Here is a 57,671-nt window from a genome sequence, read left to right on the forward strand (position 1 = left end):
ATGGAAACTGCTATGGCAGTGGAGCCTTATGCTGATTACATGATAGCTTCCGAAGAAACAGAGCCTGGAACCGGCTGGTATTATACATCATGGCTTAATGCGCTTTCAAAGAACAGCTCCATTGAGACAATAGATCTGGCAAAGATACTGGTGGATGATTTTACAGCTGCGTCTGCTTCAGCATCATCAAGGGCAAAGACTACCTTGTCTATTATCGACCTTGCAGAGTTTAAGGGCGTGATACCCTCTGTACTTGGAGCCTTTGGCCAGAATCTTAGTTCACAGATAAAAAGTGATAACTATCAGCAGGTAGCACAGGCCAGATCTGATACGAGAGAATTTGCATCATCTTCACATATAGACCAGATAGATCTTGTTAATTTCTGTAATAATCTGGGAACAAACGAGGCTTTGGATCTTGCAAAAGCCGTATCAGGCTGTGTCAAATACAACAAAACCTATAATGTGACCAATGCATACGGGATGAGCGTTTATTTCCCTTACAGCTCGCTGAAATCTGTAAACAATATGGTCAAGATATATGACAATCTGGAGGTGGATGATTCTTATGCTGAGTCAATAAAGTCATTTGCTCAGCTGGAATCGGCAGGTCAGATAGTGACTTCTCAAACTTCAGGTTCAACAGGACTCTTTGATGTCCTCATGGGAGGCAGCTCTTCAACAGGATCTGCTCAAGGAGGCAGTATCGAGAGCATCCTCTTGCAGGCTCTTATGTCAGGCGGATCATCGGGCATAACCAGCAGCTCAGGAGGAAGCGCCGGATACGGCTCAGCTCTCACAAGCTTTGCTTCTATTCTGGGAGGAAGTCAGGCAGGAGCTACTGCTCAGGCAGATTCTCTTGCATCACTTTTGGGTGCAAGAGCTCCGATCACAGAAGAAGATCTTCAGCTGACTAATGAGGGCGGCAGGGAAATATTGAAACTGGCCGAAGATAAATGGCAGGAGATTGATACCGTGGCGATCAACGTATTTGTGGATGATGGCCACGGCTATATAGATATGGGACTGGATAATATAGCAAGCTATGATGACGATGGTGATCTGATCGTGGACTATGATGGGGACTGGCTTGCAGTAAACGGCAACATGGCAGCCTACTATCTCTCATCTGATGATTATGATGAGGAAAGCGGTTATTATGTCACAAATGGCTATATACCGGCAGAGCTAAATGGTGAAAGAGTCAATCTCCTTATTGAGTTCTCTGAAAAAGATCCTGATGGTACCATACTTGGTGCTCAGAAGGTTTACAAAAATGAAGAAACAGGTGAAGTGACACAGGCAAAGGGTCTTATAGAGCCAAAAGATGGTGATACACTTAGGCTTCTGTGCGACTACTATAAGCCTGATGGAAGCTTTGATGACAGCTATTATCTTGGAGAGCCCATTGAAGTATCAGGCGAGGGCATGGAGCTTATGACGCTTACCATGGATAACGATAAAGTATATTACAACTACAGGCTTACAGACTATTATGGATCCAATTACTGGACTCCTCTTAGGGAACTGGCCAGGTAATAGCAGAGGGGAAGATGGGATTGCATTTAGCTTACAATATAGACCTGGATGTAGCAGGGCTGATGATCCTGGTGATCCTGTACATAGTTGTCAGGACCAATTATTCCGTAACGGATGATCTTATCCAGTTCAGGAGGTTTCTGGTAGCGGCTGCGCTGACAGTTGCTGCAGATATAGCCACCTGTGTAGCGATTGGCTCGGCCAGGGTCATGAATCCTCTTTTGGCATCTGTCATTTATATGTCATATTATGACCTTCAGATGCTGGCCGGTTACTATATGTGCTGTTATATAGCCATACTAAAAAAGAGAAGAGGGGGAGGGGACGATTACCACTCAGAGACGCTGCTTCCCGGTCTGATATTTGTGGGAGCTGTCATTTTGATGATCATCAATCTCTTTATGGGATTCTTTAATCGCTTTGACAGGGAACTGGGATATAGTCATGGACCTTTCTTTGGCCTTATGTTCATCCTTCCGCTGATAATGGTCTTTATATCCATAAGCCTGCTCATAAGAGCCAGGTCTGTGCTTAGAAAATGGGAGATACGGACTATACTGATACTATATACTCTCCTGGTGGTGGGTATAGCTTTAAGAGTGACCATTCTTCCTGAATACATGCCGGATGGCTTCCTCATAGCTCTTGGTGCGCTGGGAATCCTCTTTTCCCTGGAAACACCGGACTACAGAAGCCTGATGAAGACTATGGATGACCTGGAGAGGGCTACCAGGATCAAAGATAACTTTTTGATATCCATAACTCATGAAGTCAGAACTCCCATCAACACAATGCTGGGAATGAATGAGCTGATACTGAGAAAATCAGACAATGACGAAGTCAGGGAATGTGCTGAGAATGCAGTTGAAGCCGGAAATACACTCCTGTCGCTGGTCAATGATCTGCTTGATCTGTCCAAAGTGGAGTCCGGTACTCAGGAAATAGTAAATGCAGAGTATGAGCCTGCATCCCTAATCAACGATTGTTATAACATGATCAGTGACAGAGCAGCTTCCAAAGGGCTGGAGTTTACCATCATCTGCGAAGAGACCATACCCTCGCTCTTAAAGGGTGACATGATCAGGATCCGCCAAGTCATGATCAACATGCTGACCAACGCTGTAAAATATACAGACAAGGGAAGCATCATAATGGAGGTCAGGGGAAGGGAAATAGGAGAAGGCAGAGTCAACTTCATAATCAAGGTCAGTGATACCGGCATAGGCATAAGAGAAGAAGATCTGCCAAAGGTATTTGAGAAATTTGGAAGAGCTGATCTTCCAAGGAACAGATCCATAGAGGGAACCGGACTTGGCATGCCTCTTAGTAAGGGCCTTTGTCAGGCTATGAATGGTGATATAGAGGTAATGTCCACATTTGGAAAGGGCTCTATCTTTATAGCGACTATCCCTCAGGAGGTGGTGGATCCAACACCCCTTGGAACCTTTAAGATAGGTGGAGAGCACAAGAATATAGCGCCCATGAAATACCATCTCTTCAATGCGCCGAAAGCAAAGATACTCATAGTAGATGACACAAAGCTGAACTTAAAGCTCATCAAAAAGCTCCTTGAGCCTACTCAGGTGCAGGTGACAACAGCAGAGAGCGGTCCTAAAGCCCTTAGCCTTCTTGAAGAGGAAGAATATGACCTGATCTTCATGGATCATCTGATGCCAGATATGGACGGCATAGAAACCTATAAGCTTTTTAAAGAATCAAACAGCAGCTTTAACAAGAATACTCCTGTCATTATGCTCACCGCAAACGCAATGAGGGGGATGAAAGAGGAATATCTGGCAATGGGCTTTGATGATTATCTGGGAAAACCTGTCATTGGAGAAAAGCTGGAGCAGATGATCATCAAGTGGTTACCGGCAGATCTCATAGAGCTGTTGTAAGAGATAGTTGTAATTGGATCTGTGTCAGCTGCTTGCAGCCAGCGAAAGAAAACTGATAAAGCGGGGGGAGACTAATGAGGTTTATACACATTTCTGACCTTCATCTGGGCCTAAAGCTTATAAACAGAGACCTGATAAAAGATCAGGAGTATATCCTTGACAGGATCGTTGAGCTGGCAGGGGCCAATAAAGTAGATGCAGTGGTCATAGCGGGAGATATATATGATAAGGCGATACCTTCTGCTGAAGCCGTGACTCTTTTTGACGGCTTTATAAACAAGCTTTCAAAAGCTCTTTGTGATGCGCCGGTTTTGGCTATCAGCGGCAATCATGACAGTGCTCCAAGACTGGATCTGTATAGGAATATCCTCAAGAAACACAATTTTTATATGATAGGCATGCCTCCAGCATCAAAGGAGGATCATATTGAACGCGTTACCTTAACGGATGAGTATGGGGAGGTTGATTTTTATCTTCTTCCCTTTATAAAGCCGTCCATGATCAAGGCTATAGTTGGAACTGACGAAAACGGTAATAACCTCTCCTACCGGGAGTCTCTAAAAAGGCTCCTGGAAAGGGAGGTTATTGATATGTCAAAGAGAAATGTTCTTGTCAGCCACCAGTTCTATCTTCCTGCAGGAAAAAACGCAGACGATATAGAGCGAATGGAGTCAGAGATAGTAACTGTGGGCAATATCGATGCTGTGGGAGCAGATATGCTCATGGCTTTTGATTATGCTGCACTTGGTCATATACATAAACCAATGACGGTAGGAGAGGATAGATTCAGGTATTCCGGCACACCTATGGCTTATTCAGCGGACGAAGCAGGGCAGATAAAGGGCGCGCTATTGGTTGATCTTGGTCCAAAGGGTGAGCTGTCTGTAAACCAGCTACCAATAGTTCCTCTTCATGAGGTAAGGGTAATAACAGGCAGCTACAAAGAGCTGCTGAATATGAGCTCAGATGACTATATATTTGCTGTCATAACAGACACTACAGATCTTGATGTTATAGATATGCAGGATAGAATGAGACATGCCTTCCCCAATCTCCTCGAGATACGCAGGCAACATTTAAAAAAGGCAAGTTATAAAAAGTTTCAGGGAGCAGAAAAGGTACGTAATCCTTTTGAGCTATGCATGGATTTTATAGGGGAAGCTGATGAGGAGGATATGGAGCTATTAAAGGATGTGATCAACACTGTCACGGAGGAGAATAGATGAAGCCTATCAGTCTGGAGATGAAGTCTTTTGGCTCTTATGGTCAAAAGACTGTGATAGATTTTTCAAAACCTCAGCAGAATATTTTTTTGATATCAGGTGATACAGGAGCCGGTAAGACTACTATTTTTGATGCCATGGTCTTTGCATTGTACGGTGAAGCCAGTTCTGAGCTAAATAAAAAGGATGGCCGAGAGCTGCAGAGTGATTATGCTGCGATTGATGAAGAGCCATATGTAGAGCTTCTCTTTAGCGAGAGGGAAGGGGATGAGGACAGGATCTACATGGTCAAAAGGAGTCCCCAGCACATTAGGAGCTATAAGAGAAAAAACGGTACTACAAATGTGTCGGAAGAAGTGACTCTTACCATGCCTGATGGAACAATCTATCCGCAAAAGGAGACAGACAAGAAGCTGATAGAGATAATAGGTCTTACAAAGAGCCAGTTTATGCAGGTAGGAATGATCGCTCAGGGCGAGTTCATGAACCTCCTAAGGTCAAGATCCGACGACAAAAAGCAGGTATTTAGGAAGCTTTTTGCCACAGGGCTCTACCAGGATATAGTAGACGAGCTCTATCGCAGAAAAAAAGAGATGGAAAAGGAGCTGGCAAAATACGGCACAAGGGCTTCCACAGAGATCTCCCACGTTGAGATCCCATCTATGGAGGATATGGACGAGTTATATGATGACGAGGTGATAAAAGCTCAATTTGATAAAATTCGTCTTCTTAAAAAGTCTATTATCTCCTCAGATAGTTATAAGGGAGCTGAGACGGAAGAGCTATATGAGCTTATGGGCATTGTCTGCCCTCAGCTGAAAGCAGTGAAAAAAGCCAAAGATAAAGAACTTGCTCTTGCTCTTAAAGGGAGAGACAAAGCAAGAGAAGATCATGCCGCGGCAGAAAGCCTTCAGGGCTTTTGGCAACAGCTGGACAGGGCCCAAAAGGATCTGGCTCTGTGCGAGGAAGAAGAGAAGGATATAAAGGCATTAGAAAAACTTGGCAGAAACATAGAGTTGTCATGGATGATTAAGGAATCCTATGACAGATTTAGCGACAAACAAAAGGAGCTTGATAAAGAAGGAAAGGAGTTAAATGAATGCCGCAAGCTTGCACCTGTGGCAGCCTCAGAGACAGAGGAAAAAAAGGATCTGTATTCAGCGGCAGACAGGAAAAGGAGCGATACAGCAGCTGCCTTTAACAGGACAAAAGAGAAGACCCAAAGGGCGCTGGATACCTTTGACGGGATAGATAAGCTTGGTACTGAGATAGAGCTTTGCGAAAAAGTTTTTAAGGAAATGGCGGCAAAGCATAAGAAGGCAGCCGATGATGAAAACGCATATAAGGAAAACAAAAAGCTCTGGAAAGAAGAGGCTGAAGAAATAGGTAATCCTGCCGGACTGATTGAGCAGCACAAAAAAACTCTGCAGGACCTGGAAATGGCCATGGAGAACCTTAAGGAGTATGTTTGCGCCGGCGATGAATTGTCACAGACGGCTAGCGAGCTGGATAAAGGGAGAAAGAAATATGAGCTGTCCAAAAAGGCCTATGAAGAATACAGGGAAGAGCTAAGTGCCAAGGAATCAGTCTTTTATGATGCCCAGGCGGGAATGCTGGCTAAATATAAGCTAAAGGCCAATGAGCCTTGCCCGGTATGTGGTTCCCTTGACCATCCCAAGCCATGCATACTTCCTGATGATATTAAGGAGATGACCAGGCAGGAAATTGAAGAGATGAGGAGCAGCGCCGACAGGCTCAGAAAAAGCATGGAAGAGGATGCTGCAGCTGTCAATGCTCTCATTGCGGTGCATAAGGAAAAAGAAGCACAGGCTGGCTCGACCTTGTCAAGGCTGGAAACGTCAGTAAAAAGAGCGGGACTTGAAATGAAAGCTGGTCCCTTGGGGGATATAAAGGAAGCCGAAAATGATCTGAGCTTAATGCTGAGTGACCACTATCAAAAAGAGGAAAAACTCGTAAGGGAGCTTGAAAGAAAGCTTGAAAGAAAAGCAAAGCTTGAAGAACTCCTTGCAAAAGCAGATCAAGAAGAAGAGAAGCTCCAGACTGCAGTAAAAGATGCGCTTGTCTCCGAACAAAGAGCAGAAAAAGAGCTGGCTGAGAAGATATCAGCCATGGAAACACTTAAATCCTCTCTGGAATATAAAGATAGAGAAGATGCAAGAAAAGAGCAGGAGAAGAGCAGGCAGTGCCTGGATAAAGCAGATGCATCGTACAAGGAGGCTCTTAGCGCGCTAAGGGAAGCTGAGGGAAAGCAAAAGAGCAATGATGCGCTGATCAGAAAACTGGAGGGTGACATTCCAAAGCTACAGGAAGAGAGGGATAGTAGAAAAGAAGAATATCAAAAAGTTTTGGATAATAATAAGATGACAGAGCCTGAGTGGAAGGAAATCATATCAGGTCATAAAAGAGCTGAAGCAGAAGAACTCAGGAGTAAAGTAAATGAACATGCAAAAAAGAAAGAAAGCGCAAGGAGCCTTAAGGAAGAGGCTTTAAAAAACGTGGAGGGCAAGGATCGCCCGGACATGGGGGCGCTGGGAGATAATGTCCAAAAAGCTTCAGAGGCATATGACAAGGCCAAAGACTGGCAGCAAAGGGCAGAGTCAGTATATGGTACCAACGAAAAAGTTCTTGCTAATCTCAAACCTATGCTGGAGACCCGAGGCGATATAAGCCGCAGATACAGCAAGCTTGGGGGACTTTATAGTATCCTGGCAGGCAAAGTCACAGGTGCCAGGATGGATATTGAGACCTATGTACAAAGATATTATCTAGAGAGGATCCTTGATGCTGCCAATGACAGGTTTCAGACCATGTCAGCGGGGCAGTATGAGCTGCGTATCTGCAGTCTTGAACAGGCAGGAACAGGCAGGAACAGAGGCCTGGATCTTATGGTCTATTCCGATATTACAGGCAAGGAGAGGGAAATAGGGACCTTGTCAGGTGGCGAATCCTTTATGGCAGCTTTGTCTCTGGCTCTTGGTATGGCGGATACTATTCAGGAGAATAGTGCTGCTATCAATATGGATGTGATGTTTATAGACGAAGGCTTTGGATCACTTGATGAGCATTCAAGGAATCAGGCTGTCAAAGTTCTGACCAATATGGCCGGAAGTTCCAAGCTTATAGGTATTATTTCCCATGTATCTGAGCTGAGCCGAGAGATAGAAGATCAGCTTATTGTGACAAAGGACGAAAACGGTAGTCATATTAAATGGCAGATTAGCTGACAGGGGAGAAAAGAGGACTGATGATAGGAAGAGCAGGCAGGAGCATATCTATAATGCTGGCGACTGTGCTGGCCATAGTGAGCGTATCCTCAAATAGTCTTGATACGTATGGTCTGCAAAGCTTTAATAAGGCCAGCTTGTCAGTATCTGATAACAATCTGGCAGGAGGAGAGCGAACAGGGCAGATTGTTGATGATCTGGAACTCTTCAAGACCTGCGATGATGTTCCGGAATTTTATAATGGCAATTATTACGAGGCTGCATCTTATGATTATCAGGAGCTGATAAATGCTTCTAAGGCCCGCAAAATATCTAAGGGAAAGGGAGTCAGGGTAGCAGTGATAGATAGCGGTATTGACAGTGATCATGAAGATCTAAGGCCGGTGACTGCGGCTACGGTCATACCGGATGAAGCATATGGAACAGGTGGTTTTATGTCGGGAAATGAGGGGCCTGAGGATCACCATGGTCACGGTACCCAGGTAGCAGGCATTATTGCCGCCAGAGACAATGGCAAGGGAGTAACCGGTATCGCTCCGGAAGCTTCTGTTATTTCCATCAAAGCTCTGGATCAGAAATCTCCGGGAGCTATGCCAAGTACAGGTATACAGGAATTATTGGATGCTATAGAATATGCTGTTTCACATAATGTGGATATTATCAATCTCAGTATTGGCATGGATTCATCAATATATTATGACAATATTGGTGATCCGGAGGGAGTATATCACGACGGCTTTGTAAGTCTTGACGCGGCTATAGCAAATGCTGCCGCTAAAGGTATTATCATAGTGTGTTCAGCAGGCAATAACAGAGGCCAGGTCATGTATCCGGCGATCCATCCTGATGTGATCGCTGTTGCTGCCTATGACACAATGATTGAGGATATAGCGGAATTTTCTGCTTATGGACCTGAAGTTGATGTAATAGCTCCGGGTACCGGGCTTAATACTACTACAATCAATAATGATTACAGGCTATTTACCGGTACCAGTGCAGCAACGCCGGTAGTGACAGGAGCTATAGCCAATCTTATTGCTCTGGCCAGGGCGGCTAAGAGGTCTGTGACTCCCTCAGAAGTCAGAGATTACCTCAGGCAATCCTCTCAAAAGCTAAATGGTCAGGATGATAAAGATGACAGATACGGCTATGGCATGATAGATGCCCTTGCGCTTTTGAAAGCATATAAGAAGGCACACCCTTCCCAGGGCGGTTCCTCTGGTAAAAATGGAGGGAGCGGGGCTAGTAGCGGTCAGGATACGTCTGCAGAAGAAGGAATGGGGCCTTCCGAAAATGGAGGAAGCAGTGGGTTGGCTGCGGGTGCAACAAATGCGGAGAGCTCGGCTAAATCCGCCGCTGAAGGCCTCTCAGGTCCTTTATATGATGACATATTTAAGACTCAGGGAGCAGACACAGCTGCACCAGGGAAAATACAATACGTGCCTTCAAAAGCCGTGGCTAGCGGAGCGTCTGGGAAGGAGTCTTTGCTGATATCAGGAGAAAGAAATAGTGTGTCAGTTTCGGATAATACAGTATCTGATAACTCTGTATCAGACAATTCCGTGTCAGATAATAAAGCAGACGCCGGTATAGATGAGGAGGACAATTCCGGAAAAAACCAAAGCGTTGAGAAGGGAGAGATAAAGCCGGAAAAACCAGCGGTCTCTCCGGCTTTGATAGTCATTCTTATTGTTCTTTTACTGCTATTTATCATCTTCTTTATAATTCTTGCAGGGAAGAAGCAAAAAGATGATGAAGAGAATGTTACCTGAGGGTGATATCAACGCTGATCTTTAGATCTGTCGCATTTTCGGCCTGAGATCTAAAGGTGACAAGAAGCGGGACCTTGTATTTGCCAGCTTTGACGCTAATGAGGGTAGAAGCATTAGCTAAAGAGGACTGGTCATCAGATAGTCTGATTGTGACAAGCCCGTCTTCTTCATAGTTTGCGCTAAAGGGACTTTTCTTAGAGGTGTCCACTATCACGTTTTCTATCTTACCGTAAGCGCTGCTTATACGGAATATTGCAGAATCCTTGCTTGATGTACGGTCTATACTCTGACTGTTTTCAGATACCTTGCTTATCTTGCCGGGATTGTTTTTAACTTCTATCTTAAGATCCTTATTTAGCCTGGCGCTGGTCCCGTTTTCATAGGTGACAAACAAATTGCAGTATAGATATCCCGAATTTAAAGGTGCATCTTCCTTGGCACTGATACTCCATTTGCCTGAAGAGTTTTGTATGGCTCTCAGGAGTCTGTAGTCTTTGCTGTGACCGGCGATATTTGCACTGACAGGGGTCATTGATACTATCTTTGACATGATAAGGTCGCTGTTTGAACTGTTATTTACAGTCAGGGTGAGTGCGGGGCCTGCTGAGCGGTCAATGGCATTGATGGAGCCTTTTATCTTTCCTGTGAGGCTTATGGGCTTTTGGTTGCCGTCCACAACTATGACAGTCAGCTTTAGAGGATTGTATCCCCTTAGGATATCTGATGATGAAGGGCTTAGAGTAAGCTTATATTTGCCCGCAGGAACGGACTGATCCTTTAAGCTGACCTTTAGCTTCTGCTGCGCGCTGTTAAACTCCACATTAAAGTATCCGGAATTCTGATATACATATTTCAGAGCTTCTCCCTGGCTTCTGAGCTCTATGATGTCATAGTCTCCTCCGCTTACGCCGTTATTGAGTGTTATGCTTGCCCTGGAGGCCTTGACGTTTGTACGTACGCGGGATGCGGTGCTGATAGTGATGGGAAGCTTTTGAGGAGTGGACAGGCAGCCGCCGCTAAAGACTATTGTGCCCTTTATAGCACGTCCCTTTACAGGTATATTTATAAAGCTTCCTTCGACAGTCCTTTCTTCGATATCAGCAGTCTCGTCGGATAAGTTTGTGAATATCAGCTTTTTGCCTGATCTCTTGTATTCAATATGATAATTTAAACCGTCATATTCTGAACTTATCACTCCTTTTTTGTTTCTTAGAGCATACTTTTGTTCTTTGTCATCTATTCTTCCCTTTATCTGCTTCGTAGAAACGCTCTTTAAGTTAAGGGAGGACTTTTGGGCTTTCAGGGACAATTTTTTGCGTATCACAAGCTTTCCCGTGTAGGAATCGGGATCACAGTAGCTATCATCCATTGTAAAGGCTATGGTCATGGGGCTTTTTGCCTTATAACGGGCATCTTCTGTCCTGGCAAGAGTGATAAGGCCGCTTGCAGCTGCTTCCTCAGAGTTTTCCAGCTGATAATTGTCATTTATAGCCTCTGCGCTCTCTATGTGGGAGAGTCCGCTGCCTGATACGCGAAGCTGAGCCTTGCCCTTATCATGATCGCTTCTGTATAGGAAATCCGGGGTAACGGTCTGCTTAACAGAGAGAACAGGTTTGACAGGATTTATTACCACTGTGACTTTGGAAGCAAAAAAGCCTTTGCTGCTGCTGCAAAGAATTTTGACATTCTTATAGGTCTTCTTGCCTTTTCTGATCATGGAGGACCTGGCATCGTCATTTTCAAAAGCTATATTTACTCTGCCGTTGTTATTGGTCAGCATAAGGCCTGACAGAGCGCTGTTATTAAATGCCAGCCCTGAAACTGACATATCTCCCTGACTGATAAAAAAGTGTCCGGGATCTGTCAGATATGGATTGATCCTGATGGTGCTCCTGTCTGCATACGGAGTATCGTCCTTTATGGTGAGACGGATCCTGCGGCTTGTTCCCAGGGAGTCAGATGAGCGCAGGGTTATGACTGCTGTACCTGCTTTTATAAGGCTTAGCTTCACGCTCATGGACAGCTTGTCCCTGGATAGTGTCTGAGAGCTTATCTTGACTATGGCGCTGTCTGAAGACGATGCAGTTACAGCTGACAGGGGAGCTGATTTTCCGTTTTGATCCTCTGCAGTAAGATCCAGGTACAGGTAATTGGAGGCTTTGGAATCAAAGCCCCCATCAGCGGAATCTATCACAAGCTCTCCGTCTGCGCTCTGCCCAGCCTGGAGTGCTCTTTGAAGGCTGTCTATATGAGTTATGCTGCTCTTTCCAAGCTCATAATTAATAGAGCTGATCAGAGAATCGGAGCTGTGGCTAAGAGTTGTCAGGGTCAGACTTGCCGAGGCAGGAGAGGAGAGGATACGATCCTCCTTGTAAACAGACAATATGACCTTGATGCGCAGCTGCCTGCTGGCAGGCAGGGAAGCGGCAGCTCTCAGAGACAATTGGTCCAGTGTAAGGACAGTGCTATCGCTGTCAAAATAAGTCTCAATATCTGCGGGTATTGTCAGAGAAGCTCTTAACTCGCGATCAGCACTGTAGGATGGGATTTGGGATAATCTCGTTATGGGAGCCCCCATGCAGAGAGGCTGCAGGCTGTAGCTTACTGCAGAGCCTTCTGTCAGGAGTCCCGTAAATGTGCTGTCTGTGGCTTTTAATTCCAGGCCTTTTATATAGCTGACAGGGCAGCTGACTTTGTAGACATATGCTGATGAGCTCTTCTCTGCTGCTTTTATCTCCAGGGAGATCTCTCTTTGAGGTGCTGAATCAGAAGGGCTAATGGACTTGTTCAGCAAGGATACAGAATATCTGTTGCCATAAGGGTCCTGGTATATATAGGAGCCTCCTGATCTTTCCAGACCGCAGACTTCTCCAAGGAGTTCGTCTTCAGTGATAGTACTGTCAGCATTGCCTATGAGATTGCAGATCAGGGAGCTTCTAAGATTCCTGGTGATACTATCTCCCAGGCTATTGCCATTTGTAAGCTGCATAGGAGCTGGGACTATTGTTCTGGAGCTTGTCAGCTTCTGATTGGCTATAGTCAGTGTGGCTGTGATGGTGATCGCATCAGGGGAAGATATCCTGTGAGTATATGACAGAGCGGTACCTGATGATACTTCCTGTGAGTTGACATACCAGGACACTCCGTAGTCCCATTCAAAACTGTAATCTGCAGGATCTGTGACCAGCCCCAGATGGAGCTCGTCACCCTCTTTTACCCCCTGAGAAGTTTCTCCTGTTTGATCCAGCTCTCTGCAGGAGATGGATATGGAAGAGGGGAGACTGATGCCCTGCATCGCTTCTTCTGCTATGCGGGGGTCTACGGCATTATTGGCTGCAGGTACATTGCTGCTCCACATCCTTATGAGCTTCTCCGGAAAAGAGTTGTATCCGCTTATTATCACATCAGAGCACTCGTCGTGATGGCCCTTTGCAGTAAGTGTATAGCTCTTTGTCTGGCCGTTTGTGTTCTTTATGTTGTAGCTTGCTGACAGTGATGTGGAGTCCAGTGCATCAATTTCACTGTCAGTCTTATTAAAATACTTATAGCTGAGGGATGCTGTATCATCCCAGGTGACGTCTACAATATACCATACACCGTCTATACAGGTCTTATTCCATTCGTGATCCATGCTGGTCTGTGCGAGAGTCTGTATGCCAAGACCGTTCATCAGAAGGGCAAATGCCTGGGAATAGCCTGCACAGACAGACTTTTTGCCGGAGGTATTTCTCAGTACGCTGTAGCAGGACTGGTAATAATAGTTATTTTCATTGCTGTACGCATTGTAGGAGTTATCATAAGAAACCTGTAAAGCTACATAATCGTGGATATATTTTTCGATCTCCTTAGTAGAAAGGCCAGTGGGAAGAGATGCATAGCAGGAGTCTATGGCGGACCTGACCTCTTCAATAGCAGCCCTTCTAGCACTACCGTCAAGAAAGGCGCTGTAGATGCAAAGTCCTACTGAGTTATTGCTGTAGAACATGGTATTGCTGATAAAGAAGAACTGGGGATTCTCCAGTCGGAAGATGTATGCGATCTTTAGACCGTGGGCTATGGGATTGGCTTCTGACTTAAAGGGAAGGCTAAAGGATTTGAAATACTGGCCAAGATCCTCGTCAGAATACATCAGAGCAGAAAAATAGCTGTAGAAATTGTCATAGAGCTGCTGCTCATCAGGGGTCAAGGTGTAGTTTCTGAAATAATCGCAGTTAAAGCTTTCCCATTCAGATACAGAGCTTGCCTTAAATAGATCAATGTCAGGAGCTTCATTTGTTTCTTCAGGGATATCCAGATGCAGGATATTTACTTCTATATCACTGCCTTCATTGACTATAAAGCTGTCAAGAACGCGTATTTCGTCGTCTTGGCAGGGCAGATCGTTGCAGGAGACGCTGAGCTCTTCTGCAGGATATATTTCCTCCACGGAATATATTTCCTCTGCAGAAAAAGCAGCTGAAGGGATTGATAATTGTGCAAATAGGATGCAAGATAATATAATAGATAAAGGCCGAAATTTCATGATCATCCCTCCCCGCCTCATACTGCGCCCGGATACGTTTCCTAGAGGATCCGATTATTTTATCGGCGAAAAGTGCTTATCAATAGACCACCTTCGTCCGAAATAATTAGATGTAAGGATCAAGTTAGCAGTAACGAGAGATTTTTGTATAAAGGGGATGTGGATATGACCAGTGAGGATATGCTTGTTAAACTAGATGAGATGATCGGCCATGCTGTAAGACAGGCCATTAGTGACCCGATACATGCTTCTGACTGGGTGGAGATCAGAGTGAGTCTTCAAGATGCAGCTACCAGGATCAAGCAGCTTCGGGAGAAGTAAGTATATATTCTTGTGAGTAACTATCAAAAACACGCATTTAATGCGTGTTTCTTGATGAGATTTTGGGGGAGACAATGGAAGTAAGCGAACTGGTTGGGCTTATAGAGCTTCCTTATCAGATGAGGGAGCCTCTGACAGCTGCGGGAGAGTATGTCAGAAATCACTATAGCGAGATAGAACCCTATCTTAATAAGCTTTCTGACAGAAATACCATGGAAGAGGGCAATAATGAACTGATCAAGGTCTTAAGGGAAGATCCAGGTTCTTTTAAGATCCTCTATTGCCATTTACTTATGGCGGTCAAAAGCCATGACAGATATGTCATATCTGGGATTCCGGACAAAATCTTCATAGATACCATGAAATGCTTTACAAGATTTGCCAAAGAATGTCTTGTAAGGAATAAAAGCATGTATTTTGACAGGGCTTTTTGGACCTACAGGCAGGTATCCATGAATCTTTTCAGGTTGGGAGAATTGGAATACGAGATCTGCTCTGACAGAGGCTCTGACGTTATCAGCATACATATCCCGTCGGATGCGGATCTTAACGATGAGAAGCTGGATATGTCTTTTAAGCTTGCAGAATTCTTCTTTAAGAGCTATTTCCCTTCATACAGGATAGAAAGGTATATATGTGACTCCTGGCTTTTGTCTCCGGCTTTAAAGGAGCTTTTGGGTGAGGATTCAGGGATACTCAGATTTCAAAGCTATTTTGAGATCCTTGATTTTGATGAGAGTAACCTGGACTGCCTTGAATGGCTCTTTAGAGTCCCGGCTGGCACAGCTTATGAGCTTTTGCCAGAGGATACCTCTCTGCAGCGAAGCGTGAAGCAGATGCTGCTGGGCGGCAGGACTCCTGGCGCGGCATATGGCGTGCTAAGAGACCGCAGGACAAAGTGATGATCAGGTTTTTTGAAAGTGAGATAGATATCATGGATGAAGTTTTTAATGAGTATTATTCCATTACAGACAGAAAGAAGCGTCTGAGCTTTCTGGAAGAGCACAGAAATGAGGACGATCCCATTCTTTATGATTACCGGCAATATTACAAAAAGCTCAGATACAGGGATAAAACAATTTTTTCCCCTGAGGCAGACCTCTTCATTGGTGCTTTTATGGGCCTTTTGGGTCTTTATAATCAGAATCCTCCCATAGGGACTGCCAAGAAAGACTATCTGGATTATCTAAAGGCACTGGATCTGCCCTTTAAGGGAGATAAAGCCAAAGAAGAGATATTGTACCTGGAGCTGAGGAATGCAGCAGCTCTTCTTATGGAAACAGCAAATAGCGAGTCCTATCATAGACGCTTTATGGGCCTTGTGGTATCAGGAGAGGACACAAGAAAAGAGCAGATGTGCGCAGATCTCTGGAAGATATCCATGGGACTGGCAGGACGTCTCTATATAGAAGAGGAAGCATCGCTCCTTATAAAAGCTATAAATGATGAATTTGTATCAAGAACGGAAGGCGCATTGTCCCTGGAGGATTCCTACAGAGAATGCAGAAAGGTTACAGTATGACGACTAGTATTTTTCCTGAAGAAGGAAACTGGTATAAGGGCAATATGCATATGCACACCACAAGAAGTGATGGCAGGGTGAGCCCGGACGTGGCCAGGCAGATCTATAAGGATGCCGGCTATGATTTTATTGCCATAACAGATCACTGGAAGGCCAGTGTCAATATAGAAGCCCAGGACGGCTTTTTGGAGCTGGCGGGAGCCGAGTATGACACAGGAGACATGGTGACAAAGCCCATACATCATATCGTTGGCGTGGGTATGACGGAACCTGTGGACCTTGCCCTTTATCACATGCATCCCGTGGAGGATATCATAGACAAGGTAAGACAGGCGGGAGGCATTGCAATATATGCCCATCCGGCATGGTCACTTATGGATCCCTGGGATATCACCAAGCTAAAGGGTATAGTGGCAGCTGAAGTCTGGAATTCTGTATCTGATACTCCATCAGGCAATGGTAGAAGAGCAGACTCTTCTCAGTATTTTGACCTCTGGGGAACAAGAGGCATATATATCCCTGCTATGGCCGCAGATGACAGCCATCAGTACAGAGGCGAGGAGACTGTAGGCTTTACCATGGTCAAAGCAGCTGAGCTTACAAGGCAGGCTATCCTGGATGCAATAGTAAAGGGTCATTTCTATGCCAGCCAGGGCCCCAGGATCATATCCATCACAAGGACGGACAATAGGATCCATTTGTGCTGCAGCGATGCTGCGGAGGCATATTTTGTATCCAATAATATTTGGAGTGATCAGAGGGTACAGGATGTAAGAGGCGGAGAAGCCTGGTACGATTTTAACAGTATTGATACATACGTAAGGATAGAACTTAGGGACGAAGAGGGCCGCATGGCCTGGTCATCACCTATCAGGAAGTAATGAAGGGACAGTTAATGGAAGGCGTTAGGATAGAGCCCGTTACATTAGATGACGCGGCTGAGATACTTGATATTTACAAATACTATGTGGAAGAAACGGTCATAACCTTTGAGACAGAGGTACCCTCAGTGGAGGAATTCAGGGAACGCATCAGGACTACTATCAATAAATACCCTTATATCAAGGCAGTATCAGATGGCAGGATCCTGGGATATGCATATACAGGCTGCTTTAAGGCTCGCAGCGCATATGACTGGGCTGTGGAGACCACTATATATCTAAGGCATGATCTTACAAGAGGGGGACTGGGAAAGCTCCTGTACGGCGAGCTTGAGAGGATATCTCGCTTGCAGAATATCACCAATATGAATGCATGTATAGGATATCCTGAGGTTGAGGATGAATACCTTACCAGGAACAGCGCTGACTTCCATGAACACATGGGATATTCGCTGGCAGGCCGTTTTCACAAGTGCGGATATAAATTTGGCCGCTGGTATGACATGATATGGATGGAGAAGATAATAGCAAGGCACAAGGACAAACCGGAAGCTTTTATTCCCTGGCCCCAATTAAGGGGTCTTGATTGAATAAATGATAATAAAATATGGGTGGAGACCCGGTATGGAGGAATAGCATGAACGACCATTTACTAATGATGACGCCTCTTTTTGATCACAAGATCTGGGGAGGCAGACGACTCAGGGACGAATTTGGCTATGAAGTGGAGGGGGATGATATCGGAGAATGCCTGGGAATATCGGGCGACAGCTTTGGAGATACCCTGGTGATGACAGGAGTTTATAAGGGGAAGAGCCTGTCAGAGCTGTGGAATGAGCACAGAGAGCTCTTTGGCGGGATAGAAGGGGACAAGTTCCCGCTTCTGATCAAGCTCATAGATGCCAGAGAGGATCTTAGTATACAGGTTCATCCCGATGACAGCTATGCAGCAGAGCATGAAAACGGATCTCTTGGAAAGACTGAATGCTGGTATATCCTCTCGTGTGATAAGGGAGCAAGCATTGTGGCGGGGCATAATGCGTCTACAAAAGAAGAGCTCAGAGCCATGATCGATGAGAGACGCTGGAATGACTTGATCAGAGAGCTTCCGGTAGCTCCCGGAGATTTTATCCAGATAGATCCAGGTACCATTCACGCCATCAAGGGCGGGATACTTCTCATCGAGACCCAGCAGAGCAGTGATATCACATACAGGCTTTATGATTATGACCGTCTCTCGGACGGCAAGCTTAGACCCTTGCATATCGATCAGAGTAAGGATGTGATCGTAGTACCCTCACCCGATCCGGAAAAGACAGTGGTCCATGACAGGGATTACAAGGACGGCATGGTGGACCTTGCTGCTGTGTCCACTAATGTGCTGGGCCTTCACAAATGTGATTATTATGCGGTATACAGGCTTGATATCAATGGCGAATTGTGCTTTACACAGGATGCTCCCTTTGTAAATATGACTGTTACTGAGGGAGAGGGAGAGATAGCATGTATCCCTGAGGGAGCTGAAGCAGCTGATGATGATTTTATGCCTCTGAAGAAAGGAGATTTCTTTATTCTCACATCAGGCGGCTACAAATGCGTTATTAAGGGCCGTATGCAGATAATGGCTTCTTCTGTGACTGTAATAGAGTCCCTGGAGAATATGGATAAATAATATATATCCCGGCATCTAACAGGCTGCGGGATAAACGGAAAATATAAAAGAGACAGGAAGCATGTCAGAAGCTGACACTATCTTCCTGTCTCTTATTATCTGCAATATTAAGGGTTATCAGCAGAGCTCTTTGCCCAATATGGGAGCAACAGCAGAAGAGCCTATCCTGTCAGCGCCTGCTTCCATCATCTTCTCTGCATCTTCTACGGTGCGGATACCGCCTGCGGCTTTGATCTTAACATCAGGACCAATATGCTCTTTAAAAAGAGTGATATCCTCCAGCACAGCACCTGCAGTGCCAAAACCTGTAGATGTCTTGATATAATCAGCGCCTACCTTGGTAACTATCTCACACATTTTGATCTTCTCGGCCTCAGTAAGATAGCAGGTCTCGATGATGACCTTGAGGATATAGCCCTTTGTGGCTTCTCTGATTGCTGCAAGTTCGTTTTCTACAGCGTCAAAGTCGCCGTTCTTGACATCTGTAAGGTTAATGACAGTATCTATTTCCTTTGCACCGTCTTCAATAGCCTTCCTGGCTTCCAGGACCTTGGCCTGGGTTACGCTGTAGCCAAGAGGAAAGCCTATAACGGTACAGATTGTGAGATCATCTTTGTAGCAGTCGTGTACTTTCTTGATATAGCAAGGGGGGATGCAGACTGAAGCAGTTTTGTATTTAACAGCCTCATCACAGAGCTTTTTGATGCCCTCCCAGCTTGCATCTGCCTTGAGCAGAGTATGGTCAATGGCTTTTAAGATCTTTGTTCCGTCCATTTTGATACCTCCATAGATCTATTATTGGTTATATTGTTCAGCAATTTGTCTTGCATACAACATTATAACATACGCGGACATGTTATAATAATCACAGCGGCATTAGGGGGAAAAGAGCCGTTTGGGGAAAAGCATATTAACAGTTTGGAGCTATTATGAGATCAATTTATCTGGATAGAGGCTGGAAATTTACGAGAGAAGGCCTTGGCCCTCATGATCTGTTGTCAGATCATGCCAGGGACATTATCAAACAGTATAGTGACGGAGTAATAGTCGAAGATCTGGATGAGAAAGACTGGAAGAATGTTACATTGCCCCATGATATGCTTCTGGAAGGTGAATATACCAGGAGTTATATCAAGGATTATGGCAACAGACTTTTTTTGTCCGGTTCTCTTGAAGCAGTGATAGGCTGGTATCGCAAGAAGTTCTATTTAGGTGGTGAACTTGAGGGCAAGCGCTTTATCCTGCATTTTGACGGTGCGGGCAGGGAAGTACGCGTATATCTGAATGAAAGCTTTGTATGCAAGAGTATAAGCAGATCAGGAGCCTTTGATGTTGATGTGACTGATGTCATAAGGACAGGTGAAGAAAATGTCAATATTCTGGCAGTGAGAGTGGACAGCAGTGAGCCTGACCTTCCCTGGTATCAGGGAGGCGGTATTTACGATCATGTGCGCCTGGAAGTCCTGGAGCAGGCAGATATAGTAGATGATGATATTCTCGTAGAAACAGTTTATGAAGCAGATGCTGACAAAGCTGTCATAAATATAGACTGTCCCGTATCCGTATCTGATGGGATAGATCATGATCTGGAGATCGATGTGTCTATCATGGATCATGAAGGGAACAGCATGGCAAGTGCAGATAGCGCATTAAGCGTTGGGCCCGCTAGCAGCTCCCACTGCCATCTAAAACTTGAGATGTCATCTCCGGTCCTTTGGGAGTGTGATTCTCCTGCCCTGTATAGCGCAGTGCTGACTCTGACTGACAAGATGACAGACAGGAAAAGCGTCCATGTCAGGAATTTTGGTATCAGATCTATGTCCTATTATCAGGGAAGGGGCAATTATCTTAATTTCAAGCCCATAAATATTACCGGTGTCAGTATCTACAGAGACCATGCGGGCTGCGGAGTTGCAGTACCTGATTCTATCAAGGAATTCAGGCTTGTCAGGTTAAAAGAGCTGGGCTTTAATGCAATACGTTTTGCCGGCGGGGCAGCTTCCCGCCACGATCTTGAGCTTTGTGACAGGCTGGGCTTTCTTGTTTATAATGAAATTGGCTTTGAGGCAAATGCAGAGGAGAGTGCTGCTGAGCTGAGAAAGATGATCAGGATCTCCAGAAACCATCCTTCTGTATACTGCTATGGGATCAGAGGTCTTGGCAGCTCCCTTGCAGAGCTGTGCTCAGGCATGGATCATCTAAGAACGCTTTCTTCTATAGCTGAAAAGGAGGATCCTCAAAGGCTTTTTGCCGTAGGCATTAAGCACAACAAAGATGCAGATATTGATTGGGATGGAATAGAACAGCTGTTTACTATAGCGGATGTGATCAGTAGTCTGGGTGACAATGATTTTACAGACAGGCTCTGCGACAGGTTTCCTGAGGCGCCTGTGATGCTGGGCTGTATAGAGACCCCTGCCTGGGTCAGAAACTGCTGGGTATGTGTACAGCGCAAGATTGACTACCGCGATGCGATAAGAGGCCTTGTAGAGGCTGACAGGCTTATCAGAAGAAGGGCTGAGCACAGCCTTGGTTTCTTCCTGGCTACAGCCTATGACCACAGGGGTGATCCACAGCCCCTGGAATATCCTGCTGTTTTATCCCAGACAGGCCTTTTGGATGCATGCGGTTATATGAAGGATGTATCCTGGTACTGGAAGAGCAGGCTCGGGAGCGAGCCTATAGCGTGGCTGTTCCCCGGCTGGGAGGATATAGAGCAGCTTGATAAGCCTGTAGATATTTATGCCTTTTCCAATCTGGATACAGTGGAGCTCTCATCAGGCAGAAAGAGCCTTGGAAGGATCAAGGTGCCTGAAAGTGGTATTGTGAAGTGGGAAGGCGTAGGAGAGCAGGAGGAGCCTCTGCACATAAGGGGTTGGCACAAATACAAGAAGCTGATCGACAAAACTGAGGATTTTTCCGGCAGCCCCTTTAATATCAGGATAGAGCCCGCAGATGACTCTATTGTAATAGGTGACGGAGATGTTATAATAATGAATCTGTCACTTTTGGATGTAAACGGTAATGTATCAAAGAGCGCTGAGGACTGGATATCCCTGAGGGTCTCAGGGGCCGGGGTATTTGCCGGCTGTGGCAACGGGGCTCCCCTTGATCATGACAGTGACCTTAATCCACACAGAAAGGCTTTTCACGGTCGTATGCAGTTCCTGATACGAGTGACCGGCAAAGGCAATCTGATCAAAGTAAGTGCATCTACAGATAAGCTTAGGACTGAATGCACTATAACCTTATAACACATCCGGCAAAATGCCGGGGAATAGGAGATGATTATGAGTACACCTCACAACAGAGCAGAAAAAGGCGATTTTGCAAAGACCGTGCTGATGCCCGGAGATCCCTTAAGAGCACAGCATATAGCAGAGACATATCTTGACGATGTAAAGCTTGTAAATGATGTCAGAAATATGCTGGGATATACCGGTACTTACAAGGGAGTGCCTGTATCTGTCATGGCTTCCGGTATGGGTATGCCCAGTATCGGTATCTATTCATATGAGCTCTATACAGCATATGATGTAGAGAATATTATCCGTATCGGTTCTGCCGGCAGCTATACTAAGGATATTGATGTAATGGACGTAGTTCTTGCCAGCAGTGCATATTCCAACAGTTCCTATGCTTTAATGCAGGGCGGAGCTGAGGATGAGTTCATGTATCCTGACAGCGGTCTTAATGACCTGATAAAACTTGCTGCTTCCAAGTCAGGCTTTAAGATCACTACTGCTCCCATCCATTCCACAGACGTATTTTATTATCAGGATGGTTACAGCAAATTCCGTGATATCTATCGTGACAAGGGCTGCGTAGCTGCTGAGATGGAGTCTTTTGCACTCTTCCATAATGCCAAGGTCCTGGGCAAAAAGGCTGCCTGCCTCCTGACAATATCCGATAGCCTTGTGACTCATACAGAAACAACTGCTGAGGAGCGCCAGAAGAACTTTAATACCATGATCGAAGTGGCTCTGGAAGCTGCAGTTCTGTGTTCCAACAAATGATGTGAAGCACCGAACATTCGAATCATAGATAAATGCTGACAGAGCATAAAGGAGCACCATGAAAGAAGTCACACTTGGAAAAACCGGAATAACTGTTCCACAGAATGCATTTGGAGCTTTGCCCATCCAAAGGGTAACTACTGAGGCGGCAGTATCTTTGCTCAGAAGGGCATATGATGGTGGCATGAGGTTCTTTGACACAGCAAGAGCTTATTCTGATAGTGAGGAGAAGGTGGGTATAGCCTTCGAAGGAATGAGGGACAAGGTATATATCTCATCCAAGACGCAGGCCAAAAATGCAGATGAGCTGTGGAAAGACCTGGAGACATCCCTTAAGATGCTTCGTACAGACTATATCGATATATATCAGCTTCACTGCGTTCCGAAGTGCTATGGCCCCGGAGATGAGAGCGGATTGTATGAAGCTTTGCTAAAAGCTAAAGAGGAAGGCATGATCCGCCACATTGGTATTACAGCTCATAAACTTGGTGTTGCAGAAGAAATAGCAAGCTGCGGACTTTATGAGACTTTGCAGTATCCCTTCAGCTATCTGGCGTCTGATAGAGAGATCCGTCTGGTAGAGACCTGCGAAGATAATAATGTGGGTTTTATTTGTATGAAGGGATTGGCAGGAGGCCTTATTAACAATTCCAGGGCTGCCATGGCATTTATGACTCAGTATGACAATCTGGTACCTATCTGGGGTATCCAGAGGGATCAGGAGCTGGATGAGTGGCTTTACTATATGGATGACACTCCGGTGATGGATGATGAGATTTGTGATTACATCAGTAAAGAGCGCAAAGAGCTGTCCGGAGACTTCTGCAGGGGCTGCGGCTATTGTATGCCATGTCCTATGGGCATTACCATTAACCAGTGTGCCAGGATGTCTTTGATGCTAAGAAGGGCTCCTTCCGCTGCCTGGCTTAATGATCACTGGCAGACAGAAATGAAAAAGATTGAGTCTTGTGTTAACTGCAAAAGCTGCGTTTCCAAGTGCCCCTATGAGCTAAATACGCCTGAACTTTTGAAGAAAAACTATGAGGACTATAAGAATGTGCTGGCCGGTGAAGTGAGCGTATGCTAAGTACACTTCGTTAAACTCGGATTAATCGAATAGTATGCTAAAGGGCCCTATGGCTCTTCCGGCAGATGAGATACAAAATAATCCCCTAAAGCAGATAAACACATTATCTGCTTTGGGGGATTATATTATGCATCCTTAAGAGCTATTAACTGTCTGATGACAAGTACGGCTGATACAAGAGCTGCAGCCAGATCTGCTACAGGCGCTGCGTACATGATACCGTCAAGTCCCATGAAAAGCGGGAACAGGATGACCAGAGGAAGCAGGAAAATGATCTGCCTGGTAAGGGACAGGAAGGTTCCCACCTTGGCTTTGCCAATAGCTGTAAAAAAGTTAGATGTAATAGGCTGAATGAAATTTAGCAGTGTAAAGAATAGAAATACGCGCAGGAAGTTAACTGCAAAGCCGTAAAACCTGTTTGCAATCTCTATCTCTTCGGGAGTATTCGTCTCGAATCTGATAAATGTACGGATGATCTCCAGGGGGAATATCTGGAATACTGCCCATGCTGCAACTGCCATTATTGCGCCTACTGTCATTGTCTTGATATAAGACTCTCTTACGCGGCCATATTTTCTTGCACCAAAGTTAAAGCTGGCTATGGGCTGCAGGCCCTGGGACATACCGATGACAAAGGACATAAATACAGCATTTACCTTGGATACTATACCGACAACGGCTATAGGAGTATCAGGTCCATATACTGAGCGGGTGCCATAATAACGAAGGGAGTTATTAAATACTACCTGTACTACCAGTATGGCCAGCTGATTCAGGCTGGGAGCAGCTCCCAGGGATATGGGACGAAGCATGTAATCTTTTCTTGGAACGAAGTTTGCACGCCTTAAATGTACAGTTCTGGTCTTTGTCATGTAATAGATTGCCAGAAATGCTGATATATATTGCCCTATTATGGTCGCGACAGCGGCTCCTGTCATACCCATACCAAGGACTGATACAAAAATGGCATCCAGAATAGTGTTGATGATAGCACCTGTAAGGTTGCATATCATGCTGATCCCGGGTCTGCCATCTGCTCTTATAAGGTGACCGCAGGTTATGGAGGTTATCAGCATGGGGAAGCCCAGGGCTGTTATCCTGGTATATTCCATCGCATAGGGAAGTATGCTCTCTGATGAACCAAAGAATAAGAGCATGGGCCTGAGGAATAATTCGCTTAGTATCATAAGGATGATACCGCATATAAAGCTTATGAGCGCTGAGTTGCCCATATAGCCTGCGGCGTCATCTTTCTTGTTTTCGCCAAGGGCGATACCAAAGGCACTGGCTCCGCCTATTCCAAATAAAAGGGCTATGGCAAGACATGCGGTTGAGAGAGGAAAGGCAATGCTGGTTGCAGCATTGCCAAGCTCTCCTACATTTCTGCCTATGAAGAATTGATCTACGATATTATAAAGGGATCCCACCAGCATGGATATGATGCTGGGAACGGAAAACTTCCTGATAAGTGTAGCAATGGGAAGGCTTCCCATGGGATTTGAAACGTTTGTTTGTTTTGATTCGGACATCCTGTCTCCTAACAAAAAAATAAACTTATCTGTATCTGAATTTGGAATATTTGATAACCTGGGCGCCATAGAGGCTGATATAGCCTGAAATGGCGTAGCTAAGAGATATGGTGATGAGGTAATAGGGCATTCCCTCAAAGCCAAACATCTCAAAGGCTATCAGCAGTGAAGCCACCGGGCAGTTGGTAGCACCGCAGAATACGGATACCATTCCCATAGCTGTGGCCAGCTGCAAAGGAAAGCCTGTGATCTGCGCAAAGAGGCTTCCAAATGTAGCACCTACATATAGGGCAGGTACTATCTCGCCGCCTTTATATCCTGCTCCCAGGGTTATGGATGTAAATAGGAGCTTTAATATAAAGGCCCAGGGCGGCGCTTCGCCCTTAAATGCCATCTCTATGACAGCAATACCCGTGCCGTTGTAGTAGCCGCTCCTGAATATCATTGACAGAACTATGATGATGATACCGCCTGCCACTACTTTGACATAGGGATTTGATATATATTTGTCCAGTGTCTTTCTGCCGCCCTTAATGGACAGGCAAAAGACTATACTCATCAGCGCGCCCAGGACTGCCAGAAGGGCTGCCAGAGAGGCATAGCCGGTATTAAGCTCAGGTACTATCTTTACCATAAAGGCATCAGATGCTACACCCATATAGGCTGCTATACTGCTAGCTGTAAGGGATGCGCCAACTGTTGGCACCAGAGCAGCATAATGCATGGCGCCCACACTGGAGAGTTCAATGGCAAAGAACGCAGCTGCCATAGGAGTGCCAAAAAGGGCAGAAAACGCAGCTGCCATACCGGTCATGGTCATCATCTTCTTGTCGTTGTCATCCATGCCCAGGAGCCTGCCCAGGTTGTAGCCCAGGCTGCCCCCCAGTTGAAGGGCCGCTCCTTCTCTGCCTGAGGATCCTCCGCATATATGTGTCAGAAAGGTGGATATGACTATGAGGGGAGCCTTAAAGAGAGGAATGGCTTCGTCTTTGGTGATGGCACTGATGATGAGATTGGCGCCTGTATCATTGTAATCTTTAAAAAAGTGATAGAGAGATACGATCACCAGGCCCGCAAGCGGCAGGATAAATATGGTCCAACTGTTGCCGGCTCTAAAGCTGGCTGCGAATTCCAGCATTTTGCAAAAAACAGCACCACACAGGCCTGCTATCACTCCTGTTAAGAGGCCAAAAATGATCCACTTAACAAGGAGAGCAAGGCTGACAGCCATTTTTTTCAGGTTAGTATCGTTCTCTTCTACGTTTGGTATGATCTGCATTATCAGATTGCCTTTAATGCCTGTTCAATATCAGCAATGATATCCTCTACGTTTTCTATACCTACAGAGAATCTGACAAGGTCGGGAGCTACTCCGCACGCAATCAGTTCTTCATCAGTAAGCTGACGGTGAGTTGATGAAGCGGGATGGAGCACGCATGTATGGGCATCTGCAACGTGAGTAGCTATCATAGCTACCTTAAGGTGTCCCATAAACTCTTCTGCTGCTTTTCTGCCACCCTTTACGCCAAAGGATATTACGCCGCAGCTACCGTTGGGAAGGTATTTCTGTGCTCTTTCGTAGTACTTGTTGCCGGGAAGGCCGGGATAATTTACCCACTCTATCTTATCGGATGCTTCAAGATATTCAGCAACCTTCTGAGCGTTGGAAATGTGGCGCTCCATACGTACTGCCAGGGATTCAAGGCCCAGGTTAAGGATATAGCAGTTCATGGGTGAAGGTATGGCACCAAGATCGCGCATGAGCTGAGCGGTAGCTTTGGTGATGTATGCACCTTCCTTGCCGAATTTCTCAGCATAGGTGATGCCGTGATAGGACTCGTCAGGAGTGCACAGTCCGGGGAACTTGTCTGCATGAGCCATCCAGTCAAACTTGCCGCCATCGATGATAGCGCCGCCTACAGTTGCATCGTGACCATCCATGTACTTGGTGGTGGAGTGTGTTACGATGTCAGCGCCCCATTCAATGGGTCTGCAGCCTATAGGTGTGGCAAAGGTATTATCAATGATAAGGGGTACTCCGTGAGCGTGAGCAGCCTTAGCAAAGCGCTCAATATCCAGCACGATCAATGCGGGATTGGCAATTGTCTCACCGAATACAGCTTTAGTGTTAGGCTTGAATGCAGCTTCCAGCTCTTCGTCTGAGCAATCGGGATCAACAAAGGTAAAGTCGATGCCCATTTTTCTCATGGTCACGTTAAAGAGGTTGAAGGTACCGCCGTAAATAGCTGTAGATGCTATCACATGATCTCCTGCTCCTGCCAGATTAAATACAGAGAAAAATGAAGCAGCCTGGCCTGAAGAAGTCAGCATAGCTGCAGTGCCTCCTTCAAGGGCAGCGATCTTGGCTGCAACAAAATCATTGGTGGGATTCTGAAGACGGGTATAGAAATATCCGCTTGCCTCCAGATCGAAGAGCTTGCCCATATCTTCGCTGCTGTCATATTTAAAGGTTGTACTCTGAACAATGGGGATCATACGAGATTCACCATTCTTCGGGGTATAGCCTGCCTGAATACATTTGGTTTCCTGCTTCATTTTATCCTCCTATAAGTGATTCTTCTGATTAAATGCAATACAATCTTTGCGTAAACCCTGTCAGAGATTATAACACCCCTTTGTATAAAAATACAGTAAAACAAGGCTACATACTAAAAAAGGCACTGCAGTAATCACTGCAGTGCCCGTTGATAAGCTTTAAATACCTATTACAGAAGATCCTGGTAGCCTTTGCGATAGAGATGTCGCGGGATACCATCTACCATAATGGGAGCAACATCGCCCTGGATAAGAGGACGAACGTATGTGATGAACTCCTGTGTAACATATGTGCCGTCTTTGGTGATCCAGTCTCTGGGAACAAGTCGCTCGTCGTTTGCTATCTTATGTACGTCCTTGACCTCTGTTCCTGCCTGATAAGGATCGTCGGAGAGGCGGTTGATGACAACCATCTTGCCGCTGTCGCCTTCATCTGCAGCCTTCATGGCAGCACCTCCCACCTCATAAGCCTCCAGGATATCTACTCTGGATGCGCAGTGGCTGGCTGCTCTCTGAAGTGTAGAAAGCTCAATAGCTCTTGTCTTGCAGCCAATCTCTCTTGAGAGAAGGTTGCAGAGATATCTTGCGGTACCTGTCAGCTGCTTGTGACCAAATGCGTCAACGTAATCAGGATCATTGTCCAGCTCACATACGTACTTGCCGTCTGAGGTCTTGATTCCTTCGGAAACAGCTACTACAACAGAAGCCTTGGTTGTCAGGAGTCCCTTTACCTTCTCTACAAATGCATTAACATCAAAAGGAAGCTCGGGAAGATAGATAGCATCGGGTCCGTCACAGTCTTCACCCTTTGAAAGAGCTGCTGCGCCTGTGAGCCAGCCTGCATTCCTTCCCATTACTTCTACTACTACAACCTGCCCGTGCTCTGTCTCCAGACTCCATCCATCGCGGATGATCTCCTTAACAGATGTTCCGATATACTTGGCTGCTGAGCCGTATCCCGGTGTGTGGTCTGTAAGGGCCAGGTCATTATCAATTGTCTTGGGGCATCCTACAAAGCGGATCTCTGAGCCGGTAACGATAGCATAATCAGAGAGCTTCTTGATGGTATCCATTGAGTCATTGCCGCCGATGTAGATAAAGCAGTCAATCTCCAGATCTTCAAGGATCTCAAAGATCTTCTCGTATACCTCTTTGTTCTCATTGATACCGGGAAGCTTGTATCTGCAGGATCCAAGATAAGCTGAGGGTGTTCTCTTTAAGAGCTCAGCGTCCAGACCGGACTGGATATGCTCGGATAAGTCGATGTATCTGCCTTCAAGAAGTCCCTGTACGCCGTGAATCATACCGTAAATCTTTTTATAGCCACGGTCTTTCGCGGTTCTGTACACGCCTGCCAGTGATGAGTTGATCGCAGCCGTAGGACCGCCTGACTGACCAACAATTACGTTACGTTTCTTGCTGTTTGCCATTTTCCCCTCCATCCTGCTATAAGCAGTTCCCTTTTTTAGTTTATCTTTCTAAATTATACTATAGCTATAGATCAGTTCCAAGAGAAAAATACGATAAATAGAGCCCTGCAGGCTTGTGAAAAACGTGCAGGGCTCTGTATTCATAAGTTATCGAATGACGAAATTGCGATATGGCAAGCTTAAACTATATTTTTTTATTAACAGAAATAGAGCGAGGTTTATCCATTTAGAACATTTCTAAAATCATCCTGCGACATAGGCTTGTAAAAATGATATCCCTGTATCATATCGCAGTCTGCATCCTTAAGGAAATCCACCTGTTCTACACTTTCTACGCCTTCAGCTACTGTATCTTCGCCCAGTTCATGTGCCAACCTGATGGTGGAACGGATGATGGCTTCTGCTTTGGAACTCCTTCCTATCTTTCGTATAAATCCCATATCCAGCTTAATGGTATCAAACTCATAGCTTTCCAGTGTAGACATGGATGACATTCCGCTTCCGTAGTCGTCCAGGAGTATCTTTATACCGTGCTGCCTAAAGGAGTTCAGGATCATTGTTGCATTTTTTTCCAGGTCTGCGTAAGCCGATTCTGTTATCTCAAACTTGATAAGCTCTAAAGGGATGCCAGAGTCTCTTAGGATGTCAGGCACAGCTTGCAGCATTTCAGAATCAAAAAAGTCCATTCTGGATAGGTTGACCGAGCAGGGAACCACCTTCCTGCCGCTTTTATGCTGCTCTGCCAGGAATTCCACAACCCTTTCCAGCATATATCTATCCACCTGGGATACCTTACCGCTTTTTTCCAAAGCGGGGATGAAGATTCCGGGGCTGACCATGCCCATATCATGATGGTTCCATCTTACAAGCGCTTCTGCACTGACTACTTCGCCGCTTTTACTGTCTACTATGGGCTGGTAGAAGGGCATAAGCTCTCTGTTTTCAATAGCATTCTTAAGATCAGTTATGAGTATCTGTTGGGCCACATATGACTGCCTCATGTTTTCGTTATAGGAGGCATAAGGACACATCTGATCTTCCCTGATGGATTTTTCAGCCATTTTGGCTCTGTCCAGCATGATACCCAGGGATATATCCGAACGTTTGATGCTGTAGATACCACAGTATATACAGAATTCAAACTTTTTACTCTCTTCTTCATAGGTCTGGTAGCAGAGCCTGGTAAAATTCTCTTCAGTGAGCATGGAATCCTTGCAGATAGCTACAAAGTGATCATTCTCTAATCTTCCTACAAGGAGCGGATCCAGACATTCGCGGATCGCATGCTCTGACTGGAATATGACCAGGTCTCCGGAGCTTTCGCCAAAGATATCGTTGACGGTCTTAAAGGCATGGATATTGGTATATACCATGGAATAGCCATCTCTGAGGTCCAGGGCAGTGATCATATGCTGCGCATGGGACATGAAGCCTGTTCTTGAGAACACATCTGTCATCCAGTCTCTGTCCAGCGTTTCTGTGATATTTCTGACTGTCAGGATATAGCTGCTGTCGTCTTCATCCAGCTTTACTATCCTGACCATAAGGGCACGTCTTCCCTCTGGAAGGATGGTATGCATAGTCCTGGCAAAGGTGCCATATTTGGATATTTCCTCGGATACTATAGGCCATTCAAAAGCTGCAGTCATGGTGCTCTTCTCTTCTTCTACAGCCAGGGAGTCCATCATTTTACTGATAAGCTCCGGGTAGAATTTGATGAACTGTCCGCCCAGCTCCTTGTGACGGAAAACAGTTCCCAGATAGAACTGCACCATGGACATATCATCAGCATTGATCCTGTATACAGCTTCATAACCGTTTTGCATGATGCTGTCCCAGATCCTGTTGCCTATATAATTCTCTATATTTCTGATACCGCCGTTTTCGATGATCTCCCCTCTTCCATAGAATCTCAGCTGTGTCCTGTCCACGACAAAATAGCTGCCGTCATTGATAAGAACAAATTTTCTGTCCTTGCTACTAGGGAGGATTATGTCATATACGACATTTTTGTCCATGCACACTTTCTTTTTTAGTGCATCTGCATTGGGGATCATCGACAGGTCAGTAAGACCCAGGCCTTCTACGAAACGGCACTCGCCCTCCTTGACCTCTTCTCCTGTGAGCTCAGGGATCATAAAGGCCTTAGAGCCCGCATTAACACTTCCTGTACCTGAGGTCAGGACTATACCGGGGAAATTCTTTAGCTCTTCTTTGATATTATTTCGATTAAGGAATTCGTTTTGTCTTAGACCATTTCCACTGGCAACAAAAATAACATCAGCCCATTTTATAAGATCTGATGTATCATCCGCATTACGCTCATCCAGCACTTTGCCCTCACGTACGGGTATCTCTACCATTTTGAAGGCATCGATCAGATTCTTTAGTACACGATCTGAGTCTTCGTAAAGCTCAGGATGGCCTGCGATCATAAGAAGATTAGAAGACTTTTGCCAGTATTTCTTGAGTCTGGGAACGAACTGGTTATCGTCCAGGATCGGCGTGCGACCTTCGTAATCATCGTTTCTGTTGTCCAGAAAACTGCTCGTCAGAAAAGTGACCATCTCGTTTCCTCTATGACTATAAGCTCATAGTGACATTTATGAGCATCATTCTCCGATAATATATCGGTTCAAATAATATAAGTCATTACAGATATTTGTAATAAAGATTATGTCCTTGCTATTCTTTTATGATAGGATTAGGAATGTATCAGATGAAATACAAATAAATACTTTGGAGGGCTAGGCGATGGCTGATAATAATAGATTGATCATAATAGATGGTAGTTCAATGCTTGTTACTTCTTATTATGGCAATCTTCCAAGACAGATCCTCTTTGAAAAAGATCCTGAGGTCAAAAAGACCCATTATGACAAGATAATGCATAACGACAAAGGTGAGTTTACTAATGCTATGTTTGCCATGTTAAGGACGCTGATGAAGATCTTTAAAGATCAAAGACCCAGTCATATAGCCTTTGCTTTTGACAAGTCCAGGGACACTTTCAGAAGAAATATGTATGCCGATTATAAGGCTAACAGAGGAGATACTCCGGAGCCTTTAAAGGAGCAGTTTGTAAATATGGAAAAGCTCCTGGAGGATGCGGGTTTACCGGTATTTTATGATGATGATTATGAGGCTGATGATATTGCAGGAACTATTGCAAAAAGATTTGAAAAAGAGATCCCTACCTTTATTATCACCAAAGACCATGATTATCTGCAGCTGGTAAACGAATATACCAGGTTATGGCTCATCCAGACAAAGCAGGATCTGGCAGATGATATCATGACAAGATATAGCGGAGAAGTAATAAGCGGGAAGGATTCCTACAAGATCCCGGACAAGGCCGTTGAAGTAAGCCCTCTTATCTGCAGGGCTGAGTATGGTGTCTGGCCTTATCAGATCCCGGATCTTAAAGGCATAGTGGGAGACAGCTCAGATAATATTCCCGGGGTCAAGGGAGTGAGCAGTGCGGCAGCACCTCTCCTTTCAAAGTATGATGATCTTGAAGGTATATACAGGGCTATAGATGAGTGCCCTGATGAAAAAGCCAAAAAGGCTCTGGCCGCCAGTTGGAAAGAAGAACTGGGCGTAACGAGGAGCCCTATAAAGGCAATGATCGAAAATAGAGAAATCGCCAGGCTGTCCAAGGATCTGGCTACCATAAGGACGGATTATCCTCTGGACAAGAGCTTGGATGACCTGGCGATCAATATTGATAAAGACAGGCTCAGGGAGTCCTTTGAACACTACGGATTCAAGAGCCTTATGGACAAGATCTGACCATATTACTTAACAGACTCTATAAGGGCCAGGACTTCGTCCTTGATCTGTTTGTTAACTGCAAGCGCTTTTTCCCTGGAAGTCTGTTTGGTATAAAAATAGAACTTGATCTTGGGTTCTGTACCTGAAGGCCTGACTGCAAACCAGGTATCAGAATCTGTAAGCGACGGATCTGTCTCCTTCAGGAAGTACCTTAGTACATTGGAGGAGGGAATGAAGTTCTCTGGATTTCTGATATCTTCTGCTCCGTCTTTATAGTCAATGATGCGCACTACTTCTCTGTCTGCGATTGTCTTTGGAGGATTGGATCTGATATAGTCCATCATCCTTCCTATGCGCCTTGCGCCTTCCAGTCCTTCCAGGACCAGATTGGGCTCATCTTCAGCGTAGTAGCCGTATTTCTCATAGAGACTCATGAGTACCTGCCAGAGGTTCATGCCCTTCTTTCTGTAATAGGCTGCTGCTTCAGCTACCAGCATTCCTGCGCTGATGCCGTCCTTGTCCCTGCAGTCGGGGCATGCAGAATAACCTACGGACTCCTCGTAGCCAAACATGTATTCAAGGCCATGCTCTTCCAGGAAAGGGATCCTTCCGCAGATATTCTTAAAGCCTGTCAGGGATTCGAACATCTTAACGCCGTATTTTTCAGCCATAACAGAGGTCATGGTAGATGTAACTATTGATTTGACCATGGCGCCGTTAGCCGGGAGTGTTCCTGCACTTTCATGGCCTTCCAGCAGATAATTGACAATAAGATAACCTGTCTGATTGCCGTTAAGGGGAACATAGCTTCCATCTTCGCTTAGGATCTCGATGGCGAAACGGTCAGAATCAGGGTCTGTAGCCATAAGGAGCTCTGCGCCCACCTTGCGTCCCAGTTCTTCAGAGAGCTTAAAGGCTGCCGGAGCTTCGGGGTTGGGATAGCCTACTGTTGTGAAATCGGGATCAGGATCCTTTTGCTCTTCTACTATATGCCAGTTGGTAAAGCCTCTGTCCTTTAGCATCTGTGTAAAGGGTATGCTCCCCGCGCCGTTGAGAGGTGTATATACAAGTGGTATAGACAGATCCAGTTCGTCGCCGGAATGGATCTGAAGGGCTTCAATCCTGTCCAGGTATTCTCTGTCATATTCCGGCCCCAGTATGGTGATCATACCGTCTTCTACTGCCAGATCAAAATCGCCCTTTTTAACGCCTGTAAAGTAGTCCACTTTTTCGATACATTGGGTCATAGCATCAGCCACTTCGCTTCCTACCTGGCATCCATCCTCCCAATAGGCTTTATAACCGTTGTAGTCTTTGGGATTATGTGACGCTGTGATATTTATGCCGGATACAGTACCCAGACGCCTGATCATATATGCCAGCTCAGGAGTGGGTCTCAGATCCGGGAAAACGTATACCTTTATATTGTTTGCGGCAAATATTGATGCAGCAAATCTGGAGAATTCAGGGGAGAAGTGCCTGCAATCGTGAGCGATGATCAGTCCCTTCTTCATGGCTTCTTCACCTTTAGAACAGATATAATCACTTATTCCCTGGGTCGCTCTGCCAACTGTATAATAGTTCATCATGTTGGTGCCGACGCCGATCTTGCCGCGAAGACCTGCGGTGCCGAAAGAGAGATTCTGGTAAAACCTTTCCTCTAACTCTTTGTCATCCTTATTGTCTACAAGTGACTCAAGCTCGGCATAAAGAGGATCTTCCTTGGGCAGACGCTGCAGCCATTCCTGATAATTGTCTTTATAATTCATATTTTCCTTCCCGGGCAAATAATTAACCCTCATTTCTGCTATATGGATAATGCTCAAGAAGCAATGCCACAACATGATTATAACTTATTTTCCCGCTTTTGACCCCATTAATCTTGAGGGTAGAATCGACGAAGCGGTCGGCTGCTTTCCTCACAGATTCTGTTGGAAGAAGGGCTCCTTCTTCGACTTTGGCCCAGTCATTATCAGTTAGAAACACGTTGTCCTTCCTGACCTGTGGGTTGATAGGAAGAGCCAGGGCATATTCTTCATCTCCTACGGCATAATAGTATTCGTTGTTGACATAGTTTAGCACTCCCAAATATCCGCTGTATCTGAAGTACTCGTCATCTGATCCTATGCAGGCCAGGAAAGCTATGAGATTGGCCTCATCCTCCAGGATATAACCATTTGTATGGCCTAGCTCGTGACACATTGTAAAGGGCAGTCGCAGCCTGTTCATTACGGTATTATAGTTGGCTTCCATGGAAAAGGGGAAATAATAACCCTGCATGTTTTGCTGACTTATAAATCCTGAGAAAAACAGCCCTTTTGGCTTTGTTTGCCATGATGAAATATGAGTAAATATCTCATTTTGCTCGGCCAGGCTTACAAGTGCTTCTCCTGCCATGGCCTTCATATCACCCTTAAACAGGGGCTTGCCGTCTTCGTCCCTTGCTATCTCCCCGCTTAGCTTATTGCAGTGCTCCACTATATCATTTCTAAGTGCCGTAAGTTCTTCTACAGAGTATGATTCCGGGCAAGACAAAGGCTTTGCGTGATAGAGTGCAAAGCAGTTGAGGTTCATTATAAGTATCACGGTGACCAGGATCCATGCTGTAAAGCTGTAAAAAAAGCTCCTTATTGACTTAGATCCTTTTCTTAGCGGCGGGACGATCAGTATGATGAAAAGGAGCAGGTCAATAGCAATAAGAACGAGACTTGCTATTATCATTAGCTCACCAAGAGAAAAGGGGAGACTTTTAGATATCATGAGCAGGGGAAATGTGACATAAGGGAATATATTATTGGTATAGAAGTCTGCAAAATCTTCTGATAGCCATGTTAAGGCATAAAAAGCCGCCGTAAAGGATAGTATCACTACCATCATTTTCGGCGGCTTATTTTTGGCTTTAATAGTCCTTGTGCTAGCTTTGGTGGCCATCAGCTCATGACCCTCACACTGTCAAAAGAAGAAATGCGTTCTTCGAATTTTTGCTTTAACGCCTCAAGAGTATCACTGCATAGTCCGGGCAGATCATCCTTGATAGAGCTCTTTGCTTGCTCAAATCCTGTAGATGCTGCATTTGAAAAATCTATGAGCATTGCAGGATTATGCTCTGCCATGGTAAGAGCATAATCAAAGAGTCTGTCTGAAGTCTCTTCGCAGCTCCAGTATCCACCGCTTGCGACATCTCTTTTGGCTTGATTCTTGGCAGATTTATCAATCGTAAATTTGCCGCCCGAAACAGTTCCCCAAAGAGTGTTGTTATTTGCTTTCGTATACGCATTGAATTGATTGCATATGGAAGTGGAAACCAGTCTTGCGAAGCTCTCAGCGCGATTTGCATCATGGATTCTGATCGCGCCTACGTTTGCTTTTGCTAATTTGCTTGAAGATACAACTGTTTCTGTTGCCGATTTCACTGAAGGTTTACCGTATACAGCTGCCGCTCTCCTAGCGTTGTACCCCATCTGAACATCTATTGCCATAGTGTTCACCTCCGTTGGTCAATGTGCTGCTTCGTTATCTTGTTTAAAACCCTTTCAAAAAACATTCGGCATGTATACCTTTAGATAAAGAAGGTGTACATCTAGAATAACACATATCTCTATACGATAAAACAATTATTTTTGATAAATTTACGAAAAAACGTTTTTATTTTCAAAAAGTTATATAGTTTCCATATAATAATGCTTATATAGCGTGCAAGAAACTTTTCCATTTCAAATGGTTTCTGAATTTTAGAAAATAAAAAAACCGGACAAAAGAGAACTTTTGTCCGGCCAATAATTATACTAATTCAATTATTTCTTGTTAACAGCGTCCTTCAGAGCCTTACCAGCCTTGAACTTAGGAGCTGTAGAAGCAGCGATCTTGATCTCTGCGCCTGTCTGAGGGTTCTTACCCTTTCTAGCTGCTCTCTTAACTGTCTCGAATGTACCGAAACCAACCAGCTGAACCTTGTCCTTCTTCTTCAGAGCCTTTGTAACAGTATCAACGAAAGCCTTTACTGCTGCATCTGAATCTTTCTTGGAAAGACCTGTTTCCTTTGCGATTGCATCAACTAATTCACTCTTGTTCATTTTGTTCCCTCCACTTTAGGATTGATTTGATAAACTGTACGTGAATGAGGCTATGCCTCTCAAACAAGTTTATTCTATCGCAATATACGAAATGATGCAACATAAATTGCCGATTTTAAGCCGATTTTCAAGGCTTTTTTTCAAAAATCCCACTGTTTTCGGGCTTTGTATCAGAAAAGAGCTTAATGACTTCAATATTTATGCCAAACGTGATAAAATGGTGTCGAAAAGAGGGCGGCCCAGAGGCATTTGGAGCGAGGCCACAGCAAACGGATTTACCTAAGGAGGGGGAGAAAAGTGAATAAAACAGAGGCGTTAACTGCACTTAAGAATAATGGCTATAAAGTGCATGATACAGACGGTATACTTTATATAGATATGGTATCCTATACAGCAACTGACATCAAAGAGATTCGTAAGACCATGGATAAGCTGGGCTATCACAATTCCTGGGGTATCAGGAAGGTTGCTGCAGGCGTTTCTTCTATAGATAATACCGATACAGTGGATGATCTAGAACTTGCTGTATCAGAAGAGACTGTGGTTGCTGCTGCGGATACAGCTCCTGAAGAGGTCGCAGCAGCTTTGGATGATAACATATCTCCAGCAGCTACTGCTGCTAAGAATCTGGATGATGATATGGATACGGATGCTTTATTTGATATTGAGACAGCCAAGGATTATGAGCAGTATTCGCTCTTTGATATGGTTGCAGGTTGATGTTAGTAGATTTTATTATAAGAATCTCTGGAATGTATGCAAATAGACCATTTGGACTGACTAATGCCGCTGGGGCTATTTGCCGGATTGGTTTATGGTCTGGAACAGAAAACAAATAAAAAATCAGGTAGAAGAAAACTTCTACCTGACCGATAATGCTTAATTATTTCTTGTTAACAGCATCCTTCAGGGCCTTACCAGCCTTGAACTTAGGAGCTACAGATGCAGAGATCTTGATCTCCTTGCCAGTCTGAGGATTGCGACCTGTTCTAGCTGCTCTCTTAGCTGTTTCGAATGTACCGAAACCAACCAGCTGAACCTTATCCTTCTTCTTCAGAGCCTTTGTAACAGTATCAACGAAAGCCTTTACTGCTGCATCAGAATCTTTCTTGGAAAGACCTGTCTCCTTTGCGATTGCATCAACTAATTCACTCTTGTTCATTGTGTTTTCCTCCGTTTGGATTATTTTATAAACTAACATCCTCTATTTTACGCCATTTTCGAGGATTTAACAAGCGAAAATACTCATTTTACGCCAGTTTCGAGCAATTAATAGTGAAATTACTTAGATATTACAGCGGTTTCCTTCTTTGCAGGTGCCTTTTTTGCAGTAGTTTTCTTGCTTGTGGAGGTCGCCTTCTTTGCAGGTGCCTTCTTTTCAGCAGTTTTAGCAGCTGCAGTAGTCTTCTTTGCAGTTGCAGCCTTCTTTGTGGGTGCTTTCTTCGCAGGCGCCTTGGCTGCAGGAAGTTCTAACTGGCTATATACGAAGAGAATCTTGTCCAGATCTCCCCATACCTTAACTGTCTCGTTATCATAGCTTTCCTTCAGGTCAGCCTTCTTTTCGGACAGCTTGATGGCCATATCAGCAGATGTTGTAAGGATCGCATCATTATCAAAATATTCGTAAGGCTGTACATTTACGCTTCCGTCTGTAAATTCAACGTACAACGCACCTTCGCCTTCACCCTCGATATTAAACTGAATGGCTACGTGTTCGGTAACCTTGGATGCATCAAGTTTGCCATAATTTGTCTTTAACTGTGCTACAAGCTCTTCATAATTCATTGTGTATACTCCTTTTTGTATATTCATAAACTACTTAAGCTACATGCTACTTGTTTAATTATCGCACATTTGCTTCCATTTTCAATAGAAATGTCCATTATAAAGCAGCATTATAGTCGTAATAAAGATAATCTGATTCAATATTATACTTACAGTATTAAAAATATACAAGTATCACCGCTATATTTTATACATTTATTTATGCTTATTGCTATCTATGAGCCGCTGTGTGGTCATCTGTTTAATGAGCTTTACGAGTGATAAGTATACCGCTTGCACCAAGCTGGCCTTTTTGGTCCCACTTACGGGAATATATAACTTCTGCATCTTTGTCAGGGATGATGGCAACGGCTTTCTTCTCACAGTTAAGATATACGTGGAGCTCTTCTCTTTCATCTGGCTTTATATAGGAAATAACACGTTTCTCCGGAACATCATTAGGGAAGTGGAAGTTTCTGCTCTTGCATGAGGGAAGAGTCTTTCTCATACTGATAAGCTTTTTCATTTCAGAGATTTCCCCATCCTTAAGACCTGCGGCTATCTCATCCCAGGGCATGCATCTTCTGCAATCCGGATCATGGGCTCCGTCCATAGCTACTTCCGTACCGTAGTAAATACATGGGCTTCCGGGCATGGTAAATAGTACAGCCAGCTGCTGATAAAAGATATCTATATCATGTCCGGCCTTATCAAGGAGTCTGTTTGTATCGTGAGAATCCAGCAGGTTGAACAGCACGTCATTTACCTGGGAGTAATACATGGTAAAGCATCTGTTGATGTCATATTCAAAACTCTCTCTTCCTCTGTTTTTGTAGATCCAGAAATCTGCTATTGCAGTGGAAAGGGGATAGTTCATTACAGAATCGTATTCATCGCCAAGGAGCCATGATATGGAGTCATGCCATACTTCGCCCAGAAGGTAAAAGTCATCCTTCATACGCCTTGTCATATATCTAACAGCCTTGAGGAATGAATGGGATATCTCGTTGCCTACGTCAAATCTAAGGCCGTCTATATCAAAAGTATCAATCCAAAATCTGATGATATCCAGCAGATAATCCTGAACCTGAGGATTACTGGTGTTGAGCTTAGGCATATATTCTGCAAAGGCAAAGGAATAGTATCTGCCATCTCTGGTATCTCTACCCTGCTCTATAGGCCACTTATTGACCATATACCAGTCTGCATATTCTGAAGACTGCCCCTTTTCCATGACGTTTAGCCAGAAGGGATGGTCGTATCCGCTGTGGTTAAAGACTGCATCAAGCATTACCCTTATTCCTGCTGCGTGGGCTTCATCCACCAGGGCTCTCAGGTCTTCGTTGCTGCCAAAATGAGGATCTACTTTTTTATAATCCCTCGTGTTGTATTTGTGGTTACTCTTTGACTCAAATACAGGATTTAAGTATATTCCATTGATTCCCAGTTCCTTGAGGTAAGGAATTTTATCTCTGATGCCACGGATATCTCCGCCGTAATAGTCTTTAAAGCCCACCTTGCCGCTCTGCCAGGGAAGGACATTCTCAGGATCCAGACTCTTATCACCGTTGCAGAATCTCTCCGGAAAGATCTGGTACCATACCGTGTCATTAACCCATGCAGGTGTCTTGCATACATCAGCAGGGTTCATCCAGGGCATTATAAAGTAAGAAAGGGACTTGCCTTCGTGATGCATCTCTTCGTCGTTGTAGAAGCCGTCTTCAAACATATAGACTATCTCATCTTTAGAATGGATCTCGAAGAAGTATTTGCATCTCTTATATTTGGGCTTAAGAGTAGTGGTCCACCAGATGTGGTTCTTTAGTCTCTTCTTAAAGCAGATCTCTTCTCTCTGGCCGCTCCAGGCTTCATTGCCGCCCATGATGCCGGCTTCGTAGGGATCGCCGTGTATGATATAGACTTTGTCGGCGTCATAGCCCGTCTTGATATTGATGATCAGTCTGTCTTCATCCAGGGGATAACAGTACTGCTCTGACATTCTGTGATATATTGCACTTAGATTCATTTTAATGCTCCTTTTGGAAAACGTTTTCCGTGATAATGTCAATTTACTCTATATTCTCAAAAGAGTCAATAGCCCTGTTTATAAAATAATTTAATAGTTTTTCGCTCTATGAATTTAGCTGATATACAAAGAGCAGGTGATTTTGCGGATTCTATAAAACGCTTTGTAAAAGAGCTAACTACTTTTGCTACATAAACACTCATATATCTTTAGATTGGAGGATCTGATGAAAGTACGTAAGATCGGCGTGACCAGAAAGCTCATAATCATAACCTGCGTGGTTGTTCTGATCCTCATGAGCTGGTATTTTTATTGTACACCTTGTCTATTATCATCAGCTTGTAAGACAGGTAATAGATAAGGAGTGCGCTATATGAGATTATTTGATTATCTTTCTGCAATATCCGGCATAGGTGTTAAAGCTAGCAGAGATTACCATATCTATCTTGGAGATTCATCCAGATATGGAGTGGATGGATGCCTTCCCGAAGGCTTTGATATCATATTTATCTCCAGAGAGTCGAGGGAAGAGGTCTATAATAGCTATAAAAACAGGGTCAGGAATTATTTTGGCAGTCTTAAAGACGTGTCCATGGACTTCTGCGAGATAGGGAAAAGAGCACTGGCAGGCGCTATAGCCCAGAATCTGTATCTGGGCGGCGCCGTAGAAGATGTAGTGAGCGCCGCCCTTGATTACAGCGAAGATGATCTGGATATGATGGACGAAAGAGATCTGGCCAGGGATATATATGCTCTGGGCGAGTCGGCCATCCCTTACTACTATATCAACTATAATGAAAAAGAAACCGGTGGAAGGATAATAGATTTTCCTATTGCATCACAAACTGACTCTGATAAAGCTGGTAATAGAAGCCTTTGTCATTCATCAGACTCTTATGATTGCCTTGTTCAATGATATTACCGTCTTTCATCACCAGAATGATATCGGCATCTCTTATGGTGCTGAGTCTGTGAGCTACGATAAAGCTGGTCCTGCCCTTCATCATGTGTGCAAAAGCGTCCTGGATTTTCATCTCAGTTCTCGTATCTATGGATGAAGTGGCTTCGTCCAATATCATGACAGAGGGTATCTGCATCATCACTCTGGCTATGCATAGCAGCTGCTTTTGTCCTTGAGACAATTCGTCTCCGCCTCCGTTTATTACAGTATCATAGCCCTGTGGCAGACGTTTGACAAAGGAATGTATATGGGCCATTTTGGCAATCCTTATCATCTCCTCTTCGCTGATATCGGGATTGGCCATAGTGATATTCTCTCTGATACTGGCAGATTTGAGCCAGGTCTCCTGAAGTACCATGCCGTAAGAAGTTCTCAGTGCATGTCTCGTATAATCCCTGATATCTGTGTTATCAAGATATATGGAGCCTTTATCTACATCATAGAATCTCATAAGGAGATTGATAAGTGTAGTCTTGCCACAGCCTGTGGGACCTACTATTGCTATGGTCTGGCCAGGCTCTACATGGAGACTTAGATTCTCGATAAGTGATCTGTCACTTGTATAAGAGAAGGATACATTCTCAATATCAAATCGGCCCTGTACATCAGGTTCAGATATTGCATCTGCCTTGTCGCATGTCTGAGGAGTCTCGTCAATAAATGAGAATACAGCCGCTGCACAGGCTATAGCGTTCTGCAGCTCTGTAACAACACCTGAGATCTCATTAAAGGGCTTGGTGTACTGATTGGCATAGCTCAAAAATGCTGAGAGCTGACCAATAGACATCCTGCCTCTTATAACCAGGAGGCCTCCACTTACACCTACTCCCGCATATATCAGACCGTTGATGAATCTGGTAGAAGGATTGGTCAGTGATGAAATAAAGGTAGCTTTAAGTGATACCTGTCCCAGCTTCTCATTGATCCTGTCAAAATAATCACATACCTTTTTTTGCCTGCCATATGCAGATACTACGTGATGGCCTTCTATCATTTCGGCAATCAGTCCGGTCTGTTCTGCTCGTATGGAAGACTGGTCCTTGAAGAGGTTAAAGGTACGCTTTGCAATAAAGCCTGCCACAAAAAAAGACAATGGTGTCAATATAACAACTGCAAGAGCAACAGGTACGCTTACTAAAAGCATAAAGATCAGAGTACCTGTGATGGTGATAATACCTGAGAAAAGCTGTGTGAATCCCATGAGAAGTCCGGCGGATATCTGATTGGTATCTGTTATTATCCTGCTCTCAATCTCTCCGTGGGAGTGACTGTCAAGATAAGACAGGGGAAGCTCCTGGATCTTCTTAAAGGCTTCTATGCGGATATCCCTCACCATGCTGTCCGCCAGTCTGTTATTACACAGGCTCATAAGCCATTGGCAGACACCGGATATAAGTATGCAGGAGAGGATCAGCATTAGAGCCTGTCTGACTCTGGCAAAGTCCACAGCTCCTTTGCCTGTCATGCCATCCACTGCCATGCCTATCAGCCTGGGTACCATAAGGCCAAGCAGTACTGATATCAGTGCCAGTAGTAATGATATAAAGAGGAAAATCCTGTATTTACCTATATATGAATATACTCTAAGGAGGGTCCTGTATCTGGAAAACTCTCCTTTTTTATTGTCTTTCATCAGCTTTCTCCTTTGGGAAACTGAGAGTAATAAATCTCCTGATATACTTCGCATGAAGACAGCAGCTCATCATGGGTACCCTTGCCGCAGATCCTGCCATCGTCCAATACGATTATCTGGTCTGCATTAATGACTGAAGCAGCTCTCTGGGACACGATAAAGGTGGTGATGTCAGGATCCATGGCAGCAATGGACTGTCTTAGTCTGGCATCAGTAGCATAATCCAGCGCAGAAGCGCTATCATCCAGTATCAATATTCTTGGCTTTCTTATCAGCGCTCTTGCAATGGAGAGACGCTGCTTTTGGCCTCCGGAGAGGTTTCCTGCATTTTGCTCCAGTCTGTAACCTAGCCTGCCCTCTTTTTGCTCTACAAAGTCCAGGGCCTGAGCGGTAGAAAGAGCTGCTCTCATATCATCTTCATCTGCGTTATCAAGGCCCCAGCTTAGGTTTTCTGCAATAGTGCCTTTGAAAAGCCTGGCTTTTTGAAGAACCACTCCTATCATTTCCCTTAGGCTGTCTAAATTATAGTCTTTGACATTGTGGCCAAAGACCATGACTTCGCCGGCCGAAGCATCATAGAAACGGGGAATAAGGCTTATAAGTGAAGATTTGCCGCTTCCTGTACCGCCTATGATTCCTATTGTCTCGCCCTTTTTGACCTGTATATCTATATTTTCCAGGACATCTTCCTGGTCATTGTTATAGGCAAGGGACACATTTCTGAATTCTACTGCATATGCGGCCTTGTTATCTGCTGTATCAATATTGCCGTATGTCATTTCAGGTGCTATCTGCAGCACATCATTTATTCGCTGGGCACAGGCCAGAGCTCTTGTGATCTGTATGATCAGATTGGCCAGTTTGACCAGCTCTACCAGTATCTGCGACATGTAATTGACCAGAGCGACCAGCTGACCGGTGCTGAGTAGCCCGCTATCGATCCTGACTGCTCCTCTGCTTAAGAGGAATATGATGGCTATATTGATCATTATGAAGGTCAGGGGATTGAGTAATGCTGATATCCTTCCTGTGAAGAGCTCAAGCTTTATCAGAAGGGCATTGTCTTCCTCAAAGCTGTCCTTTTCGCTTGGTTCCTTACCAAAGGCTCTGATGACCCTTACACCTGTAAGATTCTCCCTGACTCTTGTTAGCACTTTGTCCAGGCGACTTTGTACCTTTTTATATAAAGGGATTGTGATAAGGAGAATAGAGAATACTACAATGGCCAGGAGCGGGATGATGATAACAAAGATCACTGCAGATGAAGGATCTACAGTAAAAGCCATTATCATGGCTCCGAAAACCACAAAGGGAGATCTCATAAAGAGACGCAGGAACATATTGACCCCGCCCTGGACTTCATTGATGTCTCCTGTTATTCTGCCGATGAGAGTGTCTGTTCCCAGTTGGTCTACCTGTCCAAAGGACAGCTTCCCGATATGTTCAAAGAGAGCATGACGCACACCTGTGCCAAAGCCTACTGCTGCTTTGGCAGAAAAAAACTGGGCGGTAGCAGCTGCTGCAAGACCCAGGATTCCAAGAATGACAAGAAGAAGACCCATTTTCAGCACATATGCGCTGTTACCAGACCCTATTCCTTCGTCTATGATCGACGCCATTACAAGAGGCACCGCAAGCTCAAAGCACACTTCAAGGAGCTTGAGCATAGGAGCAAGGAAGGCTTCTACTTTATAGGCCTTCAAATATTTTAACAAACCGGACATTTTTATTTTATCCCCTCATTATCTTTGATTTTTGCTGGCAAGCTTCATATCATACATTCTTCTGTCAGCAAGCTTGTATATTTCGATTGGAGCGCAGTTTCCATTGTCGATCTCCATGCAGTCTGCGATGCCATAAGCCGAATCTATGACAAAAGGCTGCTCCTTGCTTATCTCCTTTTCGAGCTCTATCATTTTGTTGATATGTTCTTTTTCTTTTCCTCGAAACTCACTATTTATCAGGATCGTGAATTCGTCGCCACCGAAACGGTAGATCTTGCCTATGGGCTCAAAGGCTTCTCTAAGGATCTCAGAAAAAGCGCATAATAGGTTATCGCCCACATTGTGTCCAAGGGTGTCATTGACTATTTTTAGATTATTAAGATCCATTGCGATTATGGAGTACGGCATCTTGGTATTTTCATACTCCATAAAGTCTTTATCAGCCATAGTTCTGTTGCCCAGTCCCGTCAGCTGATCAGTAAAGGCCATTTTCTCATAGGTATTTTTCTCAAACTCTATTGAGATGATCCTGTAGATCTCCAGATAGTAACTGATAATGAGCATTACCAGCATGACAAATACTCCATAGGGAATAAATGAGGACGAAAAACCTGCATTCTTGTGGAAAATCCCTTTGGACACTATGTATCTGATTATATCAAGTGCGCCTGAGAAAACAAGGGCTTTGACGCCTATCTGAAGGGCGTGTTCGCTGTCTCCTACTTCACCCTTAGGTTTGCGAACAAACAGTACCGCAGAAATACCGAAGATTAATGTCAAAATATGGAAAGGTGTCAGCAAATAGGGCAAATGGCATGAATTGTCAAGCTGCAATACAATTGCTCCTATATCGAATATCAGGAGGGCGTAGGTAATAAATCTCATTAATTTATAACGCCAGGTATAATTGCTTTTCCATGTGCTGAGCAGGAAAAATCCAAAAGCAGTAGGTGCTACATAGAGACTGATATATTCAAGTATGGTATTTTCAAGCATATTGGGCTGTAGGACCTGCATGAGTTTGGCAGTTGTCATAGCCCAAGTCCCTATGGCGCTGCAGGTTATACCAACATGGATAACACTGCTTAATTTCTTTTGATATAAGGTAAGTCCCAGGCCTACTATAATAAAGAGCAGACCAAATACGATCAGAAATATGGACACACAAAAACGAAGAGAATTGGCTTTGAGAAATTGACTGTAGACCTGATCGGTAGAAATGATGGAAACGTTCTCAAGGACTGAGAAAGCATTGTCCTTAGAGGGCCTGATTACGATCCAGATATTCTTACCGGCGCTGTTTTGAGGAAGGGGTATGAAGTGAAGACCGGTGCCTACCAGTTTGTTTTTGTTAAATAGTTCAGAACCATAGCTGTAGACCAGCTTATTGTTGACATATACGTCTATTGCGCTAATGGGCAAAGGAAAAGATACCACGGCAAAAGTTGGTATTCCTGTGGGGATCTTGTTTTTCAGGCTGATATTGGATTTGCGGGATATATCTGTAAAAGAGTATTCGTCCAGATCAACAGTGCCATAGTCATTATGATTGATCTCCAGCTGCCAGCCGCTGCTAAAGTCACGGCTTCCGTTATGCTGTTTGGACAGATTTATAAAGTCAACCAAGGACGCAATGATACACAGAATCATTGTGAAGATTACCATGATCCTGATCATCATTGAATTATTGATCTTTTCGCTTTTTTCAGGCATTTATTTTCCCCAGTCTTTTTTCACGCTTTTTATTGCAGTCAAAAATCCTTTTATCTATAATATACTCATGCTATCACTTCACTGTAGTGAAGTAGTTTGGAGGTAAGCAATGAAAACACAAATCGGTATTATCGGCTACGGTAACCTGGGCCGCGGCGTGGAACTGGCAGTAAGAGCTGCAGAAGATATGGAGCTTGCTGCCGTATTTACCAGAAGAGATCCTTCTCAGGTAAAGATCATATCTGAGAATGTACCTGTTCTGTCCATGGATCGTATTTCCGAATACGCAGGTAAGATAGATGTCATGATGATCTGCGGAGGAAGCGCAACTGATCTTCCTGTTCAGACTCCTGAGTTTGCATCTATGTTTAATGTTGTTGACAGTTTTGATACTCATGCACGCATCCCTGAGCATTTTGCAAATGTTGACAAGGCGGCTAAGGAAGGGGGCCATGTAGGTCTTATATCCTGCGGATGGGATCCGGGTCTTTTCTCTCTTAACAGAGTATATGCCAATGCTATCCTGCCTGATGGCAAGGATTATACTTTTTGGGGCAAAGGTGTAAGCCAGGGTCATTCAGACGCTGTAAGACGTATCAAGGGCGTTAAGAATGCCAAGCAGTACACTATTCCAGTTGATTCTGCTATTGAAGCAGTTCGTTCAGGCGAATGTCCTGAGCTTACTACTCGCGAGAAGCATACCAGAGAAGTATTTGTTGTAGCAGCTGAGGGAGAGGATACAGCTCGCATTGAAAAAGAGATCTGCGAGATGCCCAACTACTTTGCTGACTATAATACCACCGTTCACTTTATTGATGAAGAGACATTTAATCGTGATCACTCAGGTCTGGCTCACGGCGGTTTTGTTTTCAGGAGCGGCCGTACAGGAGAGCATGGCGAGCACAAGCATGTTATTGAGTATAGCTTAAAGCTTGATTCCAATCCGGAATTTACTACAAGCGTACTGGTAGCTTATGCAAGGGCAGTCAAAAGATTTGCGGATGAGGGAAGAAAAGGATGTATCACGGTTCTTGATGTTCCTCCGGCATATCTTACTACTATGTCTGGTGAAGACCTCAGGGCAAAGCTTCTCTGATCCTTATGTTAAGATATCGGTTTTTGTACCGGGGCAGATAACCCCCGGCAAGAGTCCGTTTCCTAAATGTCGGATATTTAAAACGGTGACCGCTAATCGTATCCTCGTCACATTATTGTGATAATAGGACCTTGGGATATGCGGTCACCGTTTTAGTTCTTTATAAACTTCCGTCTGCTGCTTTCATCATGAGAGCGCATTCTATTCTCTTCTTGAAGAGCTCACAGCCATACTCATAGCTGCCATGAATATCGCCGGTTGCATGAAGTGCATTGGCACTGCAGCCTCCTGCACAGTACATGCGGGCCCAGCAGTCCTTGCATTCAGGCCTGGAATAAACATTGCAGAGCTTAAACTCGTCTCTAAGCTCTGTGTTGGTCACGCCGTCCCAGATATTACCCAGCTTATAGTCTTCATCACCTACAAACTGATGGCAGGGATAGAGATCTCCCCAAGCAGTGACAGCCATGTACTCTGTTCCCGATCCGCAGCCTGATACTCTCTTATAGATGCAGGGACCATGCTGGAGATCGATCATGTAATGATAGAATGTGATGGGCTTGCCATCCTTCTTTCTTCTGATCATATCCCTGGCCAGGATCTCATACTGCTCCTTGAGGATCGGAAGGTCTTCCTGTGTAAGAGCAGAGGGGCTTGAAGGATCTGTAACAACAGGCTCCATACTAAGCTCCGTAAAGCCAAGGTCATCTGCCATATGGAAAATATCCTTGGTAAAGTCTGTATTAAAGTGGGTATAGGTCCCCCTCATATAGTATCCCTGGCCGCCTCTGGACTCTACCAGCTTCTGGAACTTTGGTACGATCCTGTCGTAGCTTCCATTTCCTGCCAAGTCTACGCGGAATCTGTCATTGACTTCTTTTCTGCCATCAAGGGACAATACAACGTTGTAGCATTCCTTATTGGCCCATTCAATGACCTCGTCAGTGATACCGATTCCGTTTGTGGTAAGGGTAAACCTGAAATTCTTATTATGCTCTTTCTCTATGGACCTTGCATAGGCAACCAGATCCTTGCAAACTTGAAAATTCACAAGAGGTTCGCCGCCAAAAAAGTCTACTTCAAGGTTTCTTCTACTTCCTGAGTGCTCAACCAGATAGTCCAGAGCTCTCTTCCCGGTCTCAAAGCTCATAAGTCCGCTGTCGCCCTTGAATTTGCCTTGAGCTGCAAAACAATATGAGCAGTTAAGGTTACAGGTATGAGCTACCAGTAGGCATAGAGCCTTTACCACAGGATTTCTCTTCTTAAGCTCAAAGGAAGTGTTTCTGAACACATCCTCGGAAAAGAGCTTGCCTGCAGCTATCAGTTCCTCTATATCATCAAAAACATCTCTGATATCATCTTTGGAAGACTCCGGATGCTCTGAAGAGATCTTCTCTATAAGCTCTGCCACCTTATCCTTGGGAAGAGCCTCTCCTATAGTACCGGTCTTGTTGTCTTTAGAATCGGGAGCTGCTGCGGTCAGGCTCAGGCTCTTTCTTGCAGCATCATAGTCCCTGATGGCATCATATGCCAAAAGGTCAGTTACATGTACGCTGCCGCTGAAGACATCCAGCACTATATTGTATCCGTTCATCTGATATTGGTGGATCATTTATACTCCTTTACAATCCGTTATCTGTAATGCGTAAAAAGACCGAAACGCCAGGCGGCGTTCCGGCCTTCTTGGTAATCGTTTTCGGGACAGATCAGTCCTTATTATTCTCGCAAGCCTGGTTAGCGATACCGCAGCTTGTCTTGCAAGCGCTCTGGCAAGAAGTCTGGCACTCGCCGCATCCGCCGTTTTCTACGCTCTCAACCATATCGCGTGTCTCTAAAGTCATAATGTGCTTCATATCATATCCTCGCTTTCAATATTTACAACACGTATGCTGTGATCACATCCACAGTCCTTTTTATCATAACTATTGTCAGTGCCCATGTCAAGCCGCTCATGGTCAGTCTCAGAGGAATATATAAACTTATCTCTGTCAGGGCTGTTTTCTAATATATCAAGTCTGCTGCTGTTTATACGTTCTCCTGGAATGATAAAGGGGATCCCCGGGGGATAAGCATAGACATATTCGCCTGATATCCTGCCAAGGGCATCTCTTATGCTGACAATCTCAGACGCTGCTTCTAAAGCTTTTCCTATAGTCATAGGGAACTGGCGAAGGCTGTCAGTTAGGGGAGAGGGCTCTGATAGGCTCTCCTCTCTCGAGGAAAAAGCTTCCACTGCCTGGAAGGCGGTCATATCGCCATCATCTTCAGACAGCCTCTTTGTATGGAGCTTTGGTCCATCAAGCAGGGCATCTATGCTCCTGAGGTAACTATATAGCTCCTCAAAGGCCTTTTCGTCATCGGCAATTGTTGATATCAGGAGGACATTGCTGCCCAGACTGTATTCAGTCTCAAGCCCGTATTTATCACGCATGATATTTGAAAGCTCTTGTCCGCTGCCCCTAAGATTTCGTATGAGGAGCTTGGACGGATCATAGTCGTAGATCTCACTATCATCTGCGCTAAACAGCTCCAGATTGTGAAGCTCTTTCATATTGCCACGGAATAGTGTAAGGCTATTTCTTAATTGGCGAAAGGCCTCTTCTTTGTGCTTCTGAAGATAGTCTATGCATCCGTCAATTGATTCCATGAGCAGGTAGGAGGGAGAACTGGTCTCATAAACATCCAGCCATCTCCTGATCTGATAATCCGTTATCAGTTTGCCCCTCCTGTGAAGTATGGCTGTCTGGGTAAGTGATGGTAATGTCTTATGAAGGCTCTGCACAGCTATGTCCGCTCCCTGCATGATGGCGGAAGAGGGCCAGTAATCGTCTCCCAGGCCCAGGTGGCTCCCATGGGCTTCGTCAACCATAAGAGGGATATTATGTCTGTGACAGATTTCTGCCAGGTTTTTTATATCGGATATGATACCCTCATAACTGGGACTTGTAATGATCACTGCTTTGCTTTTTGGATACTTTTTCAGCAATCCTTTAAGATCAGACGGCGAGATGCTGGAGAATATCCCAAAACGGCTATGAAGCTTTGGCCATATCCAGTGGACAGTATATCCACGGAGCATGATGGCGTTAAAAACTGACTTGTGGCTATTGCCTGCAGCTATGATCTCACTTTCTGCGGGAGCCAGGGCAGATATTGCAGAGAGATTGCCCACAGTTGAGCCCCCCACCAGAAAATATGATCCATCAGAGCCAAAGAGCTGTGATGCCCTTTCCTGGGCGCTTTTAATAATGCCTTCCGGTCTGTGAAGGTCATCCGTCCCGGTGACCTCTGTAAGATCGTGGCCATAGGGAAGGTTTGCCACAGGCCATAGCTGCCTTTTGTGACCAGGCATATGCCAGGGATATAGTCCCTTATCTATGTAGTTTTGGATATCGCGGGATAGATTACCGCAGGATGGCTCATTATGCATATATATCCTACTTTTATCAGCAGATCCTTGGAAGGCCCTGGCCCTGAAGGATATCAATGAAGCGTTTGCCGCCAATTTCGGTATTCAGCACTACCTGACCGGGATGATCAGCACAAACGCGGCCTACAATACAGGCGTTTTCTCCATATTTGCTATTTCTGATGATTTCCAGAGCTCTGTCAGCATCTTCGGAGTCAACAATTGCAAGGAGCTTTCCCTCATTTCCCATATAGATGGGGTCCAGTCCCAGGAGCGCACAGAAGTCTTTGACCATGGGGTTGACGGGTATGGAGTTTTCTTCTATTTCAAAGCCAGTCCCGGAGCTTTCTGCCAGCTCTTTGGCTACTGTTCCCAGTCCGCCTCTTGTGATATCTCTCAAAGTATGGATCCTGATACCGTTATCTATCAGCTTAAGTGTCATATCAGTCAAAGGGGCATTGTCGCTTTCGATACTGGTAGCTATGCTCATGCGTTCTGAAAGAATAGCAGCATGATGATCTCCAAGATTACCTGATACGATAATAAGGTCTCCCGGGCACGCATTGGCAGAGGAAATATCAACTCCCTCGTCGACAAAGCCGACTCCCGCTGTATTGATATAGATCTCGCCCTTTCCTTCTACAACCTTGGTATCACCTGCCACGATGATGACGCTGGCTTCCCTGGCAGTTTCAGCCATTGAGGCTACTACCTTTTTGAGAAGCTCTATATCAGCCCCTTCTTCAAGGATAAAGCCGCAGGTTATGTATTTGGGACGGGCACCTCTCATCAGAAGGTCATTGACAGTGCCGCATATACATAGTCTTCCTATGTCTCCCCCTTTGTATACGGAAGGAGTGACCACAAAGCTGTCTGTAGTCATGGCTATTTTGCCTGCGCCATCCACAACGGCGCTGTCTTCCATCTGGTCCAGTACCGGATTATCAAAGGCCTGGGCAAATACTTCTTTAATAAGTTCTCCTGTTGAGCGACCTCCGCTTCCGTGGGCCATGGTAATAAGCTTGTCTGTCATAATGATCCTTCTATTGTATTATTAATCTCTTCTGTTATTGGCATAATAGCTGTAGCATCCACCTTCGGTGGATACCATGCATGCTCCTTGGGGACTGGTAGGGGTGCAGACAGTGCCAAATAAGGGGCATTCATAGGGCCTTAGCCTTCCCATAAGTACACGGTCACAGCAGCATGCTTTATTGATCTTGGCATCGCCTGTAAGATCGTAGCTGCCGGCATCAAACCTGGAGTATTCCTTCCTGAGTACGCGGCCTGAACCTTTGACTACTCCTATTCCCCGCCATGCAGCATCGGCTTTTTCAAAGTATTTATCGATCAGAGCCAGAGCTTTTTCATTTCCATCGGGATTTACTACGGATGGGTAGAAATTTATGACCTTTCCTTCTCCCCGTGCCTTGACTATACCGCAAAGGGCTACAAGGATCTGCCTGGCAGTAAAGCCTGCAACTCCAAAGGGTATAGAGTAGCGAGCGGCTATTTTATCAAAGCAATTAGAGCCTGTGACAACGCTTACATGGCCGGGGGCCAAAAATCCATCTACAGGGGCATCGTTTTCCATAAGCCATCCTATTACTTCCGGCATAGTCTTGAGGGCTGTCAAGAGTCTGACATTCTCTATACCCTCTTCCATAACTGCCTGCATCATAAGGGCATATACAGGCATTGTGGTTTCAAATCCCACAGCGGCAAAGATATAATTGCTGTCCTTGTCATTGCGGGCCAGGTCCAGTATATCCATGGGACTGTATACCATTTTGACCCTGGCTCCCTTGCCTGCCGCTATGGACAGGCTTTCACCGCTCCCAGGGACCCTGATCAGATCTCCAAAAGTAATGATACAGTTATGCGGGTCTTTGGACAGCTCTATCAAGCGGTCTACATATGCAGAGGTAGTAACACATACAGGGCAGCCGGGACCTGATATGAGATGGATTTTGGGAGATAACATGCCGGGGATGCCATTTTTGGCTATTGCTCCCGTGTGGCTCCCGCAGACCTCCATGATGTTCATATCAGGGCCGTCATAATTTTTTAGATATTCTGCGATATCTCCAATATTCATGATTCTAACAGCTCCATGATGCTTTCTATTTCTTTGGCTTCATCTTCAGATACCTTCTGCAGGATACAACCTGCATGTACCAGGACTTTGTCTCCCGGTGTCACATCTACCAGCCCGCTTCTGGCAATGACTTCATTGCCATTGAAGCTTACTCTTGCTGTTTTATCTCCAACCTCGATCACTGTTCCTGTTGCTGCTACGCACATATTATTTCCTGCTTTCGTTTTTGTGTGTGTATTCGGACAGATATAGCTGTCCAAGGGCCAGTCCCCCATCTCCCGGAGGGACCAGATTGTTTCCAAATACTATAAATCCCTTCTCTTCCATGGACCTTCTTAGGCTTCCAAATAGTATCCTGTTGGCAAAGCTTCCGCCGGATAACAGGGCTATATGACTTTCGCCCTCAGTATTGGGGACGGGCAAAAAGGGTTCGTCCTTTATCATTTGTGATATTTTAAGGCTTGCCTTGGATAAAGCCAGGTGCATGGCAAGTGCTATATCATCTGCATTATATCCCTTTATAAGAAGCTTTGCTATATCAGCAATGAGCGCAGAGCCATCTATGTATAATAACTTGTCAGATGATATTATCCTGGCTTCCAAAAGGCTCTCTGTCTGATCACCCCTGCGGGAGTTTAAAGCTCTATTTGCAGCTATCTCCAGCTTCACCGGGCATTCTCCTTCGTAGCTGTTATAGGCAGCTATTCCTAAAAGAGCTGCTGCGGCGTCAAACAAGCGGCCCATGGAGCTTGTCACAAAGCATGATATATTGCTGGTTATAGCTGACTCTATAAGACCAATGTTTGCTATCTTTCCCCGGCTAACTGCATCAAACAGAGATTTATCAATATAGCCTCTTTCTCTGGCATCTATAAGATAAGCCGCAAGAGGCAAAGATGCATCTTTGGAGGCGTTGTCCCCTCCTGTCATGACAAGGGGATAAAGCGAGGCTCTCTTGACATGATCAACAAGGCGTCCTTCTTCATCAACATATAACTCCCAGAATTCACTGCCCCATATATTCCCATCATCTCCGTAGCCTGTGCCGTCAAAGCTAAGGCCTATGATATTACCTCTAAGGTGCTTTTCAGCAATGACTGATGCTGTATGAGCCAGGTGATGCTGGACCTTGGTAATACTCTTGAAGTTTTCTGTAGCATGACGTGAACTCACATAGAGCGGATGCTTGTCGCAAACTGCCTTTTGGGGATATATATCCAGGATGGCAGACATATGCTCTATGCCTTTAAGCTTGGATTCATAGGCTCTGATATCGTCCTGGTCTGAATAGTGCGCAGACAGATATGCGCTGTCTCCCCGTGCAAGTGCAAAAACAGATTTAAGATCCCCGCCCTCTGCGATTGTATCCTCTTTAAGAGCAAAGGGCAGCTTTATGGGCAGAGGTACCAGTCCTCTTGCTCTACGAAGTATCTGTACCTGGCCATTGTTGATCTGGTAAATTGAATCATCCAGGGGGGTCATGATCTTTCGTTCATGACTGAGCATAAAGGATATGCAGTCTTCCAGCAAAGGACGCATTTCATCGGGATCAGTAATTATGGGCTCACCTCCCCTGTTGCCACTGGTCATGACAAGGGGGCCGGTTTCCATTGTGAGAAGTATCTGCAGGGGATTACAGGGAAGCATGGCTCCAATCCTGTCGCTGCCTGCAGTTATTTCAAAGGGCCATGCAGGAGCGTCCTCTCTCTTGGCCAGAAGGACAATGGGCCTTGCGTCAGATAAGAGGAGCGCTTCTTCAGCTTCTGACACGCTACAGAAGCGCCTGATGCTGTCCATATCAGGAAATAATACTGCAAAAGGCTTACCTTCTCTGTGCTTCCATTCTCTAAGGTGAAGGGCAGCGCTCCTGCTTTTTGGGTCAAAAGCAAAATGAAAGCCGCCTATATCAAGAATGGCGCCTATCATACCTTTTTTCAGGTATTCTATCGCTTTTCGAAGAGCTTCATCCCCCTCAAGGTGCTCTTGATCCTTCTTTGTCTCAAATATAAGCTGAGGGCCACAGCTGTGGCAGGAAATAGTCTGAGCATGGCGCCGTATAGATCCCCTGGCCTTGTATTCTACGGCACATTCAGGACACATGGGGAAAATATCCATACTGGTGCTATCTCTGTCATAGGGGACAGAATGCATAATAGAATATCTGGGGCCGCAGGAAACGCAGCTTATAAAAGGATACCTGTACCTTCTGTTAGCAGGATCCAATAGTTCCCTTTTGCAATTATCACAAACAGGTAGATCCGGGGGCAGGATCCGTTGCTCCCCTCGACTACCGCTGCTCTCTATGATAACGAACCTGTCTGTATTTGTGACATTTGAAATCTTTAACAGCTGATGTTCTATGGAGGTAACGATGGCTCCCGGAGGCGGAGAGTTTTTGATCCTGCTTTCAAACACGCAAAGTAAGTCCGCACTGCCAAGGGCATCGATTATCACGATGCCTCCGGCATTGCGGACTGTACCTTTGATATCAAGTTCTTCTGCTGTTTCAGCAACAAAGGGCCTAAAGCCTACACCCTGTACCAGGCCGTATACTGTGATACGCCATACCTCGGGATTTTTCACCTTTGTACCTCTTGTAGTCACTGTTTACAGTTTATTTGCCATCGCCTGCATTGGTAGCTGCAGCATTTGCTGCAGGAGCAGCGGGCTTTTCTTCTTCCGGCGGTCTGTCATAGTGCTCTATGCTCTTCTCCGGTCCCGGAGTCTGATAGCCGGGAGCCATATGAAGGCATTTCTTGGGGCACTTGAGAGTGCAGTAACCGCACTGGATACAATCATATCTGTTTATTTCCCATGTTCTGGCAGCTCTGTCTACCTTAATGGCGCCTGAAGGGCAATTGAGGGCACATATGGTGCAGGAGATACACTTTTCAATCTCGATCACTACGTGACCGCGACTTCCTTCAGGATACACAGCCGGTTCAGCAGGATACTTGGTAGTAACAGGCTTCTTAAACAGGTTGCTCAGCATGGTGGTCTTAAATGTCATAAATCCCATGATCTAAATCTCCTTATTGATCTATAATCAGCGTTCTGTACAGGAAATACAAGGATCAATGCTGACAACCAGAGGACCTACATCTGCATAATCAGCGCCCTTTAAGGTCTCACACAGAGGCGGTATATTGGCAAATGTAGGAGTTCGGATCCTCATACGATCCAGGATCTTGGTGCCGTTACCTTTGACATAATATACAGCTTCTCCTCTGGGCTGTTCTATACGCATGAAATATTCACCCTTGGGGAATCCGATAGCCTTGGCTTCCAGCTCACCTTCAGGGATCTTATCAATAGCCTGTCTGATAAGATCGATACTCTGGTAGAGCTCTCTGATACGAACGTCCAGTCTTGCATAGCAGTCGCCGTCATTTGAGATAACAGGCTCAAAATCAAGCTCACCATATGCTGCATAGCCTGTAGTCCTAAGGTCAGCTGTTATTCCGCTGGCTCTTGCGAAGGGACCTACAGCGCCAAGATCATGAGCCTCTTCTTTGGTCAAAAGGCCGATGCCCTTTGATCTTGTCTGTACTGAATAATCTCCCAGGAAGGTCTTCTCGATATTTTTGACCTCCTTTTCAACGATCAGTATCTGGTCTTTGATATATGCAAGCTTATCTGCAGGAATATCTCTTATTACTCCTCCAACTTTATTAACAGAGAAGATAAGTCTACTTCCACAGGTCAGCTCATGGAGATCCAGGATTCTCTCTCGGATCCTCCATGATTCATAGAAAAGGCTTTCAAATCCAAAAGCGTCTGCTGCAAGACCCAGCCAAAGAAGGTGGGAATGCATTCTGCCCAGCTCGGCCCAGATTGTACGCAGATATCTTGCTCTTGCAGGTACTTCTATATTCATTACATGTTCAATAGCTTCCACATATCCCAGGCCATGTCCGAAGGAGCAGATACCACAGGTTCTCTCTGCGATATATACCATTTCGTTAAAGTCTTTTTTCTCTACCAGTCCCTCAAGACCTCTGTGAATGAAGCCTATATTAGGAATAGCTTCACTGATTATCTCGTCTTCTATTACAAGGTCAAGATGGATAGGTTCGGGAAGGACCGGATGCTGAGGTCCGAAAGGAACTACACTCTTCTTACCCATTAGTTGTTCCCTCCTTTGTTTTCTTCTTCGGTTTGAGCTTCGGGAGCGGGCTCTGCGGCAG

46 protein-coding genes (1 of these 46 running past the window's edge) are annotated in these 57,671 nt (G+C 45.0%); 19 read left to right on the forward strand and 27 right to left on the reverse strand.

Annotated elements, in window-relative coordinates; translation table 11 throughout:
- The 5 genes from G636_RS0108320 to G636_RS0108340 form a co-directional block, all read left to right on the forward strand.
- Positions 1-1,539 (forward strand): clostripain-related cysteine peptidase (locus tag G636_RS0108320; RefSeq protein ID WP_026507671.1); only part of this gene is annotated, 1,539 nt, incomplete at its 5' end.
- 14 nt (positions 1,540-1,553) lie between these two features.
- Positions 1,554-3,437, forward strand: a complete 1,884-nt coding sequence (locus tag G636_RS19520; protein ID WP_051226755.1) for an ATP-binding response regulator — start codon at positions 1,554-1,556, stop codon at positions 3,435-3,437.
- Between the two features lie 74 nt (positions 3,438-3,511).
- A complete protein-coding gene (locus G636_RS0108330; RefSeq protein WP_026507672.1) occupies positions 3,512-4,663 on the forward strand; it encodes an exonuclease SbcCD subunit D in 1,152 nt (383 codons plus the stop codon).
- The gene (locus tag G636_RS0108335) at positions 4,660-7,905 is read left to right on the forward strand and encodes an AAA family ATPase (RefSeq protein ID WP_026507673.1); all 3,246 of its coding nucleotides are present in this window, start codon (positions 4,660-4,662) and stop codon (positions 7,903-7,905) included. The genes G636_RS0108330 and G636_RS0108335 overlap by 4 nt, the downstream gene beginning before the upstream one ends.
- Positions 7,906-7,925: 20 nt before the next feature.
- Positions 7,926-9,677: a S8 family peptidase gene (locus G636_RS0108340; RefSeq protein ID WP_026507674.1), complete on the forward strand. Its 1,752-nt coding sequence runs from the start codon at positions 7,926-7,928 to the stop codon at positions 9,675-9,677.
- Here G636_RS0108340 and G636_RS0108345 read toward each other — a convergent pair.
- Positions 9,670-14,103, reverse strand: coding sequence for a transglutaminase domain-containing protein (locus G636_RS0108345; protein ID WP_155832354.1), 4,434 nt, complete (start codon positions 14,101-14,103; stop codon positions 9,670-9,672). The genes G636_RS0108340 and G636_RS0108345 overlap by 8 nt on opposite strands.
- Positions 14,104-14,364: 261 nt before the next feature.
- Between G636_RS0108345 and G636_RS20290 the strand changes: the two genes are divergently transcribed.
- From G636_RS20290 to G636_RS0108375, 6 genes are all read left to right on the forward strand, one after another.
- Positions 14,365-14,520: a hypothetical protein gene (locus G636_RS20290; RefSeq protein WP_155832355.1), complete on the forward strand. Its 156-nt coding sequence runs from the start codon at positions 14,365-14,367 to the stop codon at positions 14,518-14,520.
- A 74-nt stretch (positions 14,521-14,594) separates the two neighbouring features.
- On the forward strand, positions 14,595-15,422 hold the full coding sequence (locus tag G636_RS0108355) for an acyltransferase domain-containing protein (protein ID WP_026507676.1): 828 nt from the start codon (positions 14,595-14,597) through the stop codon (positions 15,420-15,422).
- On the forward strand, positions 15,422-16,042 hold the full coding sequence (locus tag G636_RS0108360) for a DUF6553 family protein (RefSeq protein WP_026507677.1): 621 nt from the start codon (positions 15,422-15,424) through the stop codon (positions 16,040-16,042). The genes G636_RS0108355 and G636_RS0108360 overlap by 1 nt, the downstream gene beginning before the upstream one ends.
- The gene (locus G636_RS0108365; RefSeq protein ID WP_155832356.1) at positions 16,039-16,923 is read left to right on the forward strand and encodes a PHP domain-containing protein; all 885 of its coding nucleotides are present in this window, start codon (positions 16,039-16,041) and stop codon (positions 16,921-16,923) included. The genes G636_RS0108360 and G636_RS0108365 overlap by 4 nt, the downstream gene beginning before the upstream one ends.
- Positions 16,923-17,513, forward strand: coding sequence for a GNAT family N-acetyltransferase (locus G636_RS0108370; RefSeq protein WP_242826941.1), 591 nt, complete (start codon positions 16,923-16,925; stop codon positions 17,511-17,513). The genes G636_RS0108365 and G636_RS0108370 overlap by 1 nt, the downstream gene beginning before the upstream one ends.
- A 47-nt stretch (positions 17,514-17,560) precedes the next feature.
- Positions 17,561-18,595, forward strand: a complete 1,035-nt coding sequence (locus G636_RS0108375) for a type I phosphomannose isomerase catalytic subunit (RefSeq protein WP_026507680.1) — start codon at positions 17,561-17,563, stop codon at positions 18,593-18,595.
- Between the two features lie 117 nt (positions 18,596-18,712).
- On the opposite strand, the gene deoC is transcribed toward G636_RS0108375, so the two are convergent.
- On the reverse strand, positions 18,713-19,369 hold the full coding sequence (gene deoC, locus G636_RS0108380) for a deoxyribose-phosphate aldolase (protein WP_026507681.1): 657 nt from the start codon (positions 19,367-19,369) through the stop codon (positions 18,713-18,715).
- A gap of 155 nt (positions 19,370-19,524) precedes the next feature.
- Here deoC and G636_RS0108385 point away from each other — a divergent pair, with 155 nt between their 5' ends.
- Genes G636_RS0108385 through G636_RS0108395 form a run of 3 tightly spaced genes read left to right on the forward strand, consistent with a single transcriptional unit; the run spans position 19,525 to position 23,698 of the window.
- A complete protein-coding gene (locus G636_RS0108385; protein WP_026507682.1) occupies positions 19,525-21,849 on the forward strand; it encodes a glycoside hydrolase family 2 protein in 2,325 nt (774 codons plus the stop codon).
- 36 nt (positions 21,850-21,885) lie between these two features.
- The gene (gene deoD, locus G636_RS0108390) at positions 21,886-22,611 is read left to right on the forward strand and encodes a purine-nucleoside phosphorylase (RefSeq protein WP_026507683.1); all 726 of its coding nucleotides are present in this window, start codon (positions 21,886-21,888) and stop codon (positions 22,609-22,611) included.
- A 58-nt stretch (positions 22,612-22,669) separates the two neighbouring features.
- The gene (locus G636_RS0108395) at positions 22,670-23,698 is read left to right on the forward strand and encodes an aldo/keto reductase (protein WP_026507684.1); all 1,029 of its coding nucleotides are present in this window, start codon (positions 22,670-22,672) and stop codon (positions 23,696-23,698) included.
- A gap of 125 nt (positions 23,699-23,823) precedes the next feature.
- On the opposite strand, the gene G636_RS0108400 is transcribed toward G636_RS0108395, so the two are convergent.
- From G636_RS0108400 to G636_RS0108420, 5 genes are all read right to left on the reverse strand, one after another.
- Entirely contained in the window at positions 23,824-25,227 is a 1,404-nt protein-coding gene (locus tag G636_RS0108400) for an MATE family efflux transporter (RefSeq protein ID WP_026507685.1), read from the reverse strand.
- Positions 25,228-25,252: 25 nt separating this feature from the next.
- Entirely contained in the window at positions 25,253-26,506 is a 1,254-nt protein-coding gene (locus tag G636_RS0108405) for a chloride channel protein (RefSeq protein ID WP_035779260.1), read from the reverse strand.
- Between the two features lie 2 nt (positions 26,507-26,508).
- Positions 26,509-27,783 (reverse strand): O-acetylhomoserine aminocarboxypropyltransferase/cysteine synthase family protein, encoded by a 1,275-nt coding sequence (locus G636_RS0108410; RefSeq protein WP_026507687.1) that lies wholly within the window; start codon positions 27,781-27,783, stop codon positions 26,509-26,511.
- 170 nt (positions 27,784-27,953) lie between these two features.
- Positions 27,954-29,213: a 6-phosphofructokinase gene (locus G636_RS0108415; RefSeq protein ID WP_026507688.1), complete on the reverse strand. Its 1,260-nt coding sequence runs from the start codon at positions 29,211-29,213 to the stop codon at positions 27,954-27,956.
- Positions 29,214-29,431: 218 nt separating this feature from the next.
- Positions 29,432-31,780 carry an EAL domain-containing protein gene (locus tag G636_RS0108420; protein WP_026507689.1) on the reverse strand — a complete coding sequence of 783 codons (2,349 nt, stop codon included), beginning with the start codon at positions 31,778-31,780 and terminating at the stop codon, positions 29,432-29,434.
- Positions 31,781-31,967: 187 nt separating this feature from the next.
- Here G636_RS0108420 and G636_RS17880 point away from each other — a divergent pair, with 187 nt between their 5' ends.
- Positions 31,968-33,005, forward strand: coding sequence for a 5'-3' exonuclease (locus G636_RS17880; RefSeq protein WP_051226759.1), 1,038 nt, complete (start codon positions 31,968-31,970; stop codon positions 33,003-33,005).
- A gap of 5 nt (positions 33,006-33,010) precedes the next feature.
- Here G636_RS17880 and G636_RS0108430 read toward each other — a convergent pair whose 3' ends face one another.
- From G636_RS0108430 to G636_RS0108445, 4 genes are all read right to left on the reverse strand, one after another.
- Positions 33,011-34,756, reverse strand: coding sequence for a phospho-sugar mutase (locus G636_RS0108430; RefSeq protein ID WP_026507690.1), 1,746 nt, complete (start codon positions 34,754-34,756; stop codon positions 33,011-33,013).
- Positions 34,757-34,778: 22 nt separating this feature from the next.
- Positions 34,779-35,918: a DUF3810 domain-containing protein gene (locus G636_RS0108435; RefSeq protein ID WP_026507691.1), complete on the reverse strand. Its 1,140-nt coding sequence runs from the start codon at positions 35,916-35,918 to the stop codon at positions 34,779-34,781.
- Positions 35,918-36,466, reverse strand: coding sequence for a hypothetical protein (locus G636_RS0108440; protein ID WP_026507692.1), 549 nt, complete (start codon positions 36,464-36,466; stop codon positions 35,918-35,920). Before G636_RS0108440 ends, G636_RS0108435 begins: the two co-directional genes overlap by 1 nt.
- Positions 36,467-36,781: 315 nt before the next feature.
- A complete protein-coding gene (locus G636_RS0108445) occupies positions 36,782-37,060 on the reverse strand; it encodes an HU family DNA-binding protein (protein ID WP_026507693.1) in 279 nt (92 codons plus the stop codon).
- A gap of 297 nt (positions 37,061-37,357) precedes the next feature.
- Here G636_RS0108445 and G636_RS0108455 point away from each other — a divergent pair, with 297 nt between their 5' ends.
- On the forward strand, positions 37,358-37,780 hold the full coding sequence (locus G636_RS0108455) for a hypothetical protein (RefSeq protein ID WP_026507695.1): 423 nt from the start codon (positions 37,358-37,360) through the stop codon (positions 37,778-37,780).
- Between the two features lie 163 nt (positions 37,781-37,943).
- Here G636_RS0108455 and G636_RS0108460 read toward each other — a convergent pair whose 3' ends face one another.
- From G636_RS0108460 to G636_RS0108470, 3 genes are all read right to left on the reverse strand, one after another.
- The gene (locus G636_RS0108460; RefSeq protein ID WP_026507696.1) at positions 37,944-38,222 is read right to left on the reverse strand and encodes an HU family DNA-binding protein; all 279 of its coding nucleotides are present in this window, start codon (positions 38,220-38,222) and stop codon (positions 37,944-37,946) included.
- Positions 38,223-38,341: 119 nt separating this feature from the next.
- Entirely contained in the window at positions 38,342-38,845 is a 504-nt protein-coding gene (locus tag G636_RS20295; RefSeq protein WP_196803060.1) for an SCP2 sterol-binding domain-containing protein, read from the reverse strand.
- Between the two features lie 241 nt (positions 38,846-39,086).
- The gene (locus G636_RS0108470) at positions 39,087-40,850 is read right to left on the reverse strand and encodes a glycoside hydrolase family 13 protein (RefSeq protein WP_026507697.1); all 1,764 of its coding nucleotides are present in this window, start codon (positions 40,848-40,850) and stop codon (positions 39,087-39,089) included.
- 226 nt (positions 40,851-41,076) lie between these two features.
- On the opposite strand from G636_RS0108470, the gene G636_RS20975 reads away from it, so the two are divergent.
- Together G636_RS20975 and G636_RS0108475 are read left to right on the forward strand one after the other, a co-directional pair.
- Positions 41,077-41,211 (forward strand): hypothetical protein, encoded by a 135-nt coding sequence (locus G636_RS20975; RefSeq protein WP_256379606.1) that lies wholly within the window; start codon positions 41,077-41,079, stop codon positions 41,209-41,211.
- Positions 41,212-41,223: 12 nt separating this feature from the next.
- Positions 41,224-41,766, forward strand: a complete 543-nt coding sequence (locus tag G636_RS0108475) for a hypothetical protein (RefSeq protein ID WP_026507698.1) — start codon at positions 41,224-41,226, stop codon at positions 41,764-41,766.
- Here the strand turns inward: G636_RS0108475 and G636_RS0108480 are convergent.
- The 3 genes from G636_RS0108480 to G636_RS0108490 are packed head-to-tail and all read right to left on the reverse strand — an operon-like array spanning position 41,681 to position 46,881.
- A complete protein-coding gene (locus G636_RS0108480) occupies positions 41,681-43,444 on the reverse strand; it encodes an ABC transporter ATP-binding protein (RefSeq protein ID WP_026507699.1) in 1,764 nt (587 codons plus the stop codon). The genes G636_RS0108475 and G636_RS0108480 overlap by 86 nt on opposite strands.
- Positions 43,444-45,168, reverse strand: coding sequence for an ABC transporter ATP-binding protein (locus G636_RS0108485; RefSeq protein WP_026507700.1), 1,725 nt, complete (start codon positions 45,166-45,168; stop codon positions 43,444-43,446). Before G636_RS0108485 ends, G636_RS0108480 begins: the two co-directional genes overlap by 1 nt.
- An 18-nt stretch (positions 45,169-45,186) precedes the next feature.
- Positions 45,187-46,881, reverse strand: coding sequence for a GGDEF domain-containing protein (locus tag G636_RS0108490; protein WP_026507701.1), 1,695 nt, complete (start codon positions 46,879-46,881; stop codon positions 45,187-45,189).
- Between the two features lie 109 nt (positions 46,882-46,990).
- Between G636_RS0108490 and G636_RS0108495 the strand changes: the two genes are divergently transcribed.
- Complete coding sequence (locus tag G636_RS0108495) at positions 46,991-47,977, forward strand: diaminopimelate dehydrogenase (RefSeq protein ID WP_026507702.1); 987 nt, start codon at positions 46,991-46,993, stop codon at positions 47,975-47,977.
- A gap of 160 nt (positions 47,978-48,137) precedes the next feature.
- On the opposite strand, the gene scfB is transcribed toward G636_RS0108495, so the two are convergent.
- The 10 genes from scfB to G636_RS19525 form a co-directional block, all read right to left on the reverse strand.
- Positions 48,138-49,589, reverse strand: a complete 1,452-nt coding sequence (gene scfB, locus G636_RS0108500; protein WP_026507703.1) for a thioether cross-link-forming SCIFF peptide maturase — start codon at positions 49,587-49,589, stop codon at positions 48,138-48,140.
- Positions 49,590-49,683: 94 nt separating this feature from the next.
- On the reverse strand, positions 49,684-49,830 hold the full coding sequence (gene scfA / locus G636_RS17890; RefSeq protein ID WP_035779266.1) for a six-cysteine ranthipeptide SCIFF: 147 nt from the start codon (positions 49,828-49,830) through the stop codon (positions 49,684-49,686).
- Entirely contained in the window at positions 49,827-51,407 is a 1,581-nt protein-coding gene (locus G636_RS0108510; RefSeq protein ID WP_026507704.1) for an aminotransferase class I/II-fold pyridoxal phosphate-dependent enzyme, read from the reverse strand. Before G636_RS0108510 ends, scfA begins: the two co-directional genes overlap by 4 nt.
- 16 nt (positions 51,408-51,423) lie before the next feature.
- Complete coding sequence (gene hypE, locus G636_RS0108515; RefSeq protein ID WP_035779269.1) at positions 51,424-52,419, reverse strand: hydrogenase expression/formation protein HypE; 996 nt, start codon at positions 52,417-52,419, stop codon at positions 51,424-51,426.
- A 21-nt stretch (positions 52,420-52,440) separates the two neighbouring features.
- Positions 52,441-53,484 (reverse strand): hydrogenase formation protein HypD, encoded by a 1,044-nt coding sequence (gene hypD / locus G636_RS0108520; RefSeq protein WP_026507706.1) that lies wholly within the window; start codon positions 53,482-53,484, stop codon positions 52,441-52,443.
- Positions 53,481-53,690 (reverse strand): HypC/HybG/HupF family hydrogenase formation chaperone, encoded by a 210-nt coding sequence (locus G636_RS0108525; RefSeq protein ID WP_026507707.1) that lies wholly within the window; start codon positions 53,688-53,690, stop codon positions 53,481-53,483. Before G636_RS0108525 ends, hypD begins: the two co-directional genes overlap by 4 nt.
- A gap of 1 nt (position 53,691) precedes the next feature.
- On the reverse strand, positions 53,692-56,067 hold the full coding sequence (gene hypF / locus G636_RS0108530) for a carbamoyltransferase HypF (protein ID WP_026507708.1): 2,376 nt from the start codon (positions 56,065-56,067) through the stop codon (positions 53,692-53,694).
- 31 nt (positions 56,068-56,098) lie between these two features.
- On the reverse strand, positions 56,099-56,503 hold the full coding sequence (locus tag G636_RS0108535) for a 4Fe-4S dicluster domain-containing protein (RefSeq protein WP_051226761.1): 405 nt from the start codon (positions 56,501-56,503) through the stop codon (positions 56,099-56,101).
- Between the two features lie 27 nt (positions 56,504-56,530).
- Positions 56,531-57,610: a hydrogenase large subunit gene (locus tag G636_RS0108540; RefSeq protein ID WP_026507710.1), complete on the reverse strand. Its 1,080-nt coding sequence runs from the start codon at positions 57,608-57,610 to the stop codon at positions 56,531-56,533.
- Positions 57,610-57,671 carry the 3' end of an NADH-quinone oxidoreductase subunit C gene (locus G636_RS19525; RefSeq protein ID WP_051226763.1) on the reverse strand. Its footprint extends 415 nt past the window's final position, so only the last 62 of its 477 coding nucleotides appear in the window; its start codon lies off the right edge, out of view — the gene reads right to left on this strand; its stop codon occupies positions 57,610-57,612. The genes G636_RS0108540 and G636_RS19525 overlap by 1 nt, the downstream gene beginning before the upstream one ends.

Source organism: Butyrivibrio sp. MC2013, assembly GCF_000424585.1.
GTDB lineage: Bacteria > Bacillota > Clostridia > Lachnospirales > Lachnospiraceae > Butyrivibrio.

What these genes read in the sequence shown, in the direction of transcription:
- G636_RS0108490 (WP_026507701.1), bottom strand. Translation starts at nt 46,881, where the DNA reads ATGCCTGAAAAAAGCGAAAAGATCAATAATTCAATGATGATCAGGATC.
- G636_RS0108385 (WP_026507682.1), top strand. Translation starts at nt 19,525, where the DNA reads ATGAGATCAATTTATCTGGATAGAGGCTGGAAATTTACGAGAGAAGGC.
- G636_RS0108510 (WP_026507704.1), bottom strand. Translation starts at nt 51,407, where the DNA reads ATGCATAATGAGCCATCCTGCGGTAATCTATCCCGCGATATCCAAAAC.
- G636_RS0108405 (WP_035779260.1), bottom strand. Translation starts at nt 26,506, where the DNA reads ATGCAGATCATACCAAACGTAGAAGAGAACGATACTAACCTGAAAAAA.
- G636_RS0108470 (WP_026507697.1), bottom strand. Translation starts at nt 40,850, where the DNA reads ATGAATCTAAGTGCAATATATCACAGAATGTCAGAGCAGTACTGTTAT.
- G636_RS0108440 (WP_026507692.1), bottom strand. Translation starts at nt 36,466, where the DNA reads ATGGCAATAGATGTTCAGATGGGGTACAACGCTAGGAGAGCGGCAGCT.
- G636_RS0108410 (WP_026507687.1), bottom strand. Translation starts at nt 27,783, where the DNA reads ATGAAGCAGGAAACCAAATGTATTCAGGCAGGCTATACCCCGAAGAAT.
- scfB (WP_026507703.1), bottom strand. Translation starts at nt 49,589, where the DNA reads ATGATCCACCAATATCAGATGAACGGATACAATATAGTGCTGGATGTC.
- G636_RS20975 (WP_256379606.1), top strand. Translation starts at nt 41,077, where the DNA reads ATGAAAGTACGTAAGATCGGCGTGACCAGAAAGCTCATAATCATAACC.
- G636_RS0108355 (WP_026507676.1), top strand. Translation starts at nt 14,595, where the DNA reads ATGGAAGTAAGCGAACTGGTTGGGCTTATAGAGCTTCCTTATCAGATG.
- G636_RS19520 (WP_051226755.1), top strand. Translation starts at nt 1,554, where the DNA reads ATGGGATTGCATTTAGCTTACAATATAGACCTGGATGTAGCAGGGCTG.
- G636_RS0108475 (WP_026507698.1), top strand. Translation starts at nt 41,224, where the DNA reads ATGAGATTATTTGATTATCTTTCTGCAATATCCGGCATAGGTGTTAAA.
- G636_RS0108340 (WP_026507674.1), top strand. Translation starts at nt 7,926, where the DNA reads ATGATAGGAAGAGCAGGCAGGAGCATATCTATAATGCTGGCGACTGTG.
- G636_RS0108525 (WP_026507707.1), bottom strand. Translation starts at nt 53,690, where the DNA reads ATGTGCGTAGCAGCAACAGGAACAGTGATCGAGGTTGGAGATAAAACA.
- G636_RS0108330 (WP_026507672.1), top strand. Translation starts at nt 3,512, where the DNA reads ATGAGGTTTATACACATTTCTGACCTTCATCTGGGCCTAAAGCTTATA.
- G636_RS17880 (WP_051226759.1), top strand. Translation starts at nt 31,968, where the DNA reads ATGGCTGATAATAATAGATTGATCATAATAGATGGTAGTTCAATGCTT.
- G636_RS20295 (WP_196803060.1), bottom strand. Translation starts at nt 38,845, where the DNA reads ATGAATTATGAAGAGCTTGTAGCACAGTTAAAGACAAATTATGGCAAA.
- deoC (WP_026507681.1), bottom strand. Translation starts at nt 19,369, where the DNA reads ATGGACGGAACAAAGATCTTAAAAGCCATTGACCATACTCTGCTCAAG.
- G636_RS0108435 (WP_026507691.1), bottom strand. Translation starts at nt 35,918, where the DNA reads ATGGCCACCAAAGCTAGCACAAGGACTATTAAAGCCAAAAATAAGCCG.
- G636_RS0108460 (WP_026507696.1), bottom strand. Translation starts at nt 38,222, where the DNA reads ATGAACAAGAGTGAATTAGTTGATGCAATCGCAAAGGAGACAGGTCTT.
- G636_RS0108360 (WP_026507677.1), top strand. Translation starts at nt 15,422, where the DNA reads ATGATCAGGTTTTTTGAAAGTGAGATAGATATCATGGATGAAGTTTTT.
- G636_RS0108375 (WP_026507680.1), top strand. Translation starts at nt 17,561, where the DNA reads ATGAACGACCATTTACTAATGATGACGCCTCTTTTTGATCACAAGATC.
- G636_RS20290 (WP_155832355.1), top strand. Translation starts at nt 14,365, where the DNA reads ATGACCAGTGAGGATATGCTTGTTAAACTAGATGAGATGATCGGCCAT.
- G636_RS0108415 (WP_026507688.1), bottom strand. Translation starts at nt 29,213, where the DNA reads ATGGCAAACAGCAAGAAACGTAACGTAATTGTTGGTCAGTCAGGCGGT.
- G636_RS0108495 (WP_026507702.1), top strand. Translation starts at nt 46,991, where the DNA reads ATGAAAACACAAATCGGTATTATCGGCTACGGTAACCTGGGCCGCGGC.
- G636_RS0108540 (WP_026507710.1), bottom strand. Translation starts at nt 57,610, where the DNA reads ATGGGTAAGAAGAGTGTAGTTCCTTTCGGACCTCAGCATCCGGTCCTT.
- G636_RS0108400 (WP_026507685.1), bottom strand. Translation starts at nt 25,227, where the DNA reads ATGTCCGAATCAAAACAAACAAACGTTTCAAATCCCATGGGAAGCCTT.
- scfA (WP_035779266.1), bottom strand. Translation starts at nt 49,830, where the DNA reads ATGAAGCACATTATGACTTTAGAGACACGCGATATGGTTGAGAGCGTA.
- G636_RS0108335 (WP_026507673.1), top strand. Translation starts at nt 4,660, where the DNA reads ATGAAGCCTATCAGTCTGGAGATGAAGTCTTTTGGCTCTTATGGTCAA.
- hypE (WP_035779269.1), bottom strand. Translation starts at nt 52,419, where the DNA reads ATGACAGACAAGCTTATTACCATGGCCCACGGAAGCGGAGGTCGCTCA.
- G636_RS0108395 (WP_026507684.1), top strand. Translation starts at nt 22,670, where the DNA reads ATGAAAGAAGTCACACTTGGAAAAACCGGAATAACTGTTCCACAGAAT.
- G636_RS0108430 (WP_026507690.1), bottom strand. Translation starts at nt 34,756, where the DNA reads ATGAATTATAAAGACAATTATCAGGAATGGCTGCAGCGTCTGCCCAAG.
- deoD (WP_026507683.1), top strand. Translation starts at nt 21,886, where the DNA reads ATGAGTACACCTCACAACAGAGCAGAAAAAGGCGATTTTGCAAAGACC.
- hypD (WP_026507706.1), bottom strand. Translation starts at nt 53,484, where the DNA reads ATGAATATTGGAGATATCGCAGAATATCTAAAAAATTATGACGGCCCT.
- G636_RS0108445 (WP_026507693.1), bottom strand. Translation starts at nt 37,060, where the DNA reads ATGAACAAGAGTGAATTAGTTGATGCAATCGCAAAGGAAACAGGTCTT.
- G636_RS0108485 (WP_026507700.1), bottom strand. Translation starts at nt 45,168, where the DNA reads ATGTCCGGTTTGTTAAAATATTTGAAGGCCTATAAAGTAGAAGCCTTC.
- G636_RS0108535 (WP_051226761.1), bottom strand. Translation starts at nt 56,503, where the DNA reads ATGGGATTTATGACATTTAAGACCACCATGCTGAGCAACCTGTTTAAG.
- G636_RS0108480 (WP_026507699.1), bottom strand. Translation starts at nt 43,444, where the DNA reads ATGAAAGACAATAAAAAAGGAGAGTTTTCCAGATACAGGACCCTCCTT.
- G636_RS0108365 (WP_155832356.1), top strand. Translation starts at nt 16,039, where the DNA reads ATGACGACTAGTATTTTTCCTGAAGAAGGAAACTGGTATAAGGGCAAT.
- G636_RS0108420 (WP_026507689.1), bottom strand. Translation starts at nt 31,780, where the DNA reads ATGGTCACTTTTCTGACGAGCAGTTTTCTGGACAACAGAAACGATGAT.
- G636_RS0108370 (WP_242826941.1), top strand. Translation starts at nt 16,923, where the DNA reads ATGAAGGGACAGTTAATGGAAGGCGTTAGGATAGAGCCCGTTACATTA.